This window comes from Collimonas sp. (genome assembly GCF_044339385.1).
Taxonomy (GTDB): domain Bacteria; phylum Pseudomonadota; class Gammaproteobacteria; order Burkholderiales; family Burkholderiaceae_D; genus Collimonas.
Map to the genome: position 1 here is coordinate 1 of NZ_JBIIVN010000001.1, position 46,204 is coordinate 46,204.

Sequence of the window (46,204 nt, forward strand, 5' to 3'; positions counted from 1 at the left end):
TCCGTCCACGGTGACGCGACTACTGGCCCGTAACAAGCCAACAAAATAGCTGGGGCATCCGAAAAATCCTTAGCGTACGATTTTTTCCGTTTTCCCTGTTCTCCCCTTATTGGTAAAAATTTACCAAAAGAGATCTTTATTCGCGGTTTGGAGCAATGTCTGGTATAAACTATGGCAGTTTTGCGCTAGGAAATCACTGGATAGCACACCCGATACATGATGGTATGACTACTGATTACGGGATTGTTGAGAACCAGGCTGGATAGTTGAATTGTCGCCACTGGATGTGCTGCAAGACAGCCGCGACACCAATGTTCAAGCGGAATCTCGACAAACCTCAAGGGAGAGAACCATGAACCTGACCGTTACCAAGACCGCCGCAAAAAAAGCGGCGGCAGCAATGGAAAAATTGACTGCGTCGAGCAAAACCAAGGCCGCGGGCAAGGCAGGCGTTCCCACAAAAAAAACAGCGGCGAGCGGAAAAGCCAAACAGGCCACAGAGAAAACCCGGCAACTTGCGGTCAAGACGGAGCCAAAGGCCGATACACCCACTACTAAAGCATCAAAAGCTTTGCCCAAAGTTGCCAAACCCAGTCCCAAACCTGTTGTAAAATCCCTACCCAAGAAATCGGCGGCTGCCGATTCTGTATAGAAATCAAGTCCTGCCGCAGACAAGGCAACGCTTAATACAACGGTGAAAACCAGTAGTTCTGTTGTAAAGAAACTGAATTCCCCAACGGCCAGATCCGACGCTAGCAGCATCAGCGACAAGCCCGCAAGTGCCGGATCAACGGATAAGTTTGAAAAAAACGTCGTATCGAAAGCAAGCGAAGTGGCTACTAAAACATCCAAACCGACATCAGAAACCGTTCTGTTGATCGAAGAGAAAATCCTTAAGATGGGTGAAAAGGATTACATGAACGAAGCGCAACTGGCTTTCTTCAAAGCGCGTTTGCAGCAGTTAGAAATCGACCTGCTCAAGAACGCCGGAGAAACCACAGAACATTTGCGTGAAACCGTCCTGGTCCCGGATCCGGCGGACCGCGCCACTATCGAAGAAGAACATGCGCTGGAATTGCGTACTCGCGACCGCGAACGCAAATTGCTGAAAAAGGTGCAGCAGTCGATCGCATCGATCGATGCCGGCGAGTACGGCTGGTGCGAAGAAACTGGCGAGCCTATTGGTATTCCACGCTTGCTGGCGCGTCCAACCGCGACCTTGTCGCTGGAAGCCCAGCAACGCCGCGAACTGAAACAAAAGCTTTACGGCGACTGATCTGATCCTCAAGACGAATATTAGATAACGCGCCAGGCAATCTCGAGGCGCGTTATTCTTTGCATCTTTCGCCCTCTACGATCGCTCGCATGCCGCATCGTCAACCACTCCCGCTCGTCGTCACCATCTGATGTCAGCTTCGTCAATTCGTTGCAGACGCCTCGGACAAGCCACGCTCGCGCCGTTGCTGGTATTGGCGCTCATGTTCTCTCAGTGGTTAGGATTAACGCATAGCATCGTCCACGCGGCCTGGGAAAACAAGCAAGCGACGCAACTGACGCATCTGACGTCGGTCATCGAAAAAACGATCGAAGGCGGAGGCAAGGCACATCACTCCTGCGCTGCTTTCGACGATGCCACCCTGGCTGCGGTAATCTACAGCATGCCGCTGAACCTGCCGCCAGTGCCGGGCACGCATGTAATGGCCAAATGGCAGGCATTCGCCTCATGGGATGCGCCTTTCGCCTGCCATTTTTTATCACGCGCCCCACCCAGCCCTGACAGGCATTGACGCCTTCGGCGCCGCCCTGCGGTGCTCTCCAGAAAATCCGGCAAGACCGGATAGCCAATCATTTATTGCTGCCGCCACCAATCGTCTTGACGTTTGATGAGCTGCAGCGGCGTGCCTATACTGCATGTCTTTCTCCACTCCGGTTGACCGGAGTAAGCCGCAAGGGGGAGACTGCAGCCATATCGGTGCGCCGCCTGCTCGATCATCCGTGTTGCAGTGTAAGGTCGGCGGCAGCAGTTACCTGTCAGGAATCACCATGTTTGCCAACCGTACACTTTTATCCAATGCTGTGCTCTGTGCGCTCGCCGCGCTATCTTCCGGCGCCTACGCCCAAAGCGTCGCCACCGACACGCCCAGGCTGCTGGCGCCGATCGTGGTGACGGCAAGTCCGCTCAACGCCAATCCCGACACGCAGATACTGACGCCCACCAAAGTGCTGTCCGGCGAAGAGTTGCGTAACAAAATCAGCACCTCGCTTGGCGGCACGCTGGCACAAGAACTCGGCGTATCGGCGTCCGGCTTCGGTGCCGGCGCTTCCCGTCCGATCATCCGCGGCATGGAAGGGCCGCGCATCAAGATCCTGCAAAACGGCATGTCCGTGGCCGATGTCTCCAGCCTGTCCAACGATCACGCGGTGGCGACCGAGGCGGCTACCGCACGCCAAATTGAAATCTTGCGCGGACCGGCAGCCTTACTGTATGGCTCAGGTGCCATCGGCGGCCTGGTCAATGTCATCAACGATCGCATCCCGACCGAACTGCAAAAACATGTCAGCGGCGCGGCCGAAGCCCGTTACAGCACGGTCGACAATGGCCGCAGCACATCTCTGGTTCTGGATGGTTCGGCCGGATCAGTCGGCTGGCATCTGGACGGTGACTGGCGCGATACTGGCAATTACAAGATCCCCGACCACACCACCCGAAACGACGCCGATTCGCCTTCAGGCCGGCTGCCCAACTCGTTCCCCCACCAGACCGGGCTTGGCGCTGGCGCCTCATATGTGGCGTCCTGGGGCTATCTCGGCGCATCGGTGGCGACGCTGGCAGAGCACTACGGCATTCCCACCGCCGAAAAATCCTTCATTGACCTGCATCAAACCCGCTACGATATCGCCGGGCAGATCGACGCGCCGTTTACCGGCGTCGAAAAACTGACGTTCAAGCTGGGCCGCACCGACTACACCCACACTGAAAAACAAGAAAACGGCGATCCCAGTGCCATTTTCTCGAATAAGTCTACGGAAACCCGCTGGGAAATCGCGCACAAGCCGTTGGCCGGATGGCATGGCACGTTCGGCATACAAACCGAAGACACACGCTTTTCCGCCTTGTCCGCCGAGAGCGGCTTGCCCAATACCGTGCCGCGCACCAAATCCAGCGCTATCGCCGCCTTTCTGGTAGAAGAGCGTAACTTCGGACCACTGCTGACCAGCGCCGGCGTGCGCCTGGAGTCGATCAAACGTCGGCCCGATGGCGATACCGGCTTGGCCGAACGCAAGTTCAACTTGCTATCCTACTCAGTTGGCGCGTTGTGGAGTTTCCTGCCCGGATATGGCTTCGGTCCGACGTTATCCATCGCCCAACGCGCACCGGGTGCCGAGGAGCTTTACTCAAACGGCCCGCACGAATCGACAGCGACTTTCGATATCGGCGACCCCGGGTTGAAAAAAGAAACCTCGCGCAATATCGAACTGACCCTGCAAAAAACCTCGGGGCTGATCCGCTGGAAAGCCAATCTGTTTCAGAACCATGTCAGCAATTACGTGTTCGGCCGCAATGCCGGCCAGGTCGATGAAGACGGTGCCGCCGCGCCGGATGGCGAATTTACCGAGCGCCTCTGGTCACAGGCGGACGCTACCATCCGCGGCGCCGAGGCCGAGATCAGCTATAACCTGCGCGGCGAGGGATTTTCGGTGCGCGGCTTTGCCGACACCTCGCGCGGCACGCTGGACCAGATGGGCAACTTGCCGTTACAGCCGGCTACACGCTACGGCGTGGAAATCGGCTATCTGCAGGGACCTTGGCGTAGCGGCATGTCAATCACACGCGCACAACAGCAAGCCCGCCTGGCAAGTTTTGAAGCCAGCGTCACGCCGGGATATACAAAAATCGACGCGAGTCTGTCCTACACCCAACAGCTTCGCGCAACTCAAGTGACCTGGTTTGCTTTGGCCAAGAACCTGCTGAATCAGGATATCCGCCTGGCGACATCGCTGCTCAAAGATGTCGCGCCACAGCCGGGGCGCAGTCTGATTCTTGGCGTTCGTACAAAATTCTGAGTATCTAGCGTCTCTGAGTGGCAATGCAATGTCATCTCACATTGCATTGCCACTCAGAACAAGCGCGATAGGTTCAGATGACATTGCTTTCCATGTGGAAATTTTAATGTAACAATTAATCCCACTGGAGGTATATTTGACTGGCCCCTTTGTGTTACCTTTAGTGGCATCGTTCCATCATGTTTTTTGGCCTCAGGTTTACTAAAAAACAAGTTGAGAATACGAGCTCACAATAATAAAAACCGCGCATTTACATTGACAGGGTGGGTTGGCAAAAACGCCCTACAACTTGCGTGCAAGGTAACAAATTGCAGCGCTGCCTGCCTTTCGCGCGGAGCGCGCTTTCGATCAGGCAGAGCTAGTCATACAGCTTTCACAGCAACTTACTTCAGGACTAATACGTGGGGATTTTCTCGCTCTTCGGCAAAAATAATCGTCCAAACGGTGCAGCACCGAAGGATGAAAAAGTACCGTCCGCAGCAGACAGTCAATTACCGGTTCTGTACGGCGACACAGTGGAGCCGTCGACCAGCTCGACGACTCTGCGCGATAGTGCTTCGCGCAGCACGACCTCAATGAAAATCGATGCGATAGAGTCGGAAATGTCTTCCGAATTCGTCCAACTGCCACCGCTCACAAAATCCGCCAACGAGGCCGACCTGGCAACGCCAGCCACAACCCAAAGCGCCAACACGACACAGATGACTTTGCCGGTGATGAGCAGGACCACCGAGTATCTGGATAACGATTCTCGCAGCGGCAGCATTGAGGTGTCGGTTTCCGACACCCCCGAAGTCATCGAAGAAGCTGCGGTATTGTTTACCAGCAACCAGAGCGAGATTGCCGAACAACTGCTGCTTAACGCGATCGCCGACGACGATCTTGGCGCATCGGCTCACATCGCTTGGTGGATGTTGCTGGATTTATATCAAATCACCGGCAAACAGCAGCAGTTCGATAATTTATCTGTCGATTTTGCCAACAAATTTGAGTCCTCGCCGCCGACCTGGATAGATGTCCTGACACTGGATCCACAAGCCAAAAGCCAGGAGCCGTTGGGGAGCATCCCTGCTGTGGCGTTTTCCGGCAGGCTCGACGCCAACATCGGCAAGCAACTGGAACGCGCCCAGAAACTCAGTGCCAGCCACCCGGCGTTGCGCCTGGAGTTTACACGCGTGAGTGCGGTCGATCCGATTGGTTGCGGGTTATTGCTGCGGATGCTCAAAAAGCTGCAAAAGGCGGGGCTTGATCTGACTCTGGTTGGGGCAGATGAACTGGCCGATAAAATCCGCGAGATCCTGCAGGTAGGACGCCGTGACGAAACCGCTGCGCCTTGGCTGCTGTTGCTTGAAATCCTGCATCTGCTCAATCTTGAGACCGCCTACGAAGATACAAGCATAGACTATTCAATCACTTTCGAAGTCTCACCACCGCCATTTGTTGCGCCGCACAACAAGATCATCACCGCGCCCGAGGAACGCGCGCCAACGCCAGGAATGCCATCTGGCAATACATTGCTGATGCCGACGCTGATCGAAGGACGCACCGATGAATTGCTGAAAAAGATACAAATCCACGCAAGTGCCCACAGTCCGGCAATCATGGATTGCTCGCGTCTGATTCGTGTCGATTTCAACGCTGCCGGTGAATTGCTGAATGGGTTGGCATTACTTGCGAGCAACGGCAATACCGTCGAATTTCATGGCGTCAACCATCTGATTGCGGCGTTGTTCAAAGTGGTGGGGATCAATGAAATCGTGCGTGTAGTGTCGCGTAAGAACTGACGAACTGACGGCCATCAACATTGGCTGATTGACAAAAAATAAAACTATCCTCTTGGCGCCGCCGCAACAACATCAATCCCCCCCAATCCCCGCTTGTAATCAGGCAGGCCGTCCCCAGTTTTTCCGAACAATATCGATTTATCGATCGATAATGAATCACATGCAGCGTGGTCGCATTCGCGCCCTGCATGATTTCTGAGGCTCGTAAAATGGAGCAATTTCATGGCACCACCATCCTCTCGGTACGGCGCGGCAACAGCGTTGCATTGGGCGGGGACGGTCAGGTAACACTCGGCAATGTTGTAATGAAAGGCACTGCGCGCAAAGTGCGCAAGCTGTACCAAGGTAAGGTGCTGGTCGGCTTTGCCGGCGGCACTGCCGACGCATTCACACTGCTCGATTTGTTTGAAGCAAAACTCGAAAAACACCAGGGCAACCTGATGCGCGCCTCGGTCGAACTGGCCAAGGAGTGGCGCACCGACCGCATGCTGCGCCGGCTCGAAGCGATGCTGCTGACAGCCGACCGCGAAACCACGCTGGTCATTACGGGCAACGGCGACGTGCTGGAACCTACCGACGGCATCGGCGCGATTGGCTCTGGCGGCACGTTTGCCCAATCCGCGGCCAAGGCGTTACAAGAAAACACCGAACTGTCGCCAGCTGAGATAGTTAAAAAGTCGCTGGTGATTGCCGGTGAGCTCTGCATCTATACCAACCTGTCGCACATCATCGAAACCCTCGACTAAGTCGCCATCCCAGCTCGACTATATGCCGGGCTGATTCAAGAATGGATCAGGGAACAGCGACATATCAGCAGGTTTCCAAATATCACGCGGAAAAATCATGAACATGACCCCCCCAAGAAATTGTCTCCGAACTCGACAAACACGTCGTCGGCCAAGACCGCGCCAAGCGCGCGGTCGCCATCGCCTTGCGTAACCGCTGGCGTCGCCAGCAGATCGCGGAGCCGCTGCGCCATGAGATCACACCAAAGAATATCCTGATGATCGGCCCGACCGGCGTCGGCAAAACCGAGATCGCGCGGCGCCTGGCCAAACTGGCAGATGCGCCGTTCATCAAGATCGAGGCGACCAAATTTACCGAAGTCGGTTATGTTGGCCGCGACGTCGATACCATCATTCGCGACCTGATCGACATCGGCATCAAGCAAACCCGCGAAGCCGAAATGCGCAAGGTGCGCGCACGCGCAGAAGATGCGGCTGAAGACCGCGTGATCGATATCCTGGTGCCGCCGGCACGCGATTTTGGTTTCCATCCAGAACCGGTGGAAAGCGATGCCGGCGCCGACAAAAGCAACAACACGCGGCAGACATTCCGCAAGCGGCTGCGCGAAGGTGTGCTCGACGACAAGGAGATTGAGATTGAATTGTCGGAGGCCACATCACAGATGGAAATCATGGCGCCGCCGGGCATGGAAGAAATGACCGAACAGATCAAATCGATGTTTTCCTGCATCGGCAGCAACCGCAAGAAAAACCGCAAGATCAAGATCAAGGATGCGATGAAGGTCTTGATCGAGGAGGAGGCTGCAAAACTGGTCAATGAAGATGAGCTCAAGCAGAAAGCCATCAGCAATGTCGAGCAGAACGGTATCGTGTTCCTCGACGAGATCGACAAGATCGCTACCCGCTCGCAAAACGGCGGCGCCGATGTCTCGCGCGCCGGCGTGCAGCGCGATCTGCTGCCGCTGGTCGAAGGCACCACGGTCAACACCAAGTACGGCATGATCAAGACCGATCACATCCTGTTTATTGCATCGGGCGCTTTCCACCTGGCCAAACCGTCGGATCTGATCCCTGAGCTGCAGGGCCGCTTCCCGATCCGCGTCGAACTGGATTCGCTGTCGATCAGCGATTTCGAAAGAATCATGGCCGGCACCGACGCCTGCCTGACCAAGCAATACGAAGCATTGCTTGGCACCGAAGGCGTGAAGCTGGAATTTGCCAAGGAAGGTATCCAGCGGCTGGCCGAAATCGCGTTCTCGGTTAACGAAAAAACCGAAAACATCGGTGCGCGCCGCTTGTATACGGTAATGGAAAAACTGCTGGAGGAAATCTCGTTTTCGGCGACCAATGCGACCGAAAAAACCATGGTCCTCGATGCTGCCTATGTCGATCAACGCCTCGGCGCACTGGTGGTCAATGAAGACTTGTCGCGTTACGTGCTGTAACGACTGCGCGGCCGATTCGGGACAGCATTGCAGCTAAGCGATCCCGGATCTGCGCATTGCTTGGTTGATAGTCCGTCAGTAGTGCCGGGCACGTCAGTAATGCCGGGCGCAAGCGGTACTGGAAGTGACTAGCGCCAAGCTTGCCTGGTACTGACGTTGTTGGTTATTTATCCTGCACCAGCGAAGCAGGTCCTTCGATCGGACTATCACGATTCATCGTTGCCGCAGCAGGCTCTGCGACCGGCGTTGGCCTCTGGCTCGGTGCCGGGATCGGTGAAGCCGTCACCATGCCGCCCTGCTGCTGGGCGTCTTGCGGCAATGTGACACGCTTTAACACTCCCCCCTCTGACAGCAGCACATAAGTCGGGTGCACCTCCTTGACGCTGGTGCCAGGCGCAAGCTCCTTGCCTTGTCGGACGGCTTGCGGTGGCTTGCCGTCGGCGCTCAGGATCGCCACGCTCTCGTCACCCTTTTTTGCTGCGACTACACCCAGCAACTGATAATTGCTGGCCACGGTTACCGTACCGCGCCCACCAAACAACCCTGCCGCCAGCGTAGCATCGACTTGCGGCTCCTCTGCCTGCGGCGGTGCGGTGACAGCACGCAGCGGCGGCTCGATCAGTTGCAGTACCCAGTAAGCCGTGCAGGCGCAGAGCAGCATGAACAATAGCAGGCTGATGAATCCCGGCAATCGCTTGGCATGGCGACCCATTTTTTTACTTATTTTCCCGTTCACAATTTAGTCCTAGCGCACCAACTGGTTAATTTCAATAATCGGCATCAATACCGCCAGCACAATCAGTAATACCACCACCCCCATCGCCAGAATCAGGGCCGGCTCGAGCAGGCCGGCAATCGTCAGGGCGCGGCGTTCCAGATCCTGCTCCTGCGCGCTGGCCGCACGTTCCAGCATGGCGGGCAGTTCACCGGTGACTTCGCCGGCGCGAATCATGTGGATCAGCATCGGCGGAAAATGCTTGTGTGCCGCCAGTGCACGCGCCAGGCCGACACCTTCACGCACACTGGTCGCAGCGGTATCGACTTGCTGTCGCATGGCGACATTAGAGAGCGTATCGCGGCTGGTTTGCAACGCTGCCAAAATCGGCACCCCAGAGCCGGTAGTGATCGCCAGCGTACTGGCAAAGCGCGCGGTATTCAAACTACGTTCGAATTTGCCGTATAGCGGTGCGCTGAGCAGCCATGTATGCCAGCGCATCTTGGTGGCGGGATTCTTCAGGGCGGTGCGCCAGATATAGAACAATCCAATCACTGCCGCCAACACCATCCAGCCGTAATTGCGCACAAAATCGGAGGTGGCCAGCATCATTACCGTCAACACCGGCAATTTCTGCTTGGTATTGGCGAACACTGAAACGATCTGCGGCACCACGTAGGTCAGCAAAAAGATGACGATCACAAAGACCACCACGGTGACGATGGCCGGATAAGTAAACGCCAGCTTGACTTTCTGCACCAGAGAATTACGGCGCTCGATGTAATCGGCAAGGCGCGACAGCACCCGTGCCAACTGGCCGATCTGTTCACCCGAGGCGACCAGCGCCCGATAGATTTCGGCAAAATCGCGTGGATGTCCGGCCAGCGCTGCCGACAACGAGGATCCGCCCATCACCTCTGAGCGAATTGATGCGATCAGATCGCGCTGATAAGTGCGCTCGGCTTGCTCCAGCAATGCTGTCAGAGCCTGCTCCAGCGGCAGGCTGGCTTCCAGCAGGCTCGCCAGCTGGCGGGTGAACAAGGCGATCTCGACGGTCGACAGATGCTCGCCGAAACCCCGTCGCTGCAGGTTGCCGGCGGCATCGACTTGCTGCGCAATCTGCTCCACCGTCAGCGGTAGCAAACCCTGGGCGCGCAGGTCTGCCCGCGCCATCTTGGCGCTGTCAGCATTGACTACGCCCTTGGTGCTGCTGCCGGCGGCATCTACCGCTTCGTAACGAAATGCTGGCACTCTGGTCCTCGCTTATTCTTTGGTCACACGCAGCAACTCGGCCTGCGTGGTGACGCCTTCGGCCAGCCAGCGCTCGCCGTCCTGACGCATGGTGCGCATGCCATTGCGCTGCGCCGCCTGCAAAATCTCGGCTTCGGAAGCGCGGTTGTGAATCTGCGCCTGAATCTCATCGGCGGTCAGCAACAACTCATAGACGCCGACACGGCCTTGGTAGCCTGTATGCCCGCATTGTTCGCAGCCGACCGCATGCCAGATCTGGCCGTCGTGACGGCGGCAATGCACGCACAACTTACGCACCAGGCGTTGCGCCACCACACCTAGCAAAGACGATGACAACAGGAAGGGCTCGATGCCCATGCCGAGCAAGCGGGTTACCGCAGCTGCCGAATCGTTGGTGTGCAGGGTCGCCAGAACCAAGTGACCGGTGAGCGATGCCTGTACCGCGATCTGGGCAGTTTCAAGGTCGCGAATTTCACCGATCATGATGACGTCCGGATCTTGCCGCAAGATCGCCCGCAAGGCCTTGGCGAAAGTCAGGTCAATACGCGCATTGACCTGGGTTTGACCGACCCCGGCCAACTCGTATTCGATCGGATCTTCCACCGTCAGGATATTAGTGCTGCTGGTATTGAGGCGCGACAGCGCCGCATACAGCGTGGTGGTCTTGCCGGAGCCGGTCGGCCCGGTGACCAGCACGATGCCATGCGGCTGCGCGATCAGACGATCGAACTGCGGCAGCACCGCCGGACTCATGCCGAGGTGCTGCAGGTCGAGCCGCCCGGCTTCCTTGTCGAGCAAGCGCAGCACTGCGCGCTCGCCATGACCGGTCGGCAAGGTAGAGACGCGGACATCGACAGGCTTGCCGCCAACCCGCAACGTGATGCGGCCATCCTGCGGCAAACGCTTTTCGGCGATATCCAGTTGCGCCATGATCTTGATACGCGAAATCAGCGAGGCATGTACCGCTTTCTTAGGCCGCACGACATCGCGCAGGCCGCCGTCGATGCGGAAACGCACTACCGAAATCTGCTCGAATGGTTCAATGTGGATATCGGATGCGCCTTCCCGCAGTGCCTGTGTCAGCAGCACGTTGATCATGCGGATGACAGGCGCATCGTCGGACGACTCCAACAAATCCTCAATGGCCGGCATGTCTTGCATCAATTTAGCCAGATCGAGATCGGATTCAAACTCATCGACCACTTGCGCGGCATCGCCGCCGGCACCGGCATAGGCTTTGGCAATCGCCTCTTCCAGCGCCTCGCGCGCCATCGTGCGGAACGTCACCCGGCCGAAACGGCGGCTGACTTCAGTGATGGCGGTTTGCTGTGTGGCCTCAGAAATCCAAACCTCAACCGGGCTGTTGACACCACTGGCATCTGCGACACGCTGCGCCAGCAACGAAAAATTGCGCGCGAACGCATAGGGCAACAGACGCGCGTCGCTCATTCTGGTATCACTCATCGCGTGCTATCGTTGAGAAAGCCCGGCGCCGGCGAGACGGCAGCGGGTTGAGGGATCGTCAGTACCGGCGCCGACTGTTCGGCCGCGGATGACTCTGGTGCTGCCCCTTCCAGTTTGCGCAGATCGAGGAAGGGACCGCCATCTTCCAACGCAGGCGTTACCGAAGAGCCAAAATCGGTCAGAATGCTCTTGCCGGGCTGCACGCTAATTTGTTGCTTGCGCATGTAGTCGTAGCGATCAATCGATACCCGGTTACTGGCCTCCTTGTCGCGAATGATCGTCGGCCGCAGGAAAATCATCAGGTTGGTCTTGCTGCGCGAGCCGGATTGGTATTTGAAGAAATTGCCGATGAAGGGCAGGTCCCCCAGCAGCGGCACCTTCTGAATACTGTTTGAGTTGTCATCGCCGACCAGACCGCCGAGCACAATGATCTGACCATCGTCGACCAGCACATTGGTATCCAGCGAACGCTTGGTCGTCGTCGGGCCGTTCTGGTTGCTGGCAGTAGCCGCTATGACTGCCGACACTTCCTGTGAAATTTCCAGGCGCACCGTACCACCTTCCGAAATATGCGGCTTGATCTTCAGCGCGGTACCGACGTCCTTACGGTCGACGGTGGTAAAGGGATTGGATGTAGTGCCGCCGGTATTGGCATACGAGCCGGTCACGAACGGCACGTTCTGCCCGACGATGATCTTGGCTTCCTCGTTATCCAGCGTCATCAGATTCGGCATCGACAGTACGTTACCGCCGGTCGTGTTATTTAACGCACTCGCTAATGCTCCCAGGCCGATCTTGCCGGCGATCTGGCGAAACACGCCGAGCTGAAAGCCGCTGCCAAGGGTCGGCACAGAGGTGGCGCCAGAACCTGAGCTGACGGCCTGACCGATCGCTGTATTAAACAGATTGTTATTAATGATGCCGGAATTGGCACCGGAAAAACCGGTGCCGCCACCGACCCGGTAGGCGCTGTTGCTGTTGCCCGTCAGCGCCAGCCATTGCACGCCGATTTCGCTCGCTGCGCTGTCGGTGACTTCGACGATCAGGGCTTCCACATAGACTTGCGCCCTGCGCGTATCGAGCTGATCGATGACGCCGCGGATATTCCGGTAAACGGGTTCGCTGGCGGTGATGATCAATGTGTTGGTGGTTTCGTCAGCCTGGATGAACCCGGCAGCGCCACTGCCGCCGCCGGAAGACTGAGATGATGAATCGCTGCCGGATGATGCCGATGCCGACACCGAGCTGCCGACTGAATTGCTATTCGAACTTTGCAGCATGCTCCCCGAGTTGCCGCCTGCGCCGGCATTCTTGTTCGACGAATTGCCACTCGGTAGCGATGCATCAGACGACACGATGGCGCGCAAGGTCTTCGCCAGTTTGACTGCATCGGCATTTTTGAGGTAAGCCACATGCACGTTACCGGCATTGGCAGTCGGCTGGTCTAGTTTAGCAATCAACGACTTTGCCAGATTGGCCCGTCCCGCCGACGGTGCGCGAACAATCACCGAATTGGTCCGCGAATCGGCCATGATAATCGTGCGCAGGCTTTCGCCGCCACCGGCACCTGCGCCGCCGGCATCAAGCAGCTTGCTGGCAATCACGGCGATATCGCTTGCCACCGCATACCGCACCGGCAGCACATCCAGATCGCTCATGGCCGGCACATCGAGAGTGGCGATCATCTTGCCCAGGCGCTGCAGATTCTCGGCGTAATCGGTCACGACCAACGTGTTATTACCGGGATTGGCATTGATCGTATTGTTCGGCGAAATCAGCGGCCGCAGCACCGGCAGGATATTCGTCGCCGACTCATAGTTGAGCGAAAATATCTGCGTCGCAATCTGGTCACCTCGAACCGCAGGCGTGCGAGCAACGCCGGAGGCCGCACCCAACTGCAATTTGGCGTCGACTTCCGGCACCACCTTGACGAAACCGTCGCCGCGCACCACCGCATAGCCCTGCAGACGCAAAGTCGATGCCAGCAGGTCAAGCGCTTGCGCCTTGCTCAATGGTTTTTCCGAGACCAGGTTGATGCTGCCCTTGACGCGCGGATCGATAATGAAAGTCAGATTGGTGTACTGGCCGACCGCCTTGATCACCGATTCGATATCGGCGCGGACAAAATTCATTACTGCCTGGCCGCTCACGCCCTCGACGGGGCCGATTGCAGCATTTGCTGCCAGCGCTGGCGGCACCGCGGCGACAACTGCACAGGTCAACAATGTGATGCCTGCGGCACTGCGCCAGTTGCGTGCTGCAAATGTCGAGAGTATTGCGAGATACATTTTATCTTTCATGATTTAAACTCTAATCCGATAACATTCTTGCCGTTGATCTGGCGACGTTGGCCCAACAAACTCAGTAACGTGGCCAACTTTTCCTCTTGCCCCGCTGCCGCTTGCGCGGTCCCGGAAAACTGCAAATGTCCGTTACGAAGATTGCCGCTGCCGTCGAGCAGCATTGCTCCGCTCAATGTCTCCAGCATTAACCCGGCATCGCGCTCGCGCCAGTCGAGATGCAGGCGATAACTGCCAAGCGGCTTGACGGGCGACAAACGCGAGGCCATCGACAGCATCTCGAGCGTCATGAGGCCGTTCATATCGATGCCGCCGCCACTGCGCACCAGCTCGATCTGCTGCCACGACAGCGACATCTTGCCGGACGGCTGTAGCGTATTCAACGGCGCCCCAAGCGCCGCCAGCCGCTCTGCCGGCAATGCCAGGCTGGCCGGGCTGATGCTCCAGGCACTCCAGCTGCCGCGCACGGTCACCGGCTGCGACAGCACTTGCGCATTTTCCAGCGATGCATCCAGCCGCCCCACCAGTACCAGCGGCGATAAGCGCCAACTGAAGCGTCCCGGCAACAACGCCGTCACCGCTTCCCGCCCACTTGGCGCGGCGCCGACAAATGCCGAGCCGCGCCATAGTGATCCCTGCGCATCGCCCAGAGTAATGCGTCCCTGAGTCTGGCTTTCCAGCAACGGCGCCAGCCACGCCGCCGGCAAAAATGCCAGCACGGTAACCAGCACGCTCAACAGCGCCGCTACCGCCCACATCACTGTCATACGAAGCCGCAACATCATTGACCCATAACGCTAAAACACAAACCGTGATTGGTCTGCTTAACAGGCGGCGTATTGCTGCGATTATTCATGCTTCTGCTGCCGCAACGTAAGCGATGCATTGACTGTACCGGGCTGGACATTGGCCCCGCCTGGCGCGCTGATGTTGGCTTCTACCACTTGCCATTGACTGTTCTTTTGCGCATTGTCTAACCAATCGAGCAGGCCGGCAAACGCGACACCGGACAACTGCACTCTGGCCAGTTCGCCGCTGAGGGCGACGCTTTGCGCACTCAGCCCCTTGACTTTCAATGCCATCTCCACTGCATCCTTGGTCAGCGTTGGTGCGGTTCGCTCAGCCTGAAGACCAGTCAACGACGCCGCCCTGGCGGTCAGCGCTTGCAGCTCGGCAGCCTGCTGACGCAGCACCGGCAAGTCTTTTTGCAAACGGATGCGGCCGCTCCATGCTGGTTCGACCAGCAGCAGATAAATGCATGACAGCACAATCAATGCCGCAGCGGCGCCTAACAGACCACGCTCGCGCTGATTCCGCTGCGCCCAGTATGCGGCCGCCGGAACGCGAATTTTTCCCCAGGCCTGTTGTAACGGATTAATTGCCGACATCACTTGCCACTCCCGATTTGCCATACGCCGCTAGCCGGCTTGCTCAATGTCAGTTGGTTTGCCTGCAACGCTGCCTTGATTTGCGCTTCGACAGCATCTGCATCGGCGCCATTTTTCAGGCGTACCAGTAAATGGCGGTCACGATATTCGAGTCCTGCGATAGCGCTGGGGTCGCTGCTTTGCGGCACCCCGGCCCAGGCTGAACCGAAAGCCGCTGCCAGGGCGATGAAATCATCCGCCGCCAGTTGTCCGCCGCTGCGCTCAACCGCTGCGATTTTTTGCTTGGTCTGAGCAATCGGATCGACAATCACCGTTTCCTTGGGAAACGCCAGGCGATAGTTTTGCATCATGCTGGCGCGCAGGCCGGCGGCTTCGCGCCGCATACGCAACCAGTCGTAATTCAAGCTGCTCAGATTCACCAGCAGCAATGCCGCCGCCATTACCAGCGGCCAGCGCCAGCGACGCAAACTGAATTCGGTGCCGGCCGCGCTGGCGGTCAACCCGCTCATCAAGTCGATGCCGTCACGCGACAACTCCTGCGCGCCCGCAATCCAGTGCGACCAGTCATCCGGCTGTACCGTAACCTGTTGCGCATCCAATGCCTGATATGCAGCAACGCTGGCTTGCGGCACATACACGATCAGCGCTTGCTGCGGCGCCACCGCAGTCAGCCCGGTCAACACCTCAGATGCCACCGATTGCGCCGCGAGCGGCGCCAGCGACCAGCCCAGCCCCTGATCTTTGGTCGTCCGCAGCGCCACATCGATATCGCCACCATGATCGGTAATCGCGGCAACCGACGTCCCCGGCTCACGCACTGGCAGGCACAACTGGCCAGGCCTGGCTTGCAATTGATTCGCCCCCAGCGCGCGCAAGGTCTTCACCAGCAACTCCAGCCAATCGCGCTGCACTACCGCAATCAATCTCAGATTATCTGCCGCACGCCCGCTAGCTTTAGGTTTGCGGCCCGCAACGATGACGCAACCGGCTGGATCGGCCAGCAGTTGTTCTTCCACCAGATTCGGTAACGCCAGTTTGAGCTTGGCGTCGCTAAGTGGCGGCACTGGCAAATGCAGCAGGTTGACATCGGCGGCGGCCAGGATCATCACCACCCGATTGGCGGCGGCGATCGGCTCGGCCAGGCCGGAAAGTTGCTCACTGCCCTGGCGCGCAATGCGGCCCTGATCGGATACCAGCGCGAAGCGGCAATCCGGCATCGGCACCGCTGCCGCACTGTCCAGCGTGGCTCTGGCAGGTATGCGGATGTATAAAGTGCTCAAAACGTTTTACCCATTTATTGTTCTCGGACCCACACGATGAAACTATTGGAACGGTTACCGACACGTTGCAGCAAGGATACGGTATTGAGCCCTGCCCGCCCCATGCGAATCTTGCCGTTGATTAAAAAAAAGTTGCTGGCGACGCTGACCAGAAGCGCATTGGAGGCTTCCGAAAAAGACTTATCGAACAACTGCGACATTTGTTTCGACAAGGAAGTCGTGTCCCGAAATGGCGCCGTGCGACGCGCCGCCACCAAGGTGTTCGCCTCGCTCAGAGACAGATTGGCAAATCGAGCGGCCAACACCTCCGGCGCTGCCGTGTTGACATTAATCGGCGTCGGCGCCGCCGAACTGGTTGGCAGCAGCACGACAAAGTCCTGCAACTGACGCACTATCTCCGGATCAAAACCGGGCAACGCCAGCAGATCGTCTACCTGCACCATTTGCAGAGTGGTGCTGGCGGAATTGCCGGGCGTTGGCGACTGCTGCCCGGCAGGCGCCGGCGCTGTCAGCGATTGGCTGCTGGCGACCGCCTCCGCCACGACGCTGGCCAGGCTGGTTGGCAAGTTCAGATTGGATAAAAGACGCTGAAACATCAGTAACTCGGTCGGACTAACAACACCACTGACACTCAGGTTATTCAGGTTGTAACGCGACTGCGCGTCAACTATGTTGCCGGACAGCACCGCATCGCCGGCGTCATCTGCCGCTTGCGCATCATCGGCATACTGGCCGAGGCGTGTTTCGGCCAGCGGCGCCGCCCACGGCTGCCCCAGATCATCGTAATCGAACTGGCGCCCGCTGGCGCGCAGGATCATGCCAGCCCAATCGAGCGCACCACGCATGATCCATTCTTTCTGCAATTGCAGCCGCTGGTTTTCTATCAAGCGCACCTGGACCTGCTGCTGCCAGAACAGGCTGGCGACAATGGTCACCGCCAGCGTCGTCAGCAACAAAGCGGTCACCACCGCCACGCCGCGCTGCCTGCATCGGATCTGCACCGGCAATCTCATCATGCACCCCCCAGCAGAAAGGTCTTGACCATGCTGCCGCTGTGGCTGCGTATCTGCAACGCGACTTGCAGGCCGACCCATTGATTGGTTGCGGCGCGGCCGCTTTCGGGGTCCGCAGTGGCCGCCGGCGGCGGGCGCCAGCCTTGGCCGTCGCTACCCCATAATTGCATCTGCATCGAGTCAAGGTCGGATTGCAATGCCACCGCTTGGGTATTATCGGGATTGTCGCCGGCGTCGTTCAGTGCACTCTGCCAGAGGCCATCGATGGCGCTCAGATCGCGCGTTGCTATCGATTCCTTGCGCGTCAGCACACCATTGCGCAGGCGATAATCGACCACCTGAACCAGTGTCGGCTGCTGTTCTGCATACACCAGGCGCACGATAAGCAAACGATCCTGCGCCGCCAGCAAGGTCTGACGCCCGGGCATCAGGCTGGCTGGCGCCAGTTGGTCGCAATCGCTTTGCAACTGCGCGAAAGTCAGTTGCATGCCTCGCGTCTGCTCCATTTCAGAGGTCAATGCGATGCGCGAACGGACAATACCGTCGAGTCCGCGCCAGCCAAGTATCGCTACCATCGCCAGGATGGTGATGGCGATGATCATTTCCACCAGCGTAAAGCCTGAAGAAGATTTTGGCGGCATCATGCTAGCGTACATTAGGCACCACCTGCGATAACTTAACGATGCGACGTTCGGCATTGACGGCATCAAACACCGAGACTTCGACGCGCCGGAAATACGGATTCGGCGTGCCCAACACACGCTCTTCGCAGCGCAGTTGCAGGTCATCCTGCGGACACTCGAAAGAACGGTTGCCAATCTCCGGCCACTCTTGGCCGAGGCGGATTTGTGTCAGGCGATTTTCCGCCGACCAGGTCGCCATCATCGCCGCCCGCAGGCCTTCGCTATTTTGCGTCAGGCTACCCACAGCGCGCAGGCTAGCACCCAGCGCGGTGCCGACGATGACCAATGCAACCAGTACTTCCAGAAGAGTAAATCCGGCTTTGCGGCGCTGACAAATTGTGCGCGGGATGGGCATCTATCTATTCAACCGAAAAATGACCAATGCCATCGGCACGTATCACGGCGCTGGCGTCGCCGCTGGCCATGGTCAGGGCGAAGGGCTTATCGACCGGCTCGCGGCCGAAGATGATACGCAGAGAATTGGAAGCGCCATTTTGTGGCGCAGGCGGCGTCATCGATAACTGCATTGGCGTGCGTTTGAAATCGCGCTGACGCAGCATCTCATCGCGGGCCAGCGGCTGCCAGCCGTTTTCTTCACGCACCAGGAAACGATAGCCGTTGGTATCGGCTTCAAATGCTGTCGGCCGGTTGCGCAGAATCGCCTCTTCGCGGATCAGCTGCAACAACAGCGCGATACGTTGCGCATCGTTCTGCATGACCTGGCGGTCGCTGCGGAAAGCATTGAGCGAGACCGCGCCAAGCGTAATCCCGGCGATGACCATCACCACCAACAGCTCCAGCAAGGTAAAGCCGCGGCAGGTAACCGCTGACACCTGGCGCTGACGCAATTTGCGATGCGCCACAGCCGACATTACAGATCCCACGAGCCAATATCGGCGTCGACGCCTTCCCCGCCTGGCTGACCGTCGGCGCCGCACGAAAACACGTCGACATCGCCTTTAATGCCAGGCGACAAAAATTGATATGGATTGCCCCAAGGATCCTTCGGCAGTTTGTCGATATAGCCACCGACTTTCCAACCGTTGGCGGCCGGACCGCTGGTCGGCTTGGCGACCAAAGCCTGCAACCCCTGGTCTGTCGTCGGATAACGCTGGTTATCGAGCTTATACAGCTTTAACGCCTGCATCAGCGTGCTGATATCCTGGCGTGCGGCCTGGATTCGCGCATCGTCGGTGCGCCCCATCAGCTTCGGCACAACCAGTGCCGCAAGAATACCCATGATCACAACGACCACCATAATTTCAATCAGTGTGAACCCGCGTTGCATAGCAGTTGCAGAGCGATGTCGAATGGACGGGTACGTTGCGTTCAGCATTTCTTTCCTTATCAAAACACTATGGCCATAGTTGAAAAGGCCGATTATATGCCGCAATCCTTGCCTGCTGACATGAAAAATATACTTAATTCCACAGAGTGTATCTAACGGGATTTTGTCATTATTGTGACACATAGAAATGGTACTAATTACTGCACTGATTCCGGCCTGATCCCGGCCTGACTCCGGCACTCATTATTCCAACCACTGCCGTCAGATTGCAGTGCGGCGCCACGCCGCAGCATCACACACCGGATCAAGCACACCGGATCAAGACTTCTTTCGACAGCGATCAGAGCGCCTCTTCGCGAGGATTACGCGACCACAACAGTTCCATCACCGCTTGCAGTGAATCGCCATCAAACAGCAGGCCGGCCACCGCATTGGTGATCGGCATATCGACCCCGCACTCTTGCGCCAACTCGCGCACTGTAGCAGCACAGCGGACTCCCTCAGCCACATGGCCGAGTTCGGCGACGATCGACTGCAGTTTTTTGCCTTGCGCCAAACCCAGGCCGACCCGGCGATTGCGCGACAGATCGCCGGTGCAGGTCAGGATCAGATCGCCGACGCCGGACAAGCCCATGAAGGTTTCACTGCGGCCGCCGAGCGCGACGCCAAGTCGGGTGATTTCCGCCAGGCCACGGGTCATCAGGGTGGCCCGTGCGTTCAGGCCAAGCCCAAGGCCGTCGGCGACACCGGTGGCGATCGCCAGGATATTCTTTACCGCGCCGCCGACCTCGACACCGATCAGATCATCGGTCGAATAAACACGGATATGGCCGCCATGCACCGCCGCTACCACTTGCTCGCACAATCCAGCGTGGGCGCTGGCGACCGACAATGCGCAGGGCAAACCGCGCGCCACTTCCTGCGCGAAGGAAGGGCCGGACAGCACAGCCGCCGGGATCGCAGGGCCCAGCGCCTGACGCACGATCTGGTGCGGCAGCAACCGGGTATGCTCTTCGAAGCCTTTGCATAGCCAGACGAGATTAGGTACCGGATATGCACTCAACTGCTGCGCGAGCTCGCGCAATCCAGTAACCGGGGAGGCGACAATCAACAGCGCCTGACGCTTGCAAGTTGCAGCGTCGGTCGTCACATGGCGGATGGCTTGGTCGAAATCGGCGCTGAGCAACAGATTATCCGGCAATGGAAACCCTGGCAGATAAGCGGTGTTTTCACGTTGCGTCGCTGCTGCAGACATGGTCTCTGGATTACGCCCCCAGAGCGTTACCCGGTGCCGCTGCGCCAATGCGATCGCCAGCGCGGTGCCCCAGGCGCCGGCGCCAAGCACTGTAATGTTGATGGGAGGGTCGGGGAGATCGGATGACACAGGCGGTTACTCGCTTTTTATTTCAAGGACAGAATACGGAAACGCACGGAGCAGTGCACCCTTGACGCCCGCTACGCCCCGGACGCGTGGAGGAATATAACGGGATTTGAAGATACTGCACTGAAGAAACTATTAATATTGCCGCAGGGAACTCTCAAGCACCCCACACCTCGCTCGCCTTGACATAGCCGCTCTGACCGTCGCGATGGCGTACCTTGGCCCAGCCGGATGCCACCGGATCGACCAATTCGAGTAATACGCCTTTGTCGGCGGTGAATACTACCGGCGCCGTATCGTCGGGATTGGCGCGGATCTTGGCATTGGCGACGTTCACCTGCAGATTGCGCTTGGCGACCAGACCTTTCGACTGCAGCCATGACAGATCGCCGCTGGCGTCGCGCACTTTGGTCCATTCGCCGTAGGTCAGCACTACTTCGACCGGCATGCCGCGCGGCGCGACCGCGACGCGACGACCTTTTTCGGACGGCGCATCGCACAAAATCACTGGCGCGGCACCAACCGCCTTGAAATCGAGCGCGTGCGCAGAATTGGCAAGAGCAAGCAAACTACCAAGCGACAACAGGAGCGAAGTGGCTATGCGGGCAAATTTCATGTAATGATCCCCAAATACGAATACGAATACGAATACGAATACGAATACGAATACGAATACGAATACGAATACGAATACGAATACGACTCCAAATACGACTCCAAATACGACTCCAAATACGACTCCAAATACGACTCCAAATACGACCATCTTGCGGGCCGGACGCAACAACACTGCGCCGCCTTGACAATTTACATTTTGTCATTGCCCGGCCTACCCGGACAGTCAGACCGGCTGCCCTGGCGCAAAGTTTCCCGGCAATCCGAAGTTTCCGGTCGAATGACGCAAAAACGGCAAAAGGCCAGCCATCGCGCAGACGCGTGGCTTGGCCCAGAGTTTTACATCAACGGCTGTCGTACATCAACGGCAATCGCTGCCGCTGTTGAGTCAGTTGATGGCGGTTGATCCGTCGACTGCGATACTGTCGCCGCTACCCTTTTGCTGCTGCTCGGCCAGCGCCTGCAGACGCTGCTGGTAGAACACCTCGAAATTGATTTCGGCCAAGTGGATCGGCGGGAAGCCGGCGCGGGTGATAGCGTCGGCCAGATTGGCGCGCAGATAAGGATAAACAATGTTCGGGCAACCGATGCCGAGCAGAGGATCCAATTGTTCGGTCAGGATGTTGCGCAGCTCAAAAATACCGGCTTGCTTGCCTTCGACCAAAAACGCTACCTTATCCTTGATCTTAGCAGTTACAGTTACCGTTACGGTCGATTCGAAAATGCCTCCGGCCAGCGCTTCAGCGCCAACATCGAGAGCAACTTCGATTTGCGGCGCATCCTGCTCAAGAAAAATGGCTGGCGAATTCGGTTGCTCAAGCGACAAATCTTTCAGATATACCCGTTGAATCTGGAACACCGGTTGTGCCGCTTGCTCTGCTTGTTGCTTCTCTTCAGCCATAACACTCTTTCAATTAATGATTTTAAAATAAGTTAAATGATGGCAAACGCCATCCCTTGCGGACTGCAACAATAACAGTTATTGCCGTAAATCAGGCATTTTGCAGCAGGGGCTCAAGCTTGCCATCACGATCAAGCGCATGCAAGTCATCGAAGCCGCCAACATGCTTTTCGCCAATATATATTTGCGGAACGGTACGACGCCCGGTCTTCTCCATCATCGCATTGCGCTGAGCAGGATCTAAGTCTATTCTAATTTTTTCAATATTTTCCACGCCTTTAGATTTCAACAATTGTTCGGCGCGGATGCAATATGGGCATACAGCAGTGCTATATATTACAACATGAGCAGTCATGATTCTTCCTTTCAAGGCCTGATCCGGATAACAATTAAGTGGAGTCCGGTCCGCCTTATTCAATTCGCAGAGTAATTATTTGACGGTCGGCAAGCCCTGGGTCTGCCATGCGGCAATGCCACCATCCAGACTGAATGCCTGTGCGAAGCCAGCCTGGACCAGCTTTGCAACGGCTTTCGACGACTGGGTTCCGGTCTGACACACCACCACCACATTCTTGGCTTTAAACTTGTCCAGCTCGGCGATGCGCTGCGACAAGTCTTTTAGAGGGATATTTTTGGCATCGATCAGATGACTGGCGGCAAATGCGTCGCTGTCGCGCACGTCCAATATCAATGTTTTACCCTGATTAATGAATTGGGTGGCTTGCAGCGTCGTTAGGCGATTACCACGCTTTTGCAACACAGGAAGCAACAATGCGCAACCGGACAAAATTGCTACGGCAACCAGAAAAATATTATCAATCAAGAATTTCACGGGGATCCAATGGCATTAGTCAATCCCGCCATTATAAAATAGAAGCTGAAACGCCATTCAATTCGTATCAGGTCCCACCAAAATCCTTAATTTGCCGTCCACCGCGGCCAGGCTCAAGGCTGATTTGATCTGAATCCCGACGGCGGCAATAGATTCCTTACTTACCTTAGCAGACGACAAAAATGTACAAAATCGTATTGATGCGCCATGGCGAATCCACTTGGAACCTGGCCAACCGCTTTACCGGCTGGGTCGATGTCGACCTCACTGAAAAAGGCGTAGCCGAGGCCAAACAGGCGGGTAATATCCTGAAGCAGGCCGGTTTCACTTTCGACCTGGCGTACACATCGGTGCTCAAGCGCGCTATCCGCACCTTGTGGGGCACACTCGACGAAATGGATCTGATGTGGCTGCCGGTCAAGCACAGCTGGCGCCTCAACGAGCGTCACTACGGCGCGTTGCAAGGCTTGAACAAGGCCGAAACTGCGGCCAAGTGCGGCGACGAGCAGGTCATGGTGTGGCGCCGCAGCTACGATACCCCGCCGCTGCCGCTGCAACCAAACGATCCGCGTACTTCCTACGACGATCCGCGCTATGCCGGACTAAAGCGTGAGGAAATCCCGCTGACCGAATGCCTGAAGGACACAGTGGCGCGCGTACTGCCATTCTGGAACGATGAAATCGCACCGGCGATCCGTAGCGGCAAGCGCATCATCATCTCGGCGCATGGCAACAGTCTGCGCGCCATGATCAAGATGCTGGACGGCATCAGCGACGAAGATATTGTCGGCCTGAACATTCCCAACGGCCAGCCACTGGTGTACGAGCTGGACGCCGATCTGAAGCCGATCAAGAGCTACTATCTGGGTGATCAGGCGGCGATCGAGGCGGCGATGAATGCGGTCGCCAGCCAGGGGAAAGCGAAATAAATATCTCGCTGGGGAAAATCCTGGGTATGCGCCGGCCTAGCCGTGCCGCAAGCCGACGGCTGGCGGCGGCAACGCTGATTCTGGCAACAGCGCTGCCGAGTGTTGTCTTCGCCGCCCCCAAGGTGACAGAACGCAGCAAGCAAAAGCAGGTAGCGGAAGCGCAACGGGCCGATTTGCGCGAAAAACTTGACGCCCTTAAACGAGACATCAGCCACACCGAAACCGAAAAAGACAATGCCAGCGACGCTCTGACTGACTCTGAAAGCGCGATTTCCAAGGCCAAGCGTGCGTTGCGCGACCTCAGCGCCGAGCAAAGCCAGACGCAAGCCAAACTGAAGCAGTTGGCGAAACAACACGACGAACTCAGCAAAACCGTGGCAGCCCAGCAAACTCAGCTGGCCAACCTGCTGCGCCAGCAGTACGTTGCCGGCAACGAGGACCGCATCAAGCTGCTGCTGTCGGGCGACAATCCGAACCGCATCAACCGCGACCTGCAATACATGGGTTATGTGTCGCAAGCACAGGCCAAACTACTGGAATCGCTGCGCGCCAATCTGGCGGCGGTCGAAGCTAACCAAACCGAAACCCAAAGCGCCAAGGACGATCTGGGTGAGATTGCCAAAGAGCAACTTGACCAAAAGACCTTGCTGGAAAAAGAAAAAGCCAAGCGCGCGACCTTACTGGCGCAATTGTCCGGCAAACTGGCCAGCCAGCGCAAGGAAGTGGGCAGCATCCAACGCGACGAGCAGCGCTTGTCTGGCCTGGTTGACCGTCTTGACCAATTAATCGAGGCGCAAAAGAAAGCCGATGCCGAGGCCCGCGAAAAATTGCGCCAGCAGCAGTTGGCGCAAGCTCAGGCCCGGGCTCAGGCGCAGGCCGCACGCGAGCGCCAGAAAGCACTGGAGCAGCAGCGCGCCGCGCTGGCGAAAAAGACGCCGCCATCCAGTGACAGCCGAAATAAGCCGAAAACGCCGAATCCAGACGCCATCGACGACGACCAGCCGCCGCCAACCGCCGCGGCCACACCGGCCCCGACACCCGCCGCCACGCCGGCAGTGGCAGAAACCGCGCCAACGCCGATCGGCCGCAATGAGTTGACGCCGCAGGCCGACGGCAAGGATAGCGCTTACGGTCGGCCGTTCGAATCGTTACGCGGCCAATTGCGGCTGCCTGTGCGTGGCGACCTGATGGCGCGTTTCGGCGCCAAGCGCGGCGATGGCCCAGCCTGGAAAGGCTTGTTTATCCGCACCGCGGAAGGCACCGAAGTCAAGGCAGTCGCCGCCGGCAGGGTCGTATTGGCCGATTGGCTGCGCGGTTTCGGCAACCTGATTATTGTTGATCACGGCAACCAGTACATGACCATTTACGGGAATAATCAGGCATTATTGAAGCGGCCCGGCGACGCCGTCAAAACTGGCGATGTGATTGCCAATGCAGGCAACAGCGGTGGTAACGAACAATCGGGTTTATACTTTGAAATTCGGCATCAGAGCCGTGCGTTTGACCCACTCGGATGGGTAACTACTAGGTGAAACATGGGCAGTAAACTCAAGAATATCGGTCTCATCAGCTTGGGCGTCATCGCAGGGATCGGCGCCTCAATTCAGTTCGACGCGATTGCGCAGAAGAGTGCCGCCGCGCCGTTGCCGCTGGAAGAACTACGACAACTGGCAGATGTGTTCGGGCTGATCAAATCCGACTACGTCGAACCTGCGGATGATAAAAAACTGCTGACCGAGGCTATTTCCGGCATGGTGGCCTCGCTCGATCCGCACTCGGCCTATCTGGACAAGAAGGCTTACAAGGAGTTGCGCGAGAGCACGCAAGGCAAGTTTGTCGGTCTTGGCATTGAGGTCGGGATCGAAGATGGCTACATCAAGGTGGTGTCGCCGATCGAAGACTCGCCAGCCTATCGTGCCGGGATCAAGGCAGGCGACCTGATCACGCGCCTCGATTCGACCGCGGTCAAGGGTTTGAGTCTGGACCAGGCGGTCAAGCGCATGCGCGGCGAGCCGAACACCAAGATCACCCTGACCATTTCCCGCAAAGATGAAGACAAGCCACTGATCTTCAATATCACGCGTCAGGAAATCAAGGTGCAGAGCGTTAAGGCCAAAGTGGTGGAACCGGGCTATGCATGGCTGCGCGTAACGCAGTTTCAGGAGCCGACGGTTGATGATATGGCGAAGAAAATCGCCGCGATCTATGCCCAGGAACCGAATCTGAAGGGGCTGGTGCTGGACTTGCGTAACGATCCGGGCGGCGTATTGCCGGGCGCAATCGGCGTCTCTGCGGCTTTCTTGCCGAAAGATTCGGTTGTGGTCACTACCAACGGCCAGTTGCCAAGCTCCAAGGCTTCGTTCTATGCCAAGCGTGAGTACTACGCCAATCCGGGTAGTGATCCGCTGGCGAAACTGCCTGAGGCACTGAAGAAGGTGTCGATGGTGGTGCTGGTCAATACCGGCTCGGCATCGGCGTCGGAAATCGTCGCCGGCGCATTGCAGGATTACAAGCGCGCCACCATCATGGGCACCCAAACCTTCGGCAAGGGTTCCGTGCAATCGGTGATCGCGTTACCGCCGGATCGCAGTACCGCAGTCAAACTGACCACTGCCCGCTACTACACCCCGAACGGCCGCTCAATCCAGGCCAAGGGCATTGTGCCGGACCTGATCGTCGATGAATATGCCGACGGCGACGGCCTCAACGGCCTGCGTCTGCGGGAAGCCGACCTGACCAAGCATTTGAGCAACGACACCGACAAGGGTCCGGAAGTGACCTCGCCGAAAGTCGATGCGCTGGAAGAGGCGCAACGAATTGCCGCAGTTGAGAAAAAACGCAAGCCACTGGAATACGGTAGCAAGGACGATTTTCAGTTGGCACAGGCGCTTAATCAACTGAAGGGCTTGCCGGTCCAGGTTTCGAAAGTGAAACCGGACAGCCGCGGCGACGCCGATCAGGATGATAAGGATAGCAAGGACAATAACGACAACAAGGATAACAAAACGCCGCTCGGCGATGACAAGGCAGGCGGTGCCGTCAAGAAAGAGCAGAAAAAATAGCATTTTTTTGCGCTACACTAAGGCCGCGTCGGACGCGGCCTTTTTTTCGCCCGGGCGCGCTGCATTCCTGGATCTTATCGACAGTATCGTATCTTATGAACGACCAGCAACTACTGCGCTACTCGCGCCACATCCTGTTGGATGAGATCGACATTGAAGGCCAGGAAAAATTTCTGGCGGCACGGGCGCTGGTCATCGGGGTTGGCGGCCTCGGCTCGCCGGTGGCGCTGTACCTGGCTTCAGCCGGGGTCGGCAGCATCACCCTGGTGGACAACGATACGGTCGACCTGACCAATCTGCAACGGCAGATCCTGCACACCAGCGACCGCGTAGGCCAGGCCAAGGCGGCCTCCGGCAAGGCTGCGCTGACACAAATCAATCCGGATATACAGATCGTCGCACTGCCTGAGTGCGCCGACCAAAGGCGTCTTGCGGAACTGATCGGTAACGCCGACGTGGTGATCGATTGCAGCGACAATTTCACTACCCGACATGCAATCAATCGATCTTGTGTCGCGCTGAAAGTGTCGCTGGTATCGGGTGCGGCAATCCAGTTCGACGGCCAGCTTAGCGTGTTCGATGCCCGCGATGAAAGCTCACCCTGCTATGCCTGCCTGTTTCCGCCGGATCGGGCATTTGAAGAAACCGCCTGCGCCACCATGGGCGTGTTCGCGCCGCTGGTGGGCATTATCGGCAGCATGCAAGCCGCCGAAGCGCTCAAGCTGATTGCCGGGATCGGCACACCGCTGGTCGGCAAGTTACTGATGCTGGATGCGCGCAGCATGGAGTGGAGCCGCATCGGCGTTGCCCGCGATGCCGGTTGCCTGGTGTGTGGCGCACATTCGCACCCTTGATTCAGACCCGTCGTTGAATCAGATACGCAATCGCGCGCCGTTGTCTCGGCAAACGATTGCAGACTGCTCCTGTGCCAATTACGCGCTATGCAGCGCCCGCGCCGGATTGGCCGCCGGTTGCCGCGCCTTCAAGGCGCTTACCTTCTGGATCGTATCGGCGCAGGCACGGGCTGCCTCCGCACCCTTGACCAGGAAATGCTCATAGAAATATTTGTGGTGTTCTTCGCCACCGTGGAAATGGTGCGGCGTCAGCACTGCCGACAGCACCGGCACGGCCGTTTCCAGCTGCACCTGCATCAAGCCGCTGATCACTGCCTGGGCGACAAACTCATGCCGATAGATATCGCCATCCACCACTAATCCGGCAGCCACTACAGCGGCATAGTCACCGCTGCTGGCGAGCAATTTGGCATGCAGCGGGATTTCGTAGGCACCAGCGACTTCGAAGAAATCGATATCGCTTTCGGTGTAGCCGGACTTGGCGATTTCAGCAACGAAAGAAATCCGGCATTGACCGACAATATCGCGGTGCCATCCGGCCTGGATGAAGGCAATGCGTTCACCGGCAACCGCGGCGGACGCCTTGGATTTGATGGCGACGGGTTGATGTTGTTGCTGCTGTGGCTGCTGCATCTGACTGACTCCTGTTTGATCAATAAAAACAGGGCTTGTTGGATCGAAAGGAGGCGCGAATTTACACGACAAGCCATCGCAGTGCCAGGCGCCTCAGCCGCGCCCGGCAACACGCCAGCCAGCCCGGGCAAACACCGGACCGCCTGTTCTCTCTTTATCCGGACTATACCGTCGGCCCCGGGATCACACCGGGTCTGCTGACGTTGTCGCTACGGCGACAAGCGCTCGCGGGCTATGCGCATTGCACGCAATTACCGCCGGTGGGGAATCACCCCCCGCCCTGAGAACACTCACTTTATTGCATTACGCAATGAAGCAAGGCGCAAATTTATCATATAAATTGCGAGGCCGCAGAAGCCGGATAAATCCGGCGCTGGCAGTGTTAATGGCTTTTCTTCGCCAGCCCGAGGTAAGTGTCGATCACCTTTGGATTGTTTGCCAGCTCCGCTGCCGGGCCTTGCAAAGCGATGTCGCCGGTTTCCAGCACGTAAGCGTAATCAGCGACCTGCAGCGCGGCACGCGCGTTCTGCTCGACCAGCAAAATGGCGACACCAGTCTGCCTCAAGCCAACGATGATATGGAAAATTTCTTTGGCGATTAACGGTGCCAGGCCGAGGCTTGGTTCGTCCAGCATCAGCAATTGCGGCTTGGCCATCAGCGCGCGGCCGAGCGCCAACATCTGTCGTTCGCCGCCGGACAGGCTGCCAGCCTGTTGCTTGCGCCGCTGCTGCAGACGCGGAAACAGGTCGTACACGACCGCCATCTGATCGGCATAAGCACGCTCGCCGGCCTGGTAGCGGCGGTAGCTGCCGAGCAGCAAATTATCTTCCACTGTCATGCTGGCAAACAACTCGCGCTTTTCCGGCACCAGGCACATGCCGCGCGCAACGCGGGTTTCGATTGCCACATCAGCAGTATCCTGGCCCAGCAACCGCAGCGTGCCACGCATGCTGCCGTTGTTTGGCATGACGCCGGCAATCGCGTTGAGCATGGTCGATTTACCGGCGCCATTGGGGCCGATGACGGTGACGATCTGGCCACCGCCGACTGCCAGGCTGACACCGTGCAGCGCCTCGACTTTGCCGTAGGCGACGTGCAGATCGCCGACTTCGAGCACCGGACTGACGACGGTATTAGTCATCGATGCCTCCCAGATATGCTGCCAGCACTGCCGGGTTCTGCTGTATCTCAACCGGCAAGCCTTGCGCGATCTTGCTGCCGAACTCCATCACCACCAATTGATCGGTCAGATTCATCACGAAATCCATATCGTGCTCCACCAGCAAAATACTCATGCCCTCAGCCTTGAGCTTGCGTAGCAATGCCGCCAACGCTTGTTTCTCCTGGTAGCGCAACCCGGCCGCCGGCTCATCCAGCATGAGCAAGGTCGGATCGCAGCACAGAGCGCGGGCGATTTCCAGGATGCGCTGCTGACCGAGCGCCAGGCTGCCGGCTTCTTCGTACAATAAATGGCCAAGCCCGACACGCTCCAGCTGCAGTTTGGCCTCAAACAACAGCGCCTGCTCCTCATTCCGGTTAAGCCGCAGCAGGCTGATGGCGACGCCATTGACATCGTTATGGCTGCCGCGCAGATGAGCGCCGATGGCGACGCTCTCCAGCACCGTCATGGCCGGCATCAGCCGCACATGCTGGAAGGTGCGGGCAATGCCTTGCGCCACAATTTGGCGCGAACGCAAACCGGATATCTGCTGCAACTGGTTGTGGGCGCGTAAGCGGATTGCACCGCCGGTTAGCGGCAAGACGCCGCTAACCAGATTGAACATGGTCGACTTGCCGGCACCGCTGGGGCCGATCAGGCCGACGATCTGCCCGGCACGCAGATTGAAGCTGACATCGTTGACCGCTATCAGGCCGCCGAACTCCTTGCGTGCATTTTCAATCTCCAGGATGACTTCGCCGTCCGCATGCCGGACGCGGGTCGGCAAAGCTGTTGCCAAGACCGGCCCCACTGCCGTCGGTTTGCCGGGCAGAAGCTTACGCAGGTAAGGCCACAAACCGTCACGGGCGCGCTGCAACAATAGCAGCATCAGGATTCCGAACACGATGGTGTCGACATTACCGCTGGTGCCGAGGAGCTTCGGTAACAGTGATTGCAGCTGGTCCTTCAACAAGGTCAACAGCGCGGATCCAAGAATCGCACCCCACAGATAACCAGCACCACCGACTACCGCCATGAACAGGTATTCGATACCGGCATTGAGGCCGAATGGGGTCGGGCTCACAGCGCGCTGCAGGTGCGCATACAACCAGCCGGAGACGCTCGCTAGCAGCGCCGCCAGCACAAAGATCAGAATCTTGATCAGAGCCGTGTTGACGCCCATCGCCTCGGCCATCACGCCGCCGCCGTTGAGCGCGCGGATGGCACGCCCGGGCCGCGAATTGAGCAGGTTCTGCAAACCGGCCAGCGCCATCAGCAAGATCACCCAGATCAGGTAAAACATCTTGCGGCCGGTATCGAGCTCGATGCCAAACAGGCCGATAGAGGGAATGCCGTTCAAGCCATCGTACTTGCCGAGAAATTCCAGATTACCGAACAAAAAATACAGCGACAAGGCCCAGGCAATCGTGCCAAGCGGCAGATAGTGGCCGGATAAACGCATCGTAATGGCGCCGATGGCCAATGCCGCCAGCGTCGTCACGCACAAGCCGGCCAGCAGGCCGCACCATGGCGACCAGCCGAACTGGGTGCTCAGATAAGCGGTCGAATACGCGCCAAGGCCGACGAATGCCGCCTGGCCGAAGGATGTCAGGCCGCCGACCCCGGTCAACAACACCAGGCCCAGCGCGACGATGGCATACAGGCCGATGTAGTTGGCCAGCGCGATCCAGAATTCCGGCGTCGGCAAGATTGGCAGCAGCACCAGAACCGCGGCGAAGACGATGAACGGCAACTTATCGAAAAAGAAGCGACCCATCATTGATCCTCATCATCGATCTGCTTGCTGGTCAGCGACCGCCACAGTAGCGCCGGAATGATCAGCGTGAACACGATCACCTCCTTGAACGCGCTGGCCCAGAACGACGAATACGATTCCAGCAGGCCGACCAGCAAAGCGCCGGCAGCGGCAATCGGATAGCTGCCGAGGCCACCGATGATGGCACCGACAAAACCTTTCAAGCCGATCAGAAAACCGCTGTCGTAATACACGGTGGTCAACGGTGCGATCAGTATGCCGCACAGCGCGCCCAGCGCTGCCGCCAGCGTAAATGCCAAACGCCCTGCCTGCACGGTGCTGATGCCGGCCAGTTGCGCACCGAGACGATTGACGGCAGTGGCGCGCAACGCCTTACCGGACAAGCTCCGTTCAAAATACAAATAAAGCACGACAATCAGCAACAATGCCACGCCGATGATCACACAGCTCTGGCCGGACACGGTCAAGCCGCCGATCTGGAAACTGGCGTCAGAAAAAGGCACGGTGCGCGCACCTTCCGCGCCGAACATGAGCAGCCCGATGCCAATCAATGCGTAATGCACTGCCACCGAGACAATCAGCAGCACCAGCGTGCTGGCTTCCGCCAGCGGCTGAAACGCCAGCCGGTACACCATCGGCCCCATCGGCACCACAATCAACAAGGTCAGCATAACCTGCAGCGGCATCGCCAGCGCGGCATGGCCGTACAGACGTGCGAACACATAAACCGCCAGTGGCAGCAGTACGAATTTCAGGAAAGCCAAAGCGATACGTGGCAAAATTGCAGACCGGCTTTCACCGTTTCGGCCAAGCGACGCGGCTAGCGCTTCCTGGATGAAGCTAAGAATACCGAGCACTACCAGCAGCGTTGCAGAAAGGGGAAATTTGTCCGCCTGAATCGCGGCCAGCGTGAGTGCGCCAAAGGCGACGAACTCGCCTTGTGGGATGAAGATGACGCGGGTGACCGAAAACACCAGCACCAACGCCAATGCCAGCAGCGCGTAGACGGCACCGCTGCTGATACCATCCTGAGCCAGGATGGCGGCGATTGATAGATCCATTTACTGCGCTGCGCCCAGAAGTTTCCAATTGCCGTTGACGATTTCCACCATCACACGCGCACGCTGATCGAAGCCGACGTGGTCGCTCGGGCTCATGTTGACGATGCCTTGCGACACCGGCAGGTTCTTGATCGCTTGGATGCCGTCGCGCAGGGTAGCACGGAATTCCGGCGTACCGGGCTTACCCTTCCTCAGTGCTTGCGGCGCGGCGGCGCCCAGCAACATACCGGCATCCCAGGCGTGGCCGCCGAAGGTGGAAACGCTGCCGGCGCCATAGGCCTTTTCATAGGCCGTGCGATACGCCATGGCGGACTTCTTGACCGGATTGCTGTCCGCCAGTTGCTCGGCTACCAGCAACGGCCCGGCTGGCAGGAAGGTGCCTTCGCAATCCTTGCCGCAGACGCGCAGGAAATCGTTATTGGCGACGCCGTGGGTCTGGTAGATCTTGCCTTTGTAGCCGCGCTCCTTCAAGGTCTTTTGCGGCAACGCGGCGGGCGTGCCGGCGCCGGCGATCAGCACTGCGTCCGGGTTGGCGCTGACGATCTTTAACACCTGTCCTGTCACCGACGTGTCGGGACGGGCGAAACGTTCGTTGGCGACGATTTTGAGCTTGCGTAGTTCAGCCAGTTTAGAAAACTCGCGATACCAGCCTTCGCCATAGGCATCCGGAAAGCCGATGAAGGCCACACTCTTGACGCCGGCATCGAGCATGTGGGCAACGATGGCGGTCGCCATCTGCGAGTCGTTTTGCGGGGTCTTGAAAATCCAGCGGCGCTTGCCATCCAGCGGCTCCACCAACGCTGCCGAGGCCGCCATCGAAATCATCGGCGTGCCAGATTCGGTGGCGACATCGCTCATCGCCAGCGAACCTGGCACCACGGTCGAGCCGATCAGCAGGTCAACCTTTTCTTCACTGATCAGCTTGCGCGTATTCTTGACGGCGGTGGTGCTGTCGGTAGCATCGTCGAGCACGATGTATTGCACTTGCTGGCCGGAGATTTCTTTCGGCAGCAGCGCAAAAGTATTTTTTTCCGGAATGCCGAGCGACGCTGCGGGACCGGTGGCGGAGACGCTCACGCCGACCTTGATCTGAGCGAATGCACTGCCGCAGCTGATAGCCAGCGCGAATGTCGTTAATGCGGAAAGGCTGGTCTCCAACCATGCTTTTTTCATCTGATCTGCTCCATTGTGATGGTCACGCCTGATGTTGGCGTTTATGCTACACCGCAACCGCTTTGGTCGCCGCGGCCAGAGATGTTAGCAGGGTCCTGAGTGAGCGACAGCCAGTGTCGCTTTTCGACTACAGCCAGACAAGCAGGCCACACCACAACAACACATGAGAATCGGAGAAATTGCGCTGAATTCTTAGACCAGCATCAGCGCGATCTGCTGCGCAGCGCCGTCGCCCGGCTTGTGCTGGAAACGGCTCTTGGCGAAACGCTGCCAGCGCCCGAGCACGAAGCTAGTCAGGATATTGGCGCGCATTGTCGCTTCGGCCTCATTCGCCTCGCCTTGCGCAGCGGCCAGCCGCAGCGCCTGCTTCAGCGCCAGCTCAATACGATCAACGAACTGATTCATGCGCAACTGCAGGCGTTCATCCTCATTGACCAGCGCATCGCCGATGATGACGCGCGTCATGCCGGGATTGCGTTCGGCGAAATTGAGCAGCATCAGCGCGATGGCCTGCGCCTGGTACAAGCCTTTTTCCTGCTGCGCGCTGATCTGGTTGACCAGCCCGAACACGGTCGATTCGATGAAATCGATCAGCCCTTCGAACATCTGTGCCTTACTGGCGAAGTGCCGGTAAAGCGCGGCTTCGGATACCTCGATTTTTGCAGCCAACGCGGCGGTAGTGATTTTTTCACCCTTGGGCTGCTCAAGCATTGTCGCCAATGTCTGCAGGATTTGTAGTTTGCGTTCGCCGGGTTTGGTAGTTGCCATGATTTTTATTTTAGTAATGGATCGATTGGATCGATTGAATCAAGATAAAGGGACGAGATGCCGCCGCGCCGGCAATGACAGAACTATCGGCAGCCGACAGGTTATTCATCGTCAGCGACGGCAAACCCGGCATAGTAGACGTTGAACGACTGAATTTCAACGTAGCCGATGCAAATTTCTCGCCAGTTGTCGCACCGATTTTACTTCGACATCGACGTAGCCGGGGCGCTTTATCACGCCCGCATCGTTATTCAGATATTGCGTCACCCATACCGTGCGCATACCGACCTGTTTGGCTGCCTTGAGCGTGGCAATCGTATCCTCCACCAGAATGCAGCGCCCGGCCGTCACCCGCTCGCGCGCAATCAATTGCCGCAGCATGTGGCGCGACGGCTTCGGCCGCAACTGCCGGCGCACATGCATTGACTCAATCGAGATATGCTTGCCGAATTGTCGATGCAGGCGCAGATGCCGCAGTACGTCGGCAGAATAACGCTGCGGTGCATTGGTCAACAGTATCTTGCGGCCGGGCAGACGCTTCAATAAATTGATCAGGCCGCGTTCGGCCCGAATCATACTCACCAAATCGTCGAAACGATGCGCTTGCGTCAAAAACTGCTCGGGCCGCACCTGATGATGCTTGACCATGCCCAGCAAAGTCGCGCCGTAACGGCGCCAGTAAGCTTCTCTGGTGGCATTGACCGTGGCAGCATCGGCATCGACGCCGTCGCGCCCCAGCACGCGCGCCATGATCGCATTCATGTTGTCATGGATCGCCGGAAAAATCGCGTGGGAGGCGTCATGCAGAGTATTGTCCAGATCGAACAGCCATAGCGCTGTAGTATTCTTCATTGCTTGTTGAGTCACTGTCATCAGTCACTGTTATGCGTCATTGTGATGCTTCATTGTTGCGCCGCAAACGGGAATCGTTGTTCAAGGGATAAATTGTGTTTCATCAGATTATAGTGATATTGAACTTAACCGCCGCATTACTCAACAACCTGTTGAGGCCGTTGCAGCGATGCGCGCTGCGGCGCTTGCTGCTGCCGCTCGGGCTGGGCGCGTTGCTGGCGGCGACCGGTGCAGCTGGCGCCAGCTGCACCGACACCATCGGAAACGCGGCGCAGGCGGCCGGCCGCCAGGGTGGCGCCTTGTTCAGGATAGACCGCGACGGCCGCAGCGCTTATGTGTTCAGCACCATCCATGTCGGACGCGCAGATTTCTATCCGCTTGACGACAGGGTCTTGCAGGCTCTGCAACAAGCATCATGCGTCGCACTGGAGATTGATCCAAACAATACGCAGGCGCTGGCACCATGGATGGCCCGGTACGGCGTTTATGCCGATGGCAAATCGTGGCAGCAAGAGCTGCCCGCCGGATTACAGAAAAACCTCAATGCCCTGCTGGAAAAATACGGCATGACGCCAGCCAGCGTTGCCAACTTGAAGCCGTGGCTGCTGGCCACCGTATTGGGTATCAGCGCATACGCCAGCCAAGGTTATCAGCCGCAGTTTGGGGTCGACACCGCGCTGGCGAATTTTGCCAAGAGCAGTAACAAGAGGCTGATTGAGCTAGAGACGCCGGAACAGCAGCTGGCGTTGCTGGGCGGTTTGTCGGCGGCGGAACAAATCCAGTTCCTGCAAGACAGCGTCGATGAAATTCGGGATCCGCTCAAGGCGCAACGCGCGTTGCAACTGCTTACCCTATGGCGCAACGGCGACATCGACGGCCTGGCCGCAATGCTGGCTGAGATGACCGGCGAACAGACTTTTTCCAGCCGCTTCGTGCAACGTGCATTGCTCGATGGCCGCAATCCAGGCCTGGCGGATCGGATTGACAAACTTAGCAACGCATCACCGCACGCCTTCGTCGGCATCGGCATGCTGCATCTGGTCGGCCCCAACAGCGTGCTGACGCTGCTGCAACGGCGCGGCTATGCGGTGCAACGGGTTTATTAAAAACTGTGCCGCTATCCAGCGAATCTTTGATCGAAGTCAACATCGGGCTTTTTGAAATCTTCTCAACATGCCGACGCTACGGCTATGGCGCATCGATACTGCATATAATCCAGTCTTATCAACTTGCCGCACTGCCTCCACATGTCCTCCAGCCACAATCCGACCACATTGCCCAATTACCGTCGCCTTTGGAACGGACGGCAGCGTTTTGTGCTGTTCGATAGTGAATTTGGCGATGGCACGGATTTTCTGAGCGCATGGCAGGCCTGGCGCGATGATCCTCAACGGCCGCAGCAACTGCATTACCTGGCCTTGGCGCCAGACATGCCAACCGTAGAGGAGGTGCAGATAACTTGCAGCCGAGAACCGGCATGGCAAGCATTGTCGACCGAGCTGTGCAGGTTATGGCCCGTTGCACTGCCTGGATTTCACCGCCTGCTTCTGGAGCGCGAGCAGGTAGTGTTGACCCTGATGTGCGGTGACAGCAGCGCCTGCTTGCGACAAATCGCAGCTAGCGTTGATGCTTTCCACATACATGGACGCCACTGGCAAGGCTGGGCGCTGCCGACGCTCGGCGCACTGGGCAAGCTGGCAGGTGCGGGTGCCAGTCTGTCGCTTCCAGCCACCGACCAGGCACGCCGCAAGCGACTTGAACAAGTTGGCTTCGCCTTTGGCAGCGACACCGTTGACGCCGCTGGCGCCGATGGCATGCTGCATGCACGATTTGCACCCCGCTTCAGCCCGCGCCAGAGGCTGGCAGGCGCGCGGCCGCAAGGTGAGCGCCACGCTATCGTGATCGGCGCTGGCCTGGCCGGTAGCGCCGCCTGCCAGCGCCTGGCGCGACGAGGCTGGCGCCTGACACTGGTGGAAAGCCACGCGGCGCCGGCACAGGAGGCATCCGGCAACAGCGCCGGTATTTTCATGCCGCTACTGTCACGTGACGACAATCCCAGCTCGCGCCTGAGCCGCAACGCCTACCTGTTTGCGCAACAGGTGTGGCGCCACCTCGGCGGCATCGGCCAGGGATTCGAGGGCTCTGATTGCGGCGTCTTGCAGATTGCCCGCGACGACGTCCATGCCGAGGCACAACGACAATTAGCCGCGCACTGGCGCTATCCGGCCGAATTTGCCGAATGGCTCGAACAACCGGCGGCCTCAGATCTGGCCGGCTGCCGGGTCAGCGGCGGCGGCTGGTACTTTCGCGGTGCCGGCTGGATACAGCCGGGCAGCCTTTGCCATGCCATGCTAAGGGATTGCGGCACAGCGCTGCAATCGCGTTTCGGACAACCGGCGGCCAGTATTGCGCGCATCAACGACGCCTGGCTGATACGCGATTCAAACGGCGTAACGATTGCCAGCGCACCGGTGGTTATCCTGGCGAATGCCTGCGGCGCGCTGAATTTCACACAAGCGCGAGCGCTGCCGCTGACGGCGATCCGTGGCCAGATCAGCCATCTCGATGCAGCCAGCGCACCTGCCATAGCCCCGGTGCTATGCGGCGCAGCGTATCTGACGCCTGCCTGCGCCGGTATCTGCAGCAGCGGCGCGTCATACGACGAGGACCAGCAAACGACACTGCGACAAGCAAGCCAGGACGATAACCTGACACGCTTGGCCAGGATGTTGCCGGACTGGCGTCATGACAATTTGCTGTTACGCGGACGGGTCGGCTTTCGCTGCGTGGCGAGCGATCGTTTGCCGTTAGTCGGAGCACTGCCGGACAGCAGCGCGGCGTGCCAGGTGCGCGAGCCGAAATTGCATGACTTGCCACGTTTTCCCGGACTCTACAGTCTGCTCGGCTATGCCTCGCGCGGCTTGATCTGGGCGCCGCTGGCAGCAGAAATATTGGCGGCACAGCTGGACGGTGAACCGCTGCCGCTGGAAGCCGATCTGGCGGCGGCACTCGATCCGGCGCGTTTTTTACGCAAACAACACCGCGCCGGGTAACGCTGCACGGGCAGCGTCCCCTTCGAGCGGCGACGCGCCCCGCAAGGCAGGACCAAAAAAAGCGCCCGCAGGCGCCTTTAGGATCAGTTCAAGCGACTTAACGCGCCCACTGATTCGGCCTGAACCGCCAATCGCCGCGCGGACCGCGCTCCCAGCGTGGCGGCACATAATGGTAGCCTGGCCGGGCGCGGATCCAGGAGCCGCCGATCCAGACATGGCGACGCCCATCCCAACGCCAATAACAGGGCGCCCAAACAAAACCGCGGCGTGGCGGCGGCACCACTTCATAGCCCGGTGGCGGCGGCTGACCAATCTGTACGCTGACATAGGCCTGCGCCTGCGCAGGGCTGACTGCCGTCATCAATCCCGCGCCCAGGGTCAGCAAGCTGACGCACAAAATGGATTTGATCTTCATGGATTACCTCTTGATTCATTTAAAAACTTCCGGTGACAATTAAATATAGGTCATAACTATGTCGACACTTGTAAGTTTGTGTTTCCAAAAGACACAGCTTCCCGATGCTGCCGGAATCGCTCGCAAGGCTGCCACGGCGGCGACGCTAAGGTAAAATGGCGATCTGCCAGACAGCATTGTCGTTTTACAAAAAATAATCGTGGGGCAAAGCAGCAACGTTGCCGCAGCGCGACGCCAGACCCGAAACCCCACCTGACTTCCCGGAATACCCATGTTGCGATTGAACGAAGTACAACTCCCCCTCGACCACCCGGAAGAGGCGCTCCACAGCGCGATCCTGGAACGCCTGGGAATCGGCGCCGAAGCAATGCTTGGTTACACAATTTTCCGACGCAGCTACGATGCCCGCAAAAAAAACCGCCGTCATCCTCACCTACACGGTAGATGTTGAGTTAAAAGATGAAGTTGAGGTACTCAAACGCCTGGCACGTGACCGCAACGTGATGCCGACGCCGGATACCAACTACCACTTCGTGGCTCGGGCCCCGAGCAACTTGACATCGCGCCCGGTGGTCATCGGCACCGGCCCCTGCGGCCTGTTCGCCGGCCTGATCCTGGCGCAGATGGGCTTCAATCCAATCATCCTGGAACGCGGCAAGGCGGTGCGCGAACGCACCAAGGACACCTGGGGCCTGTGGCGCAAACGCGAACTGCAGCCGGAGTCAAACGTCCAGTTCGGTGAGGGCGGAGCCGGCACTTTTTCCGACGGCAAGCTGTGGACCCAGATCAAAGACCCCAGGCATTACGGCCGCAAGGTGCTCACCGAGTTCGTCAAGGCCGATGCGCCAGAAGAAATCATGTACGTCAGCAAACCGCACATCGGCACTTTCCGGCTGGTCAAGATGGTGGAGCAGATGCGCGCCACCATCGAAGCACTGGGCGGCGAATTCCGCTTCCAGCAAAAAGTGGAAGATCTCACCATCAAGTCCGACCACGGCCACGGTCAGATAGCGGCCGTGGTACTGGCCAGCGGAGAAACCATTGTCACCGACCATGTCGTGCTGGCGATTGGCCACAGCGCCCGTGATACCTTCCAGATGCTGTACGAGCGCGGCGTCTACATCGAAGCCAAGCCGTTCTCGCTGGGCTTCCGCATCGAGCATCCGCAATCGCTGATCGACCGCTGCCGCTTCGGCCCCAGCGCGGGTCATCCGATCCTCGGCGCGGCCGACTACAAGCTGGCGCATCACGCAGAAAACGGCCGTGCGGTATACAGCTTCTGCATGTGCCCGGGCGGCACCGTGGTTGCCGCCACGTCGGAGCCGGGCCGCGTCGTCACCAATGGCATGAGCCAGTACTCGCGCAACGAACGTAACGCCAACAGCGGCATCGTGGTTGGCATCACACCGGCCGACTATCCCGGCCATCCGCTGGCCGGCATCGCCTTCCAGCGCGAGTGGGAATCGCGCGCCTTCGAACTCGGCGGCGGCACCTACGACGCGCCCGGTCAGCTGGTCGGCGATTTCCTCGCCGGCCGGGCCGTCCACCGCGCTCGGTTCGGTGATCCCATCGTACAAACCAGGCGTCCACCTGGGCGACCTCAGCACTGCGCTGCCGGACTACGCCATCACCGCCATGCGCGAGGCATTGCCGGCTTTCGACAAACAGATCCGCGGCTTCGCCATGGCCGATGCCGTTCTGACCGGCGTCGAGACTCGCACCTCATCGCCAATCCGCATCAAGCGCCGCGACGACAATCTGCAAAGCCTGAACACCAGCGGCTTGTTCCCCGCTGGCGAAGGCGCCGGCTATGCGGGCGGCATCATGTCGGCAGCGATTGACGGTATCCGGGTGGCGGAGGCGGTGGCACTGAGCATGATGGAGAAAAATCAGACGCTCTGATCGGATGTTCAGATTGTTTGCAACAAAAAAATACGCCAGCTTGAACTGGCGTATTTTTTTGAAAAACCCGACCCGCAATGCGCTGCGAGGGCAGCGCCGCAGAACTACTTGCGGGCATCGCGCGTTGCCTGGTGCAGCCTGGCTCAGCTCGATCTGCTTGCGCCGCGTATCGTCGGTATCGCTGAGCACGATCCAACCCTTTTCACGCATCGACTTCAGGCGCGCATGCAGCATCGCCGGTGAACCGAGTTCGCTTTGTGACATCATGCCACGCACTGACAGGCGCTCCTTGGCTTGCCCGTCACGCGCCACAAAAGCCAGGATGCGATCTTCCAGCGGATCAAGCGATGGCAGTGACGGCAAACCACGCAAAGCATTGGCTAGTTGTAGAAAACGCACGTAGATATCGGCGGGGCGATTATATTTGTCCATGGCCACTTTATCAACTCTGCAATAGGGAACAGTATGGTAGCGCTCTTAAATTTATACCAATCATACGCGTTATTTAACAACATTCGCAAGTAGCTTCCTGCGCTTACGCAAATACTTCGGTAATATACGCGCGCCATGCCTTCCACTTCGCCCACTACCGCGAAATTGCATCTCAGCCTGATGACGGTCAGTACCACCGCGGCCATCTACATGCTGGTGTATATGGCCAATGACTGGCTGTTCAAGCAAATCGAATTTACGCAGGGAATCGCCTGGGTTTATCTGCCGGCAGGCATACGTCTTATTTGCACGTTGCTGTTTGCCGAGTCCGGCGTGTTCGGCATCCTCATTGCATCGCTGCTCACCTCCAGCATCTACGCAATCTTTCCGGACGATCCGCTCACTACCATCGGCTATAGCGTCATCTCGGCATTAGCACCTTATCTGGCCTATCGCTTCACGCTGCAGGAGATGCGCCTGCAGCGCTCACTGAGTAATCTGACTACCACACGTCTGCTGGCCTGCATCCTGTTGTATGGCCTGACCAATCCGCTGCTACAGCTAATGTGGTTTGTGATGCGCGGCGTCTCCTATCATTTCTGGTCGGGCCTGATCGTGATGTCGATCGGCGATCTGACCGGCTCGCTGATCGTGGTCTATGCGATCAAGATCCTGCTGTCCTTCTTGCCGCTGCCGCGTCGTTAATTATTAGCAATCGTTCGCGATGATTCAAACGAAATAATTTGCACACGCCTGAGCCGTCGCGCCATGACAGCGCGTGGTGTTGCCACCACATGGGTACCAAGAAAAATCGATTGTAATACTTACGAAATATTTCCTCGCTATTCTGCCGCACAGTTATAGAAATTATAGCGGTCAAACGGCCGCTATCTCTGCAAATACTTGACTGGAGTACGGCATGCGTAGTTGGGGCGAACCGAAGAAGCGTAAGGCTCGCGTCGAAATTATTCCAATGATCGACGTCATGATGTTTCTGCTGGTGTTTTTTGTATTGATTAGTCTCAACGTGATTCCCGCGCTTGGCCTGAAAACCCACTTGCCAAGCGCCAGCAGCTCGCAGGATTTGAAACCGCAAAACAAGGCAGTCATCACAATCGGCATGAACGACGCATTGCAGGTCGATGGCGTCGACACCAAACTCGGAGAGTTGGCAGCGCGCCTGAACCAGGCCAAGAAAGACGGCGAGAAACTCAATGTGATCGTCAACAGTGACCACGGCGTCGAAGTGCAGCGTCTGGTGGAGGTCATGGATACTTTGAAGCAGAACGGCTTCGAATCGATCTCTATCGCCACCCGCAAGCCGTAGATCGAAAAATGACGAACATGACAACCATGCCGTTTTTTTATCGATTCCGCGAGGCAGTGGCGACGCTGCCATCCCTGCTGATACTCACCATCCTCATCTTGGCAGGCGTCCAGCAAGCGGTGAAGATTACACCGCACACCGACAACTCGACGGTGCAGATCGCTTTATCCGAGCCGGAACCGCCGGCGCCGCCAGTGGTCACGCCACCCCCGCCGGCACCACCGCAAGTCGTCAAGCCCACGCCGGTTGCGCAAATACAACCGGTTCGCCAGCAACCGGCACCGCAGCCGACAATTGCGCCGGAACCGCTCAGTAGCGCTGCCAGCGCAGAAGTCGCGGCACCGACACCAATATCACCCCCCCAAAGCCACTCCTACCCCAGCGCCGTCGGCGCCTCCGGCGCAGGAAGCGCCAGCGCCGGTCAAGCCAAACAATGCCAGCCTGGAAGCCAGCTACGTCGGTAAGTTACGCGCCCATTTGAACAGCATCAAACGTTATCCGACCGGCCGCGAAGCCAGCCAGCAAAAACCGCAGGGCAAGGTCAAAGTGTGGTTCGTACTCAAGCGCGACGGCAGCCTGGTGGAACAGGGAATAGAGGAATCTTCGAATTCCATGCTGCTTGACGACGCTGCTCGCAAGACCATCAACCGCGCTACTTTTTCTGCTTTTCCTGAATCCAGCTGGGCTGGGGAAGCGACGCACCGATTCAACGCCGAGTTGGAGTTCATTCCCGGGGCGGGATGAATACCGAATTTAACCAGCACTTTTAACCGACGTACCACACCTAAAACGTACAGGGAGTAATGCCATGCAATTCAAAGTCACCCGGCTGTCACTGCTAATCTCCGGGTTATTCATCGCCACCAGCCCGCTGGGCTACGCTGCCGACACCACTGAAGTCGGCAAGGTCACCGTGCAGGGCGATGCCAACGGTGGTCAAAACACCGGCCTGATCCAGCAAGAAGAGACGCCAAAAGCGCGCAGCTCGGTGAATCGCGAATACATGGAAAAGCAAAGCACTACCAGCAACCCATACCAGATGATCAATCTGCTGCCTGGCGTGAACTCATACGACCAGGACGGCACCGGCCTGTTCGGCGGCAACGTGCGCGTGCGCGGCTTCAACAGCGATCAATTGGGCTTCACCATCAATGGCGCACCGGTCAACGATTCCGGCAACTTCGCCGTATATCCTCAGGAATATACCGATGCCGAAAACCTGTGCGAGATTTTCGTCACGCAAGGCTCGACCGATACTGAGGCACCGCACGTCGGCGCCTCTGGCGGCAATATCGGCATGACAATGTGTACGCCGGAAGATCAGCAACGCTTCCGTACCGAGTACACGTTTGGCTCGAACAGTCTGCAAAAAGGCTATGTGCGCTTCGATTCGGGCAAGATTTTCAATGATCGCTTCAAGTTCTTCCTGTCCTATTCGAAAACTCAGGCTGACAAATTCAAAGGCAATGGCCGGGCCGACAAGCAACACGTCGATTTCAACAGCAAGTTCGATCTGGGAGCCGGCAGCTATGTCGACTCCAGCTTCACGTACAACTCGGCGCTTAACAACAACTACCGCACACTGACCAAGGCGCAAATCGCCCAGTACGGCCCGAATCTGGATTTCGGCACAGTTGCTCCGGTACACCAGCCGGGCGGAACAGGCGCGCAAAACGATTCGACTTATGGCCCCAACGCCGGCATCAACACCGGTGCCAAGAACCTGTACTACGGCTACAACCTGAATCCATTCAAGAACTGGTTGGCCACAGTTAACGCCCACTTCCAGCTGGCACCGGCATCGAGCATCGATGTCAGCCCCTACATGTGGTACGGCTTCGGCACCGGCGGCAATCAGCTGCAAACGCTGTCCGAGGGCAATGCCGGCAACCTGTTGGGCGGCGGCGTACGTGATATCAACGGCGACGGCGATACCAAGGACACCGTGTTTGTCTACGAAGGCACCCGCACCCGCACCTATCGTCCAGGCGTGACAATCAAGTACAACCAGCAAATCGATAACCATAAGCTGATGGTCGGCTACTGGTATGAGCGTGCACGTCATCAGCAAACCGGCCCGTACACCACGATCGACAACAACGGCAACGCTGCCGATGTCTGGCTCAACAATCCAGGTGCGTGGTTGAAAAACCAGGATGGCTCGTATGTGCAGTATCGCGATACGCTGACCATCAGCACCGGCAAATCGGCATTTGCACAAGACAGCATCAGCCTGATGCAGGACCAGTTGAACCTGCAGATCGGTGCGCGCTATTCCAGTATCGACCGCAACTTTACCAACAACCCAAGCCAGAGCTCGCCGGGCTTCTATACGTTGCAGAAATCGTATTCCGATCTGCTGCCTAGCTTCGGTGCGCGGTATCAACTGGATCAGGCGCAATCGGTGTTTTTCAATGCCGCCAAGAACTTCAAGGCGCCAGGCAATTTCTCCTATTTCAACCTGATCTCCGGCGGCAATTTCGTCAACGGCGTGTACACCGGCGGGACCGTACGTCCGGTACCAGTGGACAAGGAGACTTCCTGGAACTATGACCTTGGCTACCGTTATGCCGCCGACAAATGGACCTTCTCCGGCTCGCTGTTCTACATCAATTTCAAGAATCGCATCGCGACCTCTTACAACCAGGACACAAATAGCAATACCGATTACAACGTCGGCGATTCGACCTCCAAGGGTCTGGAGCTGGAATCCGGTTATTCAATCACCAAGAATCTGAGTCTGTATGGCTCGCTGTCTTACATCAAGAGCAAAATGGACAGCAACCTGCAGTACTCGGCGACGGCGACACTGCCAACCGGCGGCAAGGAATTTCCTGATACGCCGAACTGGCTGAGCGGCCTCAGCCTGCAATACGCGCAAGACAACTGGTACCTGTTCAGCCAGGCCAAATACACAGGCAAGCGTTACACCATGCTGGTCAACGATGACAGCATCGGCGGTTATACCTTGTTCAACGTCGGCGGCGGCTACACCTTGCCGTCGTCCACGTGGCTGAAGAATCCGACGCTCAAGTTCAACGTCAACAATATCTTTGACAAAAAATTCCTGAGCCTGAGCTCCGGCAGCGGCAGCCAGTTCACCACGAATGCCGTGGCGATCGGCAGCATCGCCGCAGCAACGCCGTCGTTCTATGTCAGCCCTCCACGTACCTTCAGCGTGTCGCTGATCGCGGATTTCTAACGCAACTTTAGCAACCCGGGCGGCGGACTCCGGCCCGCCGCTCCTTACACAAGGGACATCGAAAAGCCGCAGCAAACGCTGCAAGATCAGTAGCAGAAGTGACCACGACAAGGCACGGCCATGCCGCAGTAAGGTGATGAATAGCGCCGTGTCGAGGGCAGCATGCAGTAGTTTTTCGAAATCCCGACAAGTGCCTTCGTGCGCAGAGAGGTCAATATGAACATGCAATTATTCCACGAGCTCGCTTTCTACCTGATGTACGCCTGTGCCGCTTTGGCGCTATTCGTGATTGTAGAACGCGGGCTATTCTTCAACTACACCCTACGCCAGGCCATCGGGCTGGAAAAAGCCATGACCCACGCAGTCCAGCACGTCAAGGAACTGCCGGCAGAACTGACGGCGCGCGCCAGCCTGCCGCTCACCTTGGTATCCGACATCCTCGCCGAAAAACATC

Annotated in this window: 43 protein-coding genes, 4 pseudogenes and 1 riboswitch; of the genes and pseudogenes, 20 read left to right on the forward strand and 27 right to left on the reverse strand. The window is 58.0% G+C overall.

All coding sequences use genetic code 11. From position 1 onward, the window contains the following. Positions 1–315: 315 nt before the first annotated feature. Entirely contained in the window at positions 316–852 is a 537-nt protein-coding gene (locus tag ACIQ0R_RS00005) for a hypothetical protein (RefSeq protein ID WP_395822432.1), read from the reverse strand. Positions 853–871: 19 nt separating this feature from the next. Here ACIQ0R_RS00005 and dksA point away from each other — a divergent pair, with 19 nt between their 5' ends. The 6 genes and pseudogenes from dksA (at position 872) to hslU (ending at position 8,040) form a co-directional block, all read left to right on the forward strand. Then, positions 872–1,276 carry an RNA polymerase-binding protein DksA gene (gene dksA, locus ACIQ0R_RS00010; RefSeq protein WP_395822514.1) on the forward strand — a complete coding sequence of 135 codons (405 nt, stop codon included), beginning with the start codon at positions 872–874 and terminating at the stop codon, positions 1,274–1,276. Positions 1,277–1,406: 130 nt separating this feature from the next. After that, on the forward strand, positions 1,407–1,787 hold the full coding sequence (locus tag ACIQ0R_RS00015) for a hypothetical protein (RefSeq protein WP_395822434.1): 381 nt from the start codon (positions 1,407–1,409) through the stop codon (positions 1,785–1,787). A gap of 256 nt (positions 1,788–2,043) precedes the next feature. Next, a complete protein-coding gene (locus ACIQ0R_RS00020) occupies positions 2,044–4,065 on the forward strand; it encodes a TonB-dependent receptor (protein WP_395822436.1) in 2,022 nt (673 codons plus the stop codon). A gap of 401 nt (positions 4,066–4,466) precedes the next feature. Further along, positions 4,467–5,849: a hypothetical protein gene (locus tag ACIQ0R_RS00025; protein WP_395822438.1), complete on the forward strand. Its 1,383-nt coding sequence runs from the start codon at positions 4,467–4,469 to the stop codon at positions 5,847–5,849. 209 nt (positions 5,850–6,058) lie between these two features. Beyond that, a complete protein-coding gene (gene hslV / locus ACIQ0R_RS00030) occupies positions 6,059–6,595 on the forward strand; it encodes an ATP-dependent protease subunit HslV (RefSeq protein ID WP_395822440.1) in 537 nt (178 codons plus the stop codon). Between the two features lie 97 nt (positions 6,596–6,692). Further along, a pseudogene (gene hslU / locus ACIQ0R_RS00035) lies at positions 6,693–8,040 on the forward strand (ATP-dependent protease ATPase subunit HslU). A 163-nt stretch (positions 8,041–8,203) separates the two neighbouring features. Here hslU and ACIQ0R_RS00040 read toward each other — a convergent pair. The 14 genes from ACIQ0R_RS00040 to ACIQ0R_RS00105 all read right to left on the reverse strand — a co-directional run bounded on the left by ACIQ0R_RS00040 (position 8,204) and on the right by ACIQ0R_RS00105 (position 21,419). Continuing rightward, entirely contained in the window at positions 8,204–8,776 is a 573-nt protein-coding gene (locus ACIQ0R_RS00040) for a type II secretion system protein N (protein ID WP_395822442.1), read from the reverse strand. Positions 8,777–8,785: 9 nt separating this feature from the next. Further along, entirely contained in the window at positions 8,786–10,006 is a 1,221-nt protein-coding gene (gene gspF, locus ACIQ0R_RS00045) for a type II secretion system inner membrane protein GspF (RefSeq protein ID WP_395822444.1), read from the reverse strand. A gap of 12 nt (positions 10,007–10,018) precedes the next feature. Continuing rightward, positions 10,019–11,470, reverse strand: coding sequence for a type II secretion system ATPase GspE (gene gspE / locus ACIQ0R_RS00050; RefSeq protein ID WP_395822446.1), 1,452 nt, complete (start codon positions 11,468–11,470; stop codon positions 10,019–10,021). Beyond that, positions 11,467–13,758 (reverse strand): type II secretion system secretin GspD, encoded by a 2,292-nt coding sequence (gene gspD, locus ACIQ0R_RS00055; RefSeq protein WP_395822448.1) that lies wholly within the window; start codon positions 13,756–13,758, stop codon positions 11,467–11,469. Before gspD ends, gspE begins: the two co-directional genes overlap by 4 nt. Positions 13,759–13,766: 8 nt before the next feature. Next, positions 13,767–14,552 carry a type II secretion system protein N gene (locus tag ACIQ0R_RS00060; protein ID WP_395822450.1) on the reverse strand — a complete coding sequence of 262 codons (786 nt, stop codon included), beginning with the start codon at positions 14,550–14,552 and terminating at the stop codon, positions 13,767–13,769. A 66-nt stretch (positions 14,553–14,618) separates the two neighbouring features. Continuing rightward, on the reverse strand, positions 14,619–15,182 hold the full coding sequence (gene gspM, locus ACIQ0R_RS00065; protein ID WP_395822452.1) for a type II secretion system protein GspM: 564 nt from the start codon (positions 15,180–15,182) through the stop codon (positions 14,619–14,621). Continuing rightward, positions 15,158–16,438 carry a type II secretion system protein GspL gene (gene gspL / locus ACIQ0R_RS00070; RefSeq protein WP_395822454.1) on the reverse strand — a complete coding sequence of 427 codons (1,281 nt, stop codon included), beginning with the start codon at positions 16,436–16,438 and terminating at the stop codon, positions 15,158–15,160. The genes gspM and gspL overlap by 25 nt, the downstream gene beginning before the upstream one ends. 14 nt (positions 16,439–16,452) lie before the next feature. Beyond that, positions 16,453–17,454 (reverse strand): type II secretion system minor pseudopilin GspK, encoded by a 1,002-nt coding sequence (gspK, locus tag ACIQ0R_RS00075; RefSeq protein ID WP_395822456.1) that lies wholly within the window; start codon positions 17,452–17,454, stop codon positions 16,453–16,455. Then, on the reverse strand, positions 17,451–18,095 hold the full coding sequence (locus ACIQ0R_RS00080; protein ID WP_395822458.1) for a type II secretion system protein J: 645 nt from the start codon (positions 18,093–18,095) through the stop codon (positions 17,451–17,453). The genes gspK and ACIQ0R_RS00080 overlap by 4 nt, the downstream gene beginning before the upstream one ends. Position 18,096: 1 nt before the next feature. Further along, positions 18,097–18,489: a type II secretion system minor pseudopilin GspI gene (gene gspI / locus ACIQ0R_RS00085; RefSeq protein ID WP_395822460.1), complete on the reverse strand. Its 393-nt coding sequence runs from the start codon at positions 18,487–18,489 to the stop codon at positions 18,097–18,099. Positions 18,490–18,493: 4 nt separating this feature from the next. Then, the gene (locus ACIQ0R_RS00090; protein ID WP_395822462.1) at positions 18,494–19,006 is read right to left on the reverse strand and encodes a GspH/FimT family pseudopilin; all 513 of its coding nucleotides are present in this window, start codon (positions 19,004–19,006) and stop codon (positions 18,494–18,496) included. After that, positions 19,006–19,470 carry a type II secretion system major pseudopilin GspG gene (gene gspG, locus ACIQ0R_RS00095; RefSeq protein WP_395822464.1) on the reverse strand — a complete coding sequence of 155 codons (465 nt, stop codon included), beginning with the start codon at positions 19,468–19,470 and terminating at the stop codon, positions 19,006–19,008. The genes ACIQ0R_RS00090 and gspG overlap by 1 nt, the downstream gene beginning before the upstream one ends. Before the next feature lie 292 nt (positions 19,471–19,762). Continuing rightward, positions 19,763–20,779, reverse strand: coding sequence for an NAD(P)H-dependent glycerol-3-phosphate dehydrogenase (locus tag ACIQ0R_RS00100; protein WP_395822516.1), 1,017 nt, complete (start codon positions 20,777–20,779; stop codon positions 19,763–19,765). 181 nt (positions 20,780–20,960) lie between these two features. Beyond that, positions 20,961–21,419 carry an SH3 domain-containing protein gene (locus tag ACIQ0R_RS00105; RefSeq protein ID WP_395822466.1) on the reverse strand — a complete coding sequence of 153 codons (459 nt, stop codon included), beginning with the start codon at positions 21,417–21,419 and terminating at the stop codon, positions 20,961–20,963. A gap of 3 nt (positions 21,420–21,422) precedes the next feature. On the opposite strand from ACIQ0R_RS00105, the gene ACIQ0R_RS00110 reads away from it, so the two are divergent. Further along, a complete protein-coding gene (locus ACIQ0R_RS00110) occupies positions 21,423–21,824 on the forward strand; it encodes a hypothetical protein (protein WP_395822468.1) in 402 nt (133 codons plus the stop codon). On the opposite strand, the gene secB is transcribed toward ACIQ0R_RS00110, so the two are convergent. From secB to ACIQ0R_RS00125, 3 genes are all read right to left on the reverse strand, one after another. Further along, positions 21,807–22,319 (reverse strand): protein-export chaperone SecB, encoded by a 513-nt coding sequence (gene secB, locus ACIQ0R_RS00115; RefSeq protein WP_395822470.1) that lies wholly within the window; start codon positions 22,317–22,319, stop codon positions 21,807–21,809. The genes ACIQ0R_RS00110 and secB overlap by 18 nt on opposite strands. Positions 22,320–22,410: 91 nt before the next feature. Then, positions 22,411–22,674 (reverse strand): glutaredoxin 3, encoded by a 264-nt coding sequence (gene grxC / locus ACIQ0R_RS00120; RefSeq protein ID WP_395822472.1) that lies wholly within the window; start codon positions 22,672–22,674, stop codon positions 22,411–22,413. A gap of 75 nt (positions 22,675–22,749) precedes the next feature. Beyond that, a complete protein-coding gene (locus tag ACIQ0R_RS00125) occupies positions 22,750–23,151 on the reverse strand; it encodes a rhodanese-like domain-containing protein (protein ID WP_395822474.1) in 402 nt (133 codons plus the stop codon). 182 nt (positions 23,152–23,333) lie between these two features. Here ACIQ0R_RS00125 and gpmA point away from each other — a divergent pair, with 182 nt between their 5' ends. The 4 genes from gpmA (at position 23,334) to ACIQ0R_RS00145 (ending at position 27,996) form a co-directional block, all read left to right on the forward strand. Further along, positions 23,334–24,080, forward strand: a complete 747-nt coding sequence (gene gpmA / locus ACIQ0R_RS00130; protein WP_395822476.1) for a 2,3-diphosphoglycerate-dependent phosphoglycerate mutase — start codon at positions 23,334–23,336, stop codon at positions 24,078–24,080. Positions 24,081–24,106: 26 nt separating this feature from the next. Further along, a complete protein-coding gene (locus ACIQ0R_RS00135; protein ID WP_395822478.1) occupies positions 24,107–25,612 on the forward strand; it encodes a murein hydrolase activator EnvC family protein in 1,506 nt (501 codons plus the stop codon). A gap of 3 nt (positions 25,613–25,615) precedes the next feature. Beyond that, positions 25,616–27,142, forward strand: a complete 1,527-nt coding sequence (locus tag ACIQ0R_RS00140; protein ID WP_395822480.1) for a S41 family peptidase — start codon at positions 25,616–25,618, stop codon at positions 27,140–27,142. Between the two features lie 95 nt (positions 27,143–27,237). After that, a complete protein-coding gene (locus ACIQ0R_RS00145) occupies positions 27,238–27,996 on the forward strand; it encodes a HesA/MoeB/ThiF family protein (RefSeq protein ID WP_395822482.1) in 759 nt (252 codons plus the stop codon). Positions 27,997–28,074: 78 nt separating this feature from the next. Here ACIQ0R_RS00145 and ACIQ0R_RS00150 read toward each other — a convergent pair whose 3' ends face one another. The 7 genes from ACIQ0R_RS00150 to ACIQ0R_RS00180 form a co-directional block, all read right to left on the reverse strand. Beyond that, a complete protein-coding gene (locus ACIQ0R_RS00150; RefSeq protein WP_395822484.1) occupies positions 28,075–28,629 on the reverse strand; it encodes a 6,7-dimethyl-8-ribityllumazine synthase in 555 nt (184 codons plus the stop codon). A 141-nt stretch (positions 28,630–28,770) separates the two neighbouring features. Further along, a riboswitch (FMN riboswitch) is annotated at positions 28,771–28,921 on the reverse strand. 90 nt (positions 28,922–29,011) lie between these two features. After that, the gene (locus tag ACIQ0R_RS00155; protein WP_395822486.1) at positions 29,012–29,770 is read right to left on the reverse strand and encodes an ABC transporter ATP-binding protein; all 759 of its coding nucleotides are present in this window, start codon (positions 29,768–29,770) and stop codon (positions 29,012–29,014) included. Beyond that, positions 29,763–31,565 (reverse strand): ATP-binding cassette domain-containing protein, encoded by a 1,803-nt coding sequence (locus tag ACIQ0R_RS00160; protein WP_395822488.1) that lies wholly within the window; start codon positions 31,563–31,565, stop codon positions 29,763–29,765. The genes ACIQ0R_RS00155 and ACIQ0R_RS00160 overlap by 8 nt, the downstream gene beginning before the upstream one ends. After that, positions 31,565–32,626: a branched-chain amino acid ABC transporter permease gene (locus tag ACIQ0R_RS00165; protein ID WP_395822490.1), complete on the reverse strand. Its 1,062-nt coding sequence runs from the start codon at positions 32,624–32,626 to the stop codon at positions 31,565–31,567. The genes ACIQ0R_RS00160 and ACIQ0R_RS00165 overlap by 1 nt, the downstream gene beginning before the upstream one ends. Beyond that, the gene (locus tag ACIQ0R_RS00170; protein ID WP_395822492.1) at positions 32,627–33,799 is read right to left on the reverse strand and encodes an ABC transporter substrate-binding protein; all 1,173 of its coding nucleotides are present in this window, start codon (positions 33,797–33,799) and stop codon (positions 32,627–32,629) included. It abuts the gene before it with no gap. Positions 33,800–33,991: 192 nt separating this feature from the next. Next, complete coding sequence (gene slmA, locus ACIQ0R_RS00175) at positions 33,992–34,567, reverse strand: nucleoid occlusion factor SlmA (protein ID WP_395822494.1); 576 nt, start codon at positions 34,565–34,567, stop codon at positions 33,992–33,994. 156 nt (positions 34,568–34,723) lie between these two features. Further along, a complete protein-coding gene (locus tag ACIQ0R_RS00180; RefSeq protein ID WP_395822496.1) occupies positions 34,724–35,419 on the reverse strand; it encodes an HAD-IA family hydrolase in 696 nt (231 codons plus the stop codon). 119 nt (positions 35,420–35,538) lie between these two features. On the opposite strand from ACIQ0R_RS00180, the gene ACIQ0R_RS00185 reads away from it, so the two are divergent. Further along, a complete protein-coding gene (locus ACIQ0R_RS00185; RefSeq protein ID WP_395822498.1) occupies positions 35,539–36,525 on the forward strand; it encodes a TraB/GumN family protein in 987 nt (328 codons plus the stop codon). A gap of 141 nt (positions 36,526–36,666) precedes the next feature. Then, entirely contained in the window at positions 36,667–38,472 is a 1,806-nt protein-coding gene (mnmC, locus tag ACIQ0R_RS00190) for an FAD-dependent 5-carboxymethylaminomethyl-2-thiouridine(34) oxidoreductase MnmC (protein WP_395822500.1), read from the forward strand. Positions 38,473–38,569: 97 nt separating this feature from the next. On the opposite strand, the gene ACIQ0R_RS00195 is transcribed toward mnmC, so the two are convergent. Continuing rightward, a complete protein-coding gene (locus ACIQ0R_RS00195; RefSeq protein WP_395822502.1) occupies positions 38,570–38,887 on the reverse strand; it encodes a YXWGXW repeat-containing protein in 318 nt (105 codons plus the stop codon). A 271-nt stretch (positions 38,888–39,158) separates the two neighbouring features. On the opposite strand from ACIQ0R_RS00195, the pseudogene ACIQ0R_RS00200 reads away from it, so the two are divergent. Beyond that, positions 39,159–40,789, forward strand: a pseudogene (locus ACIQ0R_RS00200) (NAD(P)/FAD-dependent oxidoreductase). A gap of 132 nt (positions 40,790–40,921) precedes the next feature. Here ACIQ0R_RS00200 and ACIQ0R_RS00205 read toward each other — a convergent pair. Continuing rightward, a pseudogene (locus ACIQ0R_RS00205) lies at positions 40,922–41,221 on the reverse strand (winged helix-turn-helix domain-containing protein); the annotation flags it as partial. 135 nt (positions 41,222–41,356) lie between these two features. On the opposite strand from ACIQ0R_RS00205, the gene ACIQ0R_RS00210 reads away from it, so the two are divergent. From ACIQ0R_RS00210 to ACIQ0R_RS00235, 6 genes and pseudogenes are all read left to right on the forward strand, one after another. Beyond that, entirely contained in the window at positions 41,357–41,926 is a 570-nt protein-coding gene (locus tag ACIQ0R_RS00210; RefSeq protein WP_395822504.1) for a hypothetical protein, read from the forward strand. Positions 41,927–42,140: 214 nt separating this feature from the next. Continuing rightward, a complete protein-coding gene (locus ACIQ0R_RS00215) occupies positions 42,141–42,548 on the forward strand; it encodes an ExbD/TolR family protein (protein ID WP_395822506.1) in 408 nt (135 codons plus the stop codon). An 8-nt stretch (positions 42,549–42,556) separates the two neighbouring features. Further along, complete coding sequence (locus tag ACIQ0R_RS00220; RefSeq protein ID WP_395822508.1) at positions 42,557–43,012, forward strand: hypothetical protein; 456 nt, start codon at positions 42,557–42,559, stop codon at positions 43,010–43,012. 13 nt (positions 43,013–43,025) lie between these two features. Continuing rightward, positions 43,026–43,292 (forward strand): TonB family protein, encoded by a 267-nt coding sequence (locus tag ACIQ0R_RS00225; protein WP_395822510.1) that lies wholly within the window; start codon positions 43,026–43,028, stop codon positions 43,290–43,292. Positions 43,293–43,356: 64 nt separating this feature from the next. Further along, a complete protein-coding gene (locus ACIQ0R_RS00230; RefSeq protein WP_395822512.1) occupies positions 43,357–45,750 on the forward strand; it encodes a TonB-dependent receptor in 2,394 nt (797 codons plus the stop codon). A gap of 216 nt (positions 45,751–45,966) precedes the next feature. Then, a pseudogene (locus ACIQ0R_RS00235) lies at positions 45,967–46,204 on the forward strand (MotA/TolQ/ExbB proton channel family protein); the annotation flags it as partial.

What these genes read in the sequence shown, in the direction of transcription:
- gspM (WP_395822452.1), bottom strand. Translation starts at nt 15,182, where the DNA reads ATGGCAAATCGGGAGTGGCAAGTGATGTCGGCAATTAATCCGTTACAA.
- gspG (WP_395822464.1), bottom strand. Translation starts at nt 19,470, where the DNA reads ATGCTGAACGCAACGTACCCGTCCATTCGACATCGCTCTGCAACTGCT.
- ACIQ0R_RS00220 (WP_395822508.1), top strand. Translation starts at nt 42,557, where the DNA reads ATGACGAACATGACAACCATGCCGTTTTTTTATCGATTCCGCGAGGCA.
- mnmC (WP_395822500.1), top strand. Translation starts at nt 36,667, where the DNA reads ATGTCCTCCAGCCACAATCCGACCACATTGCCCAATTACCGTCGCCTT.
- grxC (WP_395822472.1), bottom strand. Translation starts at nt 22,674, where the DNA reads ATGACTGCTCATGTTGTAATATATAGCACTGCTGTATGCCCATATTGC.
- gspI (WP_395822460.1), bottom strand. Translation starts at nt 18,489, where the DNA reads ATGCCCATCCCGCGCACAATTTGTCAGCGCCGCAAAGCCGGATTTACT.
- ACIQ0R_RS00170 (WP_395822492.1), bottom strand. Translation starts at nt 33,799, where the DNA reads ATGAAAAAAGCATGGTTGGAGACCAGCCTTTCCGCATTAACGACATTC.
- ACIQ0R_RS00015 (WP_395822434.1), top strand. Translation starts at nt 1,407, where the DNA reads ATGTCAGCTTCGTCAATTCGTTGCAGACGCCTCGGACAAGCCACGCTC.
- ACIQ0R_RS00145 (WP_395822482.1), top strand. Translation starts at nt 27,238, where the DNA reads ATGAACGACCAGCAACTACTGCGCTACTCGCGCCACATCCTGTTGGAT.
- ACIQ0R_RS00210 (WP_395822504.1), top strand. Translation starts at nt 41,357, where the DNA reads ATGCCTTCCACTTCGCCCACTACCGCGAAATTGCATCTCAGCCTGATG.
- ACIQ0R_RS00155 (WP_395822486.1), bottom strand. Translation starts at nt 29,770, where the DNA reads ATGACTAATACCGTCGTCAGTCCGGTGCTCGAAGTCGGCGATCTGCAC.
- gspK (WP_395822456.1), bottom strand. Translation starts at nt 17,454, where the DNA reads ATGATGAGATTGCCGGTGCAGATCCGATGCAGGCAGCGCGGCGTGGCG.
- ACIQ0R_RS00140 (WP_395822480.1), top strand. Translation starts at nt 25,616, where the DNA reads ATGGGCAGTAAACTCAAGAATATCGGTCTCATCAGCTTGGGCGTCATC.
- gspD (WP_395822448.1), bottom strand. Translation starts at nt 13,758, where the DNA reads ATGTATCTCGCAATACTCTCGACATTTGCAGCACGCAACTGGCGCAGT.
- ACIQ0R_RS00165 (WP_395822490.1), bottom strand. Translation starts at nt 32,626, where the DNA reads ATGGATCTATCAATCGCCGCCATCCTGGCTCAGGATGGTATCAGCAGC.
- gspE (WP_395822446.1), bottom strand. Translation starts at nt 11,470, where the DNA reads ATGAGTGATACCAGAATGAGCGACGCGCGTCTGTTGCCCTATGCGTTC.
- secB (WP_395822470.1), bottom strand. Translation starts at nt 22,319, where the DNA reads ATGGCTGAAGAGAAGCAACAAGCAGAGCAAGCGGCACAACCGGTGTTC.
- ACIQ0R_RS00135 (WP_395822478.1), top strand. Translation starts at nt 24,107, where the DNA reads ATGCGCCGGCCTAGCCGTGCCGCAAGCCGACGGCTGGCGGCGGCAACG.
- ACIQ0R_RS00180 (WP_395822496.1), bottom strand. Translation starts at nt 35,419, where the DNA reads ATGAAGAATACTACAGCGCTATGGCTGTTCGATCTGGACAATACTCTG.
- ACIQ0R_RS00215 (WP_395822506.1), top strand. Translation starts at nt 42,141, where the DNA reads ATGCGTAGTTGGGGCGAACCGAAGAAGCGTAAGGCTCGCGTCGAAATT.
- ACIQ0R_RS00080 (WP_395822458.1), bottom strand. Translation starts at nt 18,095, where the DNA reads ATGATGCCGCCAAAATCTTCTTCAGGCTTTACGCTGGTGGAAATGATC.
- ACIQ0R_RS00090 (WP_395822462.1), bottom strand. Translation starts at nt 19,006, where the DNA reads ATGTCGGCTGTGGCGCATCGCAAATTGCGTCAGCGCCAGGTGTCAGCG.
- slmA (WP_395822494.1), bottom strand. Translation starts at nt 34,567, where the DNA reads ATGGCAACTACCAAACCCGGCGAACGCAAACTACAAATCCTGCAGACA.
- ACIQ0R_RS00060 (WP_395822450.1), bottom strand. Translation starts at nt 14,552, where the DNA reads ATGTTGCGGCTTCGTATGACAGTGATGTGGGCGGTAGCGGCGCTGTTG.
- ACIQ0R_RS00195 (WP_395822502.1), bottom strand. Translation starts at nt 38,887, where the DNA reads ATGAAGATCAAATCCATTTTGTGCGTCAGCTTGCTGACCCTGGGCGCG.
- hslV (WP_395822440.1), top strand. Translation starts at nt 6,059, where the DNA reads ATGGAGCAATTTCATGGCACCACCATCCTCTCGGTACGGCGCGGCAAC.
- ACIQ0R_RS00110 (WP_395822468.1), top strand. Translation starts at nt 21,423, where the DNA reads ATGATCCCCAAATACGAATACGAATACGAATACGAATACGAATACGAA.
- ACIQ0R_RS00150 (WP_395822484.1), bottom strand. Translation starts at nt 28,629, where the DNA reads ATGCAGCAGCCACAGCAGCAACAACATCAACCCGTCGCCATCAAATCC.
- ACIQ0R_RS00020 (WP_395822436.1), top strand. Translation starts at nt 2,044, where the DNA reads ATGTTTGCCAACCGTACACTTTTATCCAATGCTGTGCTCTGTGCGCTC.
- gpmA (WP_395822476.1), top strand. Translation starts at nt 23,334, where the DNA reads ATGTACAAAATCGTATTGATGCGCCATGGCGAATCCACTTGGAACCTG.
- ACIQ0R_RS00230 (WP_395822512.1), top strand. Translation starts at nt 43,357, where the DNA reads ATGCAATTCAAAGTCACCCGGCTGTCACTGCTAATCTCCGGGTTATTC.
- ACIQ0R_RS00160 (WP_395822488.1), bottom strand. Translation starts at nt 31,565, where the DNA reads ATGGGTCGCTTCTTTTTCGATAAGTTGCCGTTCATCGTCTTCGCCGCG.
- ACIQ0R_RS00105 (WP_395822466.1), bottom strand. Translation starts at nt 21,419, where the DNA reads ATGAAATTTGCCCGCATAGCCACTTCGCTCCTGTTGTCGCTTGGTAGT.